Source organism: Streptomyces sp. NPDC005070, assembly GCF_053600395.1.
Window position 1 is genome coordinate 57,672 of sequence record NZ_JBSFZS010000003.1, and the last position, 56,401, is coordinate 114,072.

The 56,401-nt window shown below is 71.8% G+C and carries 54 protein-coding genes and 1 pseudogene (2 of these 55 only partly in view); 33 read left to right on the plus strand and 22 right to left on the minus strand.

Annotation, left to right across the window (positions count from 1 at the left end; genetic code table 11):
* The 4 genes from ACWEBX_RS01770 to ACWEBX_RS01785 all read left to right on the plus strand — a co-directional run.
* A protein-coding gene (locus ACWEBX_RS01770; RefSeq protein WP_451882923.1) for a quaternary amine ABC transporter ATP-binding protein crosses the window boundary here: on the plus strand, window positions 1-611 show its 3' portion. 481 nt of this gene lie to the left of the window's left edge; the window shows 611 of its 1,092 coding nt (coding positions 482-1,092); its start codon lies beyond the left edge, outside the window; the stop codon is at window positions 609-611.
* Window positions 604-3,213, plus strand: a complete 2,610-nt coding sequence (locus ACWEBX_RS01775) for an ABC transporter permease/substrate binding protein (RefSeq protein ID WP_451882924.1) — start codon at window positions 604-606, stop codon at window positions 3,211-3,213. The genes ACWEBX_RS01770 and ACWEBX_RS01775 overlap by 8 nt, the downstream gene beginning before the upstream one ends.
* Before the next feature lie 692 nt (window positions 3,214-3,905).
* The gene (locus tag ACWEBX_RS01780; RefSeq protein ID WP_451882925.1) at window positions 3,906-4,487 is read left to right on the plus strand and encodes a helix-turn-helix domain-containing protein; all 582 of its coding nucleotides are present in this window, start codon (window positions 3,906-3,908) and stop codon (window positions 4,485-4,487) included.
* A gap of 128 nt (window positions 4,488-4,615) precedes the next feature.
* Window positions 4,616-5,335, plus strand: coding sequence for a helical backbone metal receptor (locus ACWEBX_RS01785; RefSeq protein WP_451882926.1), 720 nt, complete (start codon window positions 4,616-4,618; stop codon window positions 5,333-5,335).
* 112 nt (window positions 5,336-5,447) lie between these two features.
* On the opposite strand, the gene ACWEBX_RS01790 is transcribed toward ACWEBX_RS01785, so the two are convergent.
* The 4 genes from ACWEBX_RS01790 to ACWEBX_RS01805 form a co-directional block, all read right to left on the minus strand.
* Window positions 5,448-7,271: a choline/carnitine O-acyltransferase gene (locus tag ACWEBX_RS01790; protein WP_451882927.1), complete on the minus strand. Its 1,824-nt coding sequence runs from the start codon at window positions 7,269-7,271 to the stop codon at window positions 5,448-5,450.
* Entirely contained in the window at window positions 7,268-8,113 is an 846-nt protein-coding gene (locus ACWEBX_RS01795; protein WP_451882928.1) for a class I SAM-dependent methyltransferase, read from the minus strand. The genes ACWEBX_RS01790 and ACWEBX_RS01795 overlap by 4 nt, the downstream gene beginning before the upstream one ends.
* A gap of 88 nt (window positions 8,114-8,201) precedes the next feature.
* Entirely contained in the window at window positions 8,202-9,071 is an 870-nt protein-coding gene (locus ACWEBX_RS01800; RefSeq protein WP_451882929.1) for a HalD/BesD family halogenase, read from the minus strand.
* A 407-nt stretch (window positions 9,072-9,478) separates the two neighbouring features.
* The gene (locus ACWEBX_RS01805) at window positions 9,479-10,378 is read right to left on the minus strand and encodes a phosphotransferase family protein (protein ID WP_451882930.1); all 900 of its coding nucleotides are present in this window, start codon (window positions 10,376-10,378) and stop codon (window positions 9,479-9,481) included.
* 230 nt (window positions 10,379-10,608) lie between these two features.
* Between ACWEBX_RS01805 and ACWEBX_RS01810 the strand changes: the two genes are divergently transcribed.
* On the plus strand, window positions 10,609-10,878 hold the full coding sequence (locus ACWEBX_RS01810; protein ID WP_451882931.1) for a hypothetical protein: 270 nt from the start codon (window positions 10,609-10,611) through the stop codon (window positions 10,876-10,878).
* Between the two features lie 324 nt (window positions 10,879-11,202).
* Here the strand turns inward: ACWEBX_RS01810 and ACWEBX_RS01815 are convergent, their stop codons facing one another.
* Window positions 11,203-11,346: a hypothetical protein gene (locus ACWEBX_RS01815; RefSeq protein ID WP_451882932.1), complete on the minus strand. Its 144-nt coding sequence runs from the start codon at window positions 11,344-11,346 to the stop codon at window positions 11,203-11,205.
* A gap of 32 nt (window positions 11,347-11,378) precedes the next feature.
* Here ACWEBX_RS01815 and ACWEBX_RS01820 point away from each other — a divergent pair, with 32 nt between their 5' ends.
* Window positions 11,379-12,272 (plus strand): 2-dehydropantoate 2-reductase, encoded by an 894-nt coding sequence (locus ACWEBX_RS01820; protein ID WP_451882933.1) that lies wholly within the window; start codon window positions 11,379-11,381, stop codon window positions 12,270-12,272.
* Between the two features lie 450 nt (window positions 12,273-12,722).
* Here the strand turns inward: ACWEBX_RS01820 and ACWEBX_RS01825 are convergent, their stop codons facing one another.
* The gene (locus tag ACWEBX_RS01825; protein ID WP_451882934.1) at window positions 12,723-13,007 is read right to left on the minus strand and encodes a hypothetical protein; all 285 of its coding nucleotides are present in this window, start codon (window positions 13,005-13,007) and stop codon (window positions 12,723-12,725) included.
* A 313-nt stretch (window positions 13,008-13,320) separates the two neighbouring features.
* Window positions 13,321-13,953: an arginase family protein gene (locus ACWEBX_RS01830; RefSeq protein ID WP_451882935.1), complete on the minus strand. Its 633-nt coding sequence runs from the start codon at window positions 13,951-13,953 to the stop codon at window positions 13,321-13,323.
* Between the two features lie 68 nt (window positions 13,954-14,021).
* On the opposite strand from ACWEBX_RS01830, the gene ACWEBX_RS01835 reads away from it, so the two are divergent.
* From ACWEBX_RS01835 to ACWEBX_RS01845, 3 genes and pseudogenes are all read left to right on the plus strand, one after another.
* Entirely contained in the window at window positions 14,022-14,249 is a 228-nt protein-coding gene (locus tag ACWEBX_RS01835) for an alpha/beta fold hydrolase (protein ID WP_451882936.1), read from the plus strand.
* Window positions 14,250-14,277: 28 nt separating this feature from the next.
* Window positions 14,278-14,420 (plus strand): annotated as a pseudogene (locus ACWEBX_RS01840) (IS982 family transposase); the annotation flags it as partial.
* Between the two features lie 138 nt (window positions 14,421-14,558).
* Window positions 14,559-16,175: an alpha/beta hydrolase gene (locus ACWEBX_RS01845; RefSeq protein WP_451882937.1), complete on the plus strand. Its 1,617-nt coding sequence runs from the start codon at window positions 14,559-14,561 to the stop codon at window positions 16,173-16,175.
* 582 nt (window positions 16,176-16,757) lie between these two features.
* On the opposite strand, the gene ACWEBX_RS01850 is transcribed toward ACWEBX_RS01845, so the two are convergent.
* Window positions 16,758-17,909, minus strand: coding sequence for a TDT family transporter (locus ACWEBX_RS01850; RefSeq protein WP_451882938.1), 1,152 nt, complete (start codon window positions 17,907-17,909; stop codon window positions 16,758-16,760).
* Window positions 17,910-18,004: 95 nt separating this feature from the next.
* Here ACWEBX_RS01850 and ACWEBX_RS01855 point away from each other — a divergent pair, with 95 nt between their 5' ends.
* Complete coding sequence (locus tag ACWEBX_RS01855; RefSeq protein ID WP_451882939.1) at window positions 18,005-18,928, plus strand: LysR family transcriptional regulator; 924 nt, start codon at window positions 18,005-18,007, stop codon at window positions 18,926-18,928.
* A gap of 114 nt (window positions 18,929-19,042) precedes the next feature.
* On the opposite strand, the gene ACWEBX_RS01860 is transcribed toward ACWEBX_RS01855, so the two are convergent.
* Complete coding sequence (locus ACWEBX_RS01860) at window positions 19,043-19,723, minus strand: gamma-glutamyl-gamma-aminobutyrate hydrolase family protein (RefSeq protein ID WP_451883003.1); 681 nt, start codon at window positions 19,721-19,723, stop codon at window positions 19,043-19,045.
* A 203-nt stretch (window positions 19,724-19,926) separates the two neighbouring features.
* Window positions 19,927-20,664: a FadR/GntR family transcriptional regulator gene (locus tag ACWEBX_RS01865; RefSeq protein ID WP_451882940.1), complete on the minus strand. Its 738-nt coding sequence runs from the start codon at window positions 20,662-20,664 to the stop codon at window positions 19,927-19,929.
* A gap of 77 nt (window positions 20,665-20,741) precedes the next feature.
* Between ACWEBX_RS01865 and ACWEBX_RS01870 the strand changes: the two genes are divergently transcribed.
* The 4 genes from ACWEBX_RS01870 (at window position 20,742) to ACWEBX_RS01885 (ending at window position 25,370) form a co-directional block, all read left to right on the plus strand.
* Entirely contained in the window at window positions 20,742-22,112 is a 1,371-nt protein-coding gene (locus ACWEBX_RS01870; RefSeq protein WP_451882941.1) for a glutamine synthetase family protein, read from the plus strand.
* 98 nt (window positions 22,113-22,210) lie between these two features.
* Window positions 22,211-23,566, plus strand: a complete 1,356-nt coding sequence (locus ACWEBX_RS01875; protein ID WP_451883004.1) for an aldehyde dehydrogenase family protein — start codon at window positions 22,211-22,213, stop codon at window positions 23,564-23,566.
* Window positions 23,563-24,354 (plus strand): 3-oxoacyl-ACP reductase, encoded by a 792-nt coding sequence (locus tag ACWEBX_RS01880; protein WP_451882942.1) that lies wholly within the window; start codon window positions 23,563-23,565, stop codon window positions 24,352-24,354. Before ACWEBX_RS01875 ends, ACWEBX_RS01880 begins: the two co-directional genes overlap by 4 nt.
* Window positions 24,355-24,449: 95 nt before the next feature.
* On the plus strand, window positions 24,450-25,370 hold the full coding sequence (locus ACWEBX_RS01885; RefSeq protein WP_451882943.1) for a DUF2510 domain-containing protein: 921 nt from the start codon (window positions 24,450-24,452) through the stop codon (window positions 25,368-25,370).
* Between the two features lie 64 nt (window positions 25,371-25,434).
* Here the strand turns inward: ACWEBX_RS01885 and ACWEBX_RS01890 are convergent, their stop codons facing one another.
* Both ACWEBX_RS01890 and ACWEBX_RS01895 read right to left on the minus strand, forming a co-directional pair.
* Window positions 25,435-26,637: an amino acid deaminase/aldolase gene (locus ACWEBX_RS01890; RefSeq protein WP_451882944.1), complete on the minus strand. Its 1,203-nt coding sequence runs from the start codon at window positions 26,635-26,637 to the stop codon at window positions 25,435-25,437.
* A gap of 483 nt (window positions 26,638-27,120) precedes the next feature.
* Window positions 27,121-27,882: a hypothetical protein gene (locus ACWEBX_RS01895; protein ID WP_451882945.1), complete on the minus strand. Its 762-nt coding sequence runs from the start codon at window positions 27,880-27,882 to the stop codon at window positions 27,121-27,123.
* A gap of 799 nt (window positions 27,883-28,681) precedes the next feature.
* On the opposite strand from ACWEBX_RS01895, the gene ACWEBX_RS01900 reads away from it, so the two are divergent.
* Both ACWEBX_RS01900 and mycP read left to right on the plus strand, forming a co-directional pair.
* On the plus strand, window positions 28,682-29,515 hold the full coding sequence (locus ACWEBX_RS01900; protein WP_451882946.1) for a hypothetical protein: 834 nt from the start codon (window positions 28,682-28,684) through the stop codon (window positions 29,513-29,515).
* Complete coding sequence (gene mycP, locus ACWEBX_RS01905) at window positions 29,512-30,816, plus strand: type VII secretion-associated serine protease mycosin (RefSeq protein ID WP_451882947.1); 1,305 nt, start codon at window positions 29,512-29,514, stop codon at window positions 30,814-30,816. The genes ACWEBX_RS01900 and mycP overlap by 4 nt, the downstream gene beginning before the upstream one ends.
* A 211-nt stretch (window positions 30,817-31,027) precedes the next feature.
* Here the strand turns inward: mycP and ACWEBX_RS01910 are convergent, their stop codons facing one another.
* Window positions 31,028-31,990 (minus strand): serine hydrolase, encoded by a 963-nt coding sequence (locus tag ACWEBX_RS01910; protein ID WP_451882948.1) that lies wholly within the window; start codon window positions 31,988-31,990, stop codon window positions 31,028-31,030.
* A 149-nt stretch (window positions 31,991-32,139) separates the two neighbouring features.
* Between ACWEBX_RS01910 and ACWEBX_RS01915 the strand changes: the two genes are divergently transcribed.
* The gene (locus ACWEBX_RS01915) at window positions 32,140-32,871 is read left to right on the plus strand and encodes an SseB family protein (protein WP_451882949.1); all 732 of its coding nucleotides are present in this window, start codon (window positions 32,140-32,142) and stop codon (window positions 32,869-32,871) included.
* Window positions 32,872-32,918: 47 nt separating this feature from the next.
* Here the strand turns inward: ACWEBX_RS01915 and ACWEBX_RS01920 are convergent, their stop codons facing one another.
* A complete protein-coding gene (locus ACWEBX_RS01920; RefSeq protein ID WP_037628367.1) occupies window positions 32,919-33,275 on the minus strand; it encodes a DUF1844 domain-containing protein in 357 nt (118 codons plus the stop codon).
* Between the two features lie 389 nt (window positions 33,276-33,664).
* On the opposite strand from ACWEBX_RS01920, the gene infC reads away from it, so the two are divergent.
* The 10 genes from infC to ACWEBX_RS01970 all read left to right on the plus strand — a co-directional run bounded on the left by infC (window position 33,665) and on the right by ACWEBX_RS01970 (window position 45,186).
* The gene (infC, locus tag ACWEBX_RS01925; RefSeq protein ID WP_451883005.1) at window positions 33,665-34,399 is read left to right on the plus strand and encodes a translation initiation factor IF-3; all 735 of its coding nucleotides are present in this window, start codon (window positions 33,665-33,667) and stop codon (window positions 34,397-34,399) included.
* Window positions 34,400-34,506: 107 nt separating this feature from the next.
* Window positions 34,507-34,701 carry a 50S ribosomal protein L35 gene (rpmI, locus tag ACWEBX_RS01930; protein WP_006374321.1) on the plus strand — a complete coding sequence of 65 codons (195 nt, stop codon included), beginning with the start codon at window positions 34,507-34,509 and terminating at the stop codon, window positions 34,699-34,701.
* Window positions 34,702-34,794: 93 nt separating this feature from the next.
* Entirely contained in the window at window positions 34,795-35,178 is a 384-nt protein-coding gene (gene rplT, locus ACWEBX_RS01935) for a 50S ribosomal protein L20 (RefSeq protein ID WP_007457565.1), read from the plus strand.
* Window positions 35,179-35,375: 197 nt separating this feature from the next.
* The gene (locus tag ACWEBX_RS01940; protein WP_451882950.1) at window positions 35,376-36,236 is read left to right on the plus strand and encodes a TrmH family RNA methyltransferase; all 861 of its coding nucleotides are present in this window, start codon (window positions 35,376-35,378) and stop codon (window positions 36,234-36,236) included.
* A 53-nt stretch (window positions 36,237-36,289) separates the two neighbouring features.
* Entirely contained in the window at window positions 36,290-37,465 is a 1,176-nt protein-coding gene (locus ACWEBX_RS01945; RefSeq protein WP_451882951.1) for an ATP-binding protein, read from the plus strand.
* 182 nt (window positions 37,466-37,647) lie between these two features.
* Complete coding sequence (gene pheS, locus ACWEBX_RS01950; RefSeq protein WP_451882952.1) at window positions 37,648-38,775, plus strand: phenylalanine--tRNA ligase subunit alpha; 1,128 nt, start codon at window positions 37,648-37,650, stop codon at window positions 38,773-38,775.
* Window positions 38,775-41,279, plus strand: coding sequence for a phenylalanine--tRNA ligase subunit beta (gene pheT / locus ACWEBX_RS01955; RefSeq protein ID WP_451882953.1), 2,505 nt, complete (start codon window positions 38,775-38,777; stop codon window positions 41,277-41,279). The genes pheS and pheT overlap by 1 nt, the downstream gene beginning before the upstream one ends.
* Window positions 41,280-41,557: 278 nt before the next feature.
* Window positions 41,558-42,796, plus strand: a complete 1,239-nt coding sequence (locus tag ACWEBX_RS01960) for a PP2C family protein-serine/threonine phosphatase (protein ID WP_451882954.1) — start codon at window positions 41,558-41,560, stop codon at window positions 42,794-42,796.
* A 382-nt stretch (window positions 42,797-43,178) separates the two neighbouring features.
* Complete coding sequence (locus ACWEBX_RS01965; protein WP_451882955.1) at window positions 43,179-44,519, plus strand: transcriptional regulator; 1,341 nt, start codon at window positions 43,179-43,181, stop codon at window positions 44,517-44,519.
* 121 nt (window positions 44,520-44,640) lie between these two features.
* Window positions 44,641-45,186, plus strand: a complete 546-nt coding sequence (locus ACWEBX_RS01970; RefSeq protein ID WP_339128267.1) for an NUDIX hydrolase — start codon at window positions 44,641-44,643, stop codon at window positions 45,184-45,186.
* Window positions 45,187-45,208: 22 nt separating this feature from the next.
* Here the strand turns inward: ACWEBX_RS01970 and ACWEBX_RS01975 are convergent, their stop codons facing one another.
* Complete coding sequence (locus tag ACWEBX_RS01975; RefSeq protein ID WP_451882956.1) at window positions 45,209-45,493, minus strand: hypothetical protein; 285 nt, start codon at window positions 45,491-45,493, stop codon at window positions 45,209-45,211.
* Between the two features lie 183 nt (window positions 45,494-45,676).
* Complete coding sequence (locus ACWEBX_RS01980) at window positions 45,677-46,537, minus strand: 3-hydroxybutyryl-CoA dehydrogenase (protein ID WP_355774093.1); 861 nt, start codon at window positions 46,535-46,537, stop codon at window positions 45,677-45,679.
* Window positions 46,538-46,705: 168 nt separating this feature from the next.
* Here ACWEBX_RS01980 and ACWEBX_RS01985 point away from each other — a divergent pair, with 168 nt between their 5' ends.
* Window positions 46,706-47,953, plus strand: coding sequence for a glycoside hydrolase family 10 protein (locus ACWEBX_RS01985; protein WP_451882957.1), 1,248 nt, complete (start codon window positions 46,706-46,708; stop codon window positions 47,951-47,953).
* 36 nt (window positions 47,954-47,989) lie between these two features.
* Here ACWEBX_RS01985 and ACWEBX_RS01990 read toward each other — a convergent pair whose 3' ends face one another.
* A complete protein-coding gene (locus tag ACWEBX_RS01990) occupies window positions 47,990-48,187 on the minus strand; it encodes a DUF1918 domain-containing protein (protein WP_355774087.1) in 198 nt (65 codons plus the stop codon).
* Between the two features lie 88 nt (window positions 48,188-48,275).
* On the minus strand, window positions 48,276-49,232 hold the full coding sequence (locus ACWEBX_RS01995; RefSeq protein WP_451882958.1) for a DMT family transporter: 957 nt from the start codon (window positions 49,230-49,232) through the stop codon (window positions 48,276-48,278).
* Here ACWEBX_RS01995 and ACWEBX_RS02000 point away from each other — a divergent pair.
* On the plus strand, window positions 49,231-50,667 hold the full coding sequence (locus ACWEBX_RS02000; RefSeq protein WP_451882959.1) for an aminotransferase-like domain-containing protein: 1,437 nt from the start codon (window positions 49,231-49,233) through the stop codon (window positions 50,665-50,667). The genes ACWEBX_RS01995 and ACWEBX_RS02000 overlap by 2 nt on opposite strands.
* Before the next feature lie 174 nt (window positions 50,668-50,841).
* Window positions 50,842-51,435: a histidine phosphatase family protein gene (locus ACWEBX_RS02005; RefSeq protein WP_355774079.1), complete on the plus strand. Its 594-nt coding sequence runs from the start codon at window positions 50,842-50,844 to the stop codon at window positions 51,433-51,435.
* Here the strand turns inward: ACWEBX_RS02005 and ACWEBX_RS02010 are convergent.
* Complete coding sequence (locus ACWEBX_RS02010; RefSeq protein WP_451882960.1) at window positions 51,417-51,860, minus strand: DUF6314 family protein; 444 nt, start codon at window positions 51,858-51,860, stop codon at window positions 51,417-51,419. The genes ACWEBX_RS02005 and ACWEBX_RS02010 overlap by 19 nt on opposite strands.
* 1 nt (window position 51,861) lies before the next feature.
* On the minus strand, window positions 51,862-52,671 hold the full coding sequence (locus ACWEBX_RS02015) for a LysR family substrate-binding domain-containing protein (protein ID WP_451882961.1): 810 nt from the start codon (window positions 52,669-52,671) through the stop codon (window positions 51,862-51,864).
* Window positions 52,672-52,752: 81 nt separating this feature from the next.
* Here ACWEBX_RS02015 and ACWEBX_RS02020 point away from each other — a divergent pair, with 81 nt between their 5' ends.
* Window positions 52,753-53,142 (plus strand): DUF5997 family protein, encoded by a 390-nt coding sequence (locus ACWEBX_RS02020; protein WP_451882962.1) that lies wholly within the window; start codon window positions 52,753-52,755, stop codon window positions 53,140-53,142.
* Between the two features lie 56 nt (window positions 53,143-53,198).
* Here ACWEBX_RS02020 and ACWEBX_RS02025 read toward each other — a convergent pair whose 3' ends face one another.
* On the minus strand, window positions 53,199-53,543 hold the full coding sequence (locus tag ACWEBX_RS02025; RefSeq protein WP_451882963.1) for a hypothetical protein: 345 nt from the start codon (window positions 53,541-53,543) through the stop codon (window positions 53,199-53,201).
* 48 nt (window positions 53,544-53,591) lie between these two features.
* A complete protein-coding gene (locus ACWEBX_RS02030) occupies window positions 53,592-54,626 on the minus strand; it encodes a SecDF P1 head subdomain-containing protein (protein WP_451882964.1) in 1,035 nt (344 codons plus the stop codon).
* 287 nt (window positions 54,627-54,913) lie between these two features.
* Here ACWEBX_RS02030 and argC point away from each other — a divergent pair, with 287 nt between their 5' ends.
* Both argC and argJ read left to right on the plus strand, forming a co-directional pair.
* On the plus strand, window positions 54,914-55,942 hold the full coding sequence (argC, locus tag ACWEBX_RS02035; RefSeq protein WP_451882965.1) for an N-acetyl-gamma-glutamyl-phosphate reductase: 1,029 nt from the start codon (window positions 54,914-54,916) through the stop codon (window positions 55,940-55,942).
* On the plus strand, window positions 55,939-56,401 hold the start of the coding sequence (gene argJ / locus ACWEBX_RS02040; protein ID WP_451882966.1) for a bifunctional glutamate N-acetyltransferase/amino-acid acetyltransferase ArgJ. The gene runs 692 nt beyond the window's last position; 463 of the gene's 1,155 nt are visible here — the first part of the coding sequence; its start codon is at window positions 55,939-55,941; the stop codon falls past the right edge of the window. The genes argC and argJ overlap by 4 nt, the downstream gene beginning before the upstream one ends.

Consider the following 56,401-nt stretch of genomic DNA (forward strand, 5'->3'; position numbering starts at 1 on the left):
CCGACGAACTCTCCGGCGGGATGCAGCAGCGCGTGGGTCTCGCCCGCGCGCTCGCCACCGACGCCGATCTGCTGCTCATGGACGAGTCGTTCAGCGCGCTGGACCCGCTGATCCGCCGCGACATGCAGGACCAGCTCCTCGAGCTCCAGAAGAAGCTCGAGAAGACCATCGTCTTCATCACGCACGACCTCAACGAGGCGATGCGCCTCGGCGACCGCATCGCCGTCATGCGCGACGGCCGCATCGTCCAGGACGGCACCGCCGAGGACATCCTCGTCCGGCCCGCCGACGACTACGTCGCCTCCTTCACCCAGGACGTCGACCGTTCGCGCGTACTGACCGCGGCCGCCGTCATGGGCACGGACCTGCGCGGCGACGAGGCCGACTGCGCCTGCGAGACCGCCACGCCCGACACCCCGTTCGTGGACCTCTGCGCGATGAGCGCCCGCCTCCCGCACCCGGTCGCCGTCGTCGACAAGAAGCACGCCCTCGTCGGCGTCGTCCCGCGGCAGCGGCTCCTCGGCTTCCTCGGCGACGAGCAGGGCGGCCCCCGGACCTGTCCCGGCGGACAGGACGGCGGACAGGACAAGGGGGTGAAGGCCCATGCCTAGGATCCCCTTCGGCGACTGGGTCAACGACGCGGTCGACTGGCTGCTGAACCACATGGCGTGGCTCTTCGACTTCCTCAAGACCGTCTTCACGGGCACCTACGACGGCATCGACGCCGTCCTCCAGGCACCCCAGCCGCTGCTCCTCGCCGGCATCTTCGCCGTCATCGCCTTCTGGCTGCGCGGCACTTCGGCCGGTCTGCTCACCTTTGCCGGATTCGCCTTCATCGACTCCCTCGAACTGTGGGAGGACGCGATGGTGACCCTGTCCCTGGTCCTAGTCGCGACCCTCATCGCGCTCGTCGTCTCCGTGCCCGTGGGCATCTGGGCGGCCCGGTCCGACCGGGTCAGCGCCGTCGTCCGGCCGGTCCTCGACTTCATGCAGACGCTGCCCGCGATGATCTACCTCATCCCGGCGATCCTGTTCTTCGGAACCGGCGCCTCCGCCGGCATCGTCGCCACCCTGATCTTCGCGCTGGCCCCCGGTGTCCGCATGACCGAACTGGGCATCCGCCAGGTCGACAAGGACCTGGTCGAGGCCGCCGACGCGTTCGGCACCACCCCGCGCGCCACCCTGCTGCGCATCCAGCTTCCGCTGGCCCTGCCCACCGTCATGGCGGGCGTCAACCAGGTGATCATGCTGGGCCTGTCCATGGCCGCCATCGCCGGCATGGTCGGCACCGGCGGCCTCGGCGGCGACGTCAACGAGGCCATCGGCCAGCTGAACGTCGGCCTCGGCTCCGAGGCGGGCGTCGCGATCGTCATCCTCGCGATCTACCTCGACCGCATGACCGGCGCGCTCGGCACCCAGGTCTCCCCGCTCGGCCGGCGCGCCGCGGCCAAGGCGCGCGCCGCGCGGGGCCTGCGGATCTGGTCGTACCGCCCCCGTCCCGTCGTGGCAATGGCGGGCGTCGTCGTGCTCGCACTCGTCGCCGGCGGGATGGGCGTCCTCGGCGGTGGGGGCACGGCCGCAACCGCCGCCGACGGCGAGAACGTCGGCCAGGGCAAGAAGGTCACCATCGGCTACATCCCCTGGGACGAGGGCGTCGCCTCCACCTTCCTCTGGAAGGAGATCCTGGAGCAGCGCGGCTACCAGGTCGACGTGAAGCAGTTCGACGCCGGCCCGCTCTACACCTCGCTGGCCCAGGGCGACATCGACTTCGAGACCGACTCCTGGCTGCCGACCACACACGCCGAGTACTGGAAGAAGTACGGCAAACAGCTCGACGACCTGGGCTCCTGGTACGGCCCCACGTCCCTGGAGCTTTCCGTGCCCGCCTACATGAAGGGTGTCGACTCCCTCGACGACCTCAAGGGGCAGTCCGGGAAGTTCGGCGGCAAGATCACCGGCATCGAGTCCAGCGCCGGAATGATGGGCCTGCTCAAGAGCAAGGTGCTCAAGGCCTACGGGCTCGACAAGGAGTACGAGGTCGTCGACAGCTCCACGCCCGCGATGCTGGCCGAGCTGAAGCGCGCGTACGCCAGGAAGCAGCCGGTCCTCGCCACCCTCTGGTCGCCGCACTGGGCCTACAGCGAGTACAGGCTGAAGAAACTCAAGGACCCGAAGGGCGCCTGGGGCAAGGGCGACGGCGTGCACACGCTGTCCCGCAAGGGCTTCGCGCGGGACAACCCGGTCGTCGGCGAGTGGCTGAAGGACTTCAAGCTGACCGAGAAGCAGCTCACCGGCCTCGAAGCCGAGATCAACAAGGCCGGAAAGGGCAGGCAGCAGGACGCCGTGCGCGCCTGGCTGAAGAAGAACCCCTCGGTCGTCGGCGAGCTGGCCCCCGTCGAGAAGGCCGCCGCCCCCGCCGAGGCGAAGCGCCCGCTGGACGTCGCCTGGTTCCCCTGGGACGAGGACGTCGCCGTCACCTATCTCTGGAAGAACGTGCTCGCCCGGCGCGGCTACACGATCGACCTCAAGCAGATGGACGTCGGCCCGGTCTACACCGGCCTCGCCTCCGGCGACCTCGACCTCAACTTCGACGCCTGGCTGCCCTACGCGCAGTCCAACTACTGGGAAGCGCACAAGGACCACCTGAAGGACCTGGGCACCTGGTACGAACCGACCTCCCTGGAGATCGCGGTCCCCTCGTACGTGAAGGACGTCCGCTCGCTCGCCGACCTCAAGGGCAGGTCGAAGACCTTCGACGGAAAGATCATCGGTATCGAGCCGGGCACCGGTGAGATGAACCTTCTCAAGAAGAAGGTGCTTCCGGGCTACGGCCTGGACAAGGAGTACGAGGTCGTCGACGGCTCCACGCCCGCGATGCTGGCCGAGCTGAAGCGCGCGTACGCCGAGAAGAAGCCCGTCGCGGTCGTGCTGTGGTCGCCGCACTGGGCGTACAGCCAGTACAAGCTCACCAAGCTCACCGACGACAAGAAGCTGTTCGGCGAGGGCAACACGATCCGGACCATCGCCTCGGAGGACTTCCCGAGCCGGTACCCGGAGCTGGCCGGGTGGATCAAGGACTTCCGGATGAGCGAGGCCGAACTCGGCAGCCTGGAGAGCGAGATCAAGCAGCGCGGCCAGGGGCACGAGGAGGAGGCCGTCGCCGCGTGGCTCGACGAGCACCCGGACATTTTGGAACGCATGACTCCGCGGTAGCGGACGGGCCGTCCCCGCCGGGGGGTTGTCGAGCGGTTCACTCCGAGGGGTGGTCCTCGTCGTCAGGGTTCTCTTGACCCGTACGACGAGGGCACCCCTCGTCGCGTCCCGGGCCCGCGGACTCCTTCCGTCCGGGCGGCCGCCGGTCCGCACGCGCGGGCGACGGCGCCGGTGGTCGCGTACTGGCGTACGAGAGGGATCCGGACAACCGTGCCGCGGCGCACGACAGCACCCCGCCGGCGCGTTCCCGCGGCACGGTGCCGGCCGCGTGCGCCCGTCGTCCGGGCCGTCGCCGGGCACGGTTCCGAAGGCCCGCCGCACATCAGCTCCGTGCGCGCGGACCCGGCCGACTCCGGCCGCCGGCGCGCGCCCCGAGCCGAGACGCACCACCAACTGCGCACCGACGCAACGGACTTCAGAATCCGATCCGGCCGTCCGAGGGTCCTGACGGGGTGTCCCGTCCTCGTGATCGGCCCTTTAGCCCCGTACGAGGGCGCGGCGGCGCCAGGCGCGCGACGGCTCGCGCGGTGGCGCGAACTGTAACCCTCACACTCCCTCGAAGTGACAGCGATGTGACGGGTCCATGAAACGGTTTGCCGAACATGCGTAGGGTGCAAACAACTCAACAGAAGCAGCGGGCCGGAAATCCGCACGGTTCGCGGACCGACGACGCGAGGGAGGGAGCCGGAGCGATGGGCGACCGCAAAGAACAGCCCCTTCGGGTGGGCGCGGCCGTACGGCGACGACGCCGGGCACTGCGGCTCACTCTCGCCGTCGTGTCCGAGCGCAGCGGCCTGTCGGTGCCCTTTCTCAGCCAGGTGGAGAACGAGCGGGCGCGGCCCAGCCGAAGTTCCCTGGAACGCGTCGCCGACGCCCTCGGCACCACGGCCGCCGACCTGCTCGCCGCCGCCGACCCGGCGTGCAGTGTCGACGTCGTGCGCGCCGACGACGGGCCCGAGTTCACCCCAGGGACCCACGCGCGCCCCCTGGTGCGCGGTCACCACCAGCTCCACGCCACCGAGTTCACCGGCGACCACGAGGAGGCCCGCGAACTCCAGCACCGCAACGACAAGTTGATGTTCGTCGCCGACGGCGGTGTCGAGGTCGAGGCGGAGGGACGGGCGCACCGGCTGGGCCGGGGCGACACGCTCTATCTGACGGGCGGTGTGCGGCACCGCTGGCGCGCCACCGTGCCGGACACCCGGGTCGTCGTCGTCGAGGTCGCCGACCACATCGACGCGGTGGAGGACCCGCACTCCTTCGGTAAGCGCTGAGCGCCGCGGGCGACGGGGACCCGGCCAGGCCCCGGCCCGGCCCCGGCCCGGTTCCGGGCGGGTGCTGACGGCGCGGGAGAGAATGGCGGGAGACAGGAGACAGGACGGCGCGGGAGAGGCGGACGGGTATGCGGGTCGTGTCCCTCGTGCCCTCGCTGACGGAGGCCGTGGCCGTGTCCGTGCCCGGCGTCCTGGTCGGCGCCACCGACTGGTGCAGCCACCCGGCGGACCTGGACGTCGCCCGGATCGGGGGCACCAAGAACCCCGACGTCGACACCGTCGTACGGCTGGCGCCCGATCTCGTCGTCGCCAACGAGGAGGAGAACCGGGAGCCCGATCTGGCCGCCCTGCGGGAGGCGGGGATCGAGGTACTGGTCACCGAGGTGCGGGACGTGCCCGGTGCCTTGCGCGAACTGGACCGGGTGCTCACCGCCTGCGGCGCGCGCGGCCGCCCGCGCTGGCTGGACGCGGCGGAGACCGCCTGGGCCGAGCCGGCCGCTCCGGACCGCCGCAGGACCGCGATCGTGCCGGTCTGGCGCCGGCCCTGGATGGTGCTGGGCCGGGACACCTTCGCCGGAGACGTCCTGGCCAGGCTGGGCGTCGACAACGCGTACGCGCACCACGCCGAGCGCTACCCCCGCGTCCCCGTCACCGAACTGACCGAGTCGGGCGCCGACCTCGTGGTCCTGCCCGACGAGCCGTACCGCTTCACGGCCGACGACGGCCCGGAGGCCTTCCCCGGCCTGCCCTGCGCCCTCGTCGACGGCCGTCTGCTGACCTGGTACGGCCCGTCACTGGCGGAGGCACCGGCCCGCCTCGGCGCGGCGCTGCGGCTTGCCGACGGCTGATCCGGGCCTTCTCGGCTCCAGCTCGGTTCCGGTCAGGCTCGGCCACCGGAGCCGACCGGGCCGCCGGACCGTGTTCCCCTGCGGGGAGTTCCGGTCCGGCGGCGGGGTCGGCTCAGTCCTCGGGCCGCTCGGAGGCCAGCAGCTCCCGGAGTTCGTCCATCGCCTCGCGCAGCCGGTCGGCGAACGTCCGCATCTGCGCGGCGACGGTCAGCGGCGTGCTCAGGTAGAGGTTGAACCGCTCGGGAAGCAGCACGTAGGCGATGCCGATGCACTGGCTGCTGGTCGACCCGAAACCGAAGTACTGGATGTTGACGGACGGTGCCGAGCTCGTGCTCAGATAGTCGTCCCGCATGGTCAGCCAGCCCGGCGTCCGGTACAGCGCGGGCTGCTCGGTCACTCCGAGTTCGGCCCCGCGCCGGCGCTGGATCAGCTCCAGCTCCCACAGGTGCTGCTCCGGCACCTGCCCGGCCTGGCACGCCTTCGCGCGCGCCACATGGGCCTGCGTGGCCGCCCGGAACGCGGTGCGCCGGGTGTCCGCGTCCGCGGCCGGGTCCTCCATCGCCGCCACGAAAGCCGACATCTCGGGGGTGACGACGCGCATCGCCTCGGTCCGCCCGTGCCGGTACTGCCGGGTGGCGATCGACTCGTACGTGGCGCCCAGGTGTCCCTTGGCGCGCTGGTGGGCGAGCTGGTAGGCGGCCTGGACGAACGCGTCCGGCGAGACCCCCAGCGCCTTGGCCGCGCCGCTGCCGAAGTCCGCGAACGACAACGTGCTGGTCGCGGTGCTCTCCCCGTACGCCGCGAACGCCTCGGCGGCTGAGCGTGCCTGTTCCCGCAGCGCGTCGTCCAGTTCGAACACGATCGGTTCCAGCGCGGGCAGCCCCTGGGAGCGGGCTCCGGACTGCCGGGACTGCTCCTCGGCAGGGGTGTCGAGCAGGGCGTCGGTGAAGGTGAGGATCGTCGTCCCGTCCAGCTCGCAGTGCTCGACGTTGATGCCCGCCCGTCCGTCGGCGAAGACGACGAAGGACACGGCCTTGTCGAACCAGCGGTTGCCGCGGTCGCCGTACAGCAACTGGTCACAGGCGTCCTGGACGTCCGCGGGGGCGAAGTCCTCCAGTGCGACGCAGAACAGCGCGGTCTCGACGTCGTCGAGGGCGTCGGCGTTGCGGGGGTGGCAGGCGAGAAGGGACTCCCGGGCGGCCGCCCACTCCGCGCGGGCCAGGGTGGTGAGGTGGCCCACCGAGGTGTCCGCGCCGGCCGGTTCGGCCTTCATCACGGCGCGCAGCCCCGCCTCGATGTCCTCCAAACTGTGCGGGACACCGTCCGGCCCCAGCACGTCCAGCCGGAACATGCCGCCCCGGAAGAACACCACGACGTGCCGGGCCCCGGACGGGCCGGGCCACTCCTCGGTGTAAGGGGCGCGGACGGTGTCCTGCTGCGCGCCGGGGATACGTGTGGTGGAGAACAGGAACTTGTTCTGCACCATCGACTGAGGTGCTCCACGCTGCACCACCGGTGGAATCAGCCCCTGATCGAGCTGCCGCTTGTAGTTGAGGGCCCCGGCGACGAGCCCGGCCGCCCGCTCCACCTGCGCCTGGCCGGAGTCCTGGAACATGAAGAAGAAGTTGGCGTTGAGCGCGATCCGGTCCCGGCGGCCCAGGTAGCGGTACGGCCAGAAGACGTCGAGCCAGCTCTGCACGCCCTCCGTGGTGTCGTACTCCTCCAGCGCGGCATGCAGCACCCGGCCGGGGCCACCGGGTCGGAGGAAGGCGGCGACCTCCGCCTCGGTCGCCGACCGCTCGTCGTCGGTCAGAAGCGGCGTACACCAGGCGAGAAACCTCTCGCAGCTCGCTTCCAGCGTAGGCAGCGGCACACGCGGGAGGTTGTCCTCCTGGGCGAAGGTCGCGTTGACCGCGCCATCCTGACTGGTCTTCAACTCTGTTCTCGATTCGGATCGTCGGTACCTGTGATGTCGTACGGCCGGGAAAGGTAGAGCTGTGCGTACAGCCAGCCTTCCGCCTCCAGGCCCCGCGGATCCACCCCTGCGGCCGACATGCTGTCGAGCACGAGCGCCTGCTCCTGCGGGGAGGCGAACCGCCGCTGTCTGAACACCTCGTCGACGCGGACGGTCCGGTAGCCCAGACTCGCCAACGCGCGCTCGACGGGGTCGAACGGGAACATCCGCAGCACGAAGTGCGCCATCCAGGGCCGGTGGACGCCCTGCGCCCGGACGACTCGCGTGAGCGTCCGCTCGGTGACGTAGCCGACGCAGCCCGTCGAGATCACGAGGTCCGTACCCGAGAGCTGGGCGCGCTGCCGCGGCGTGGGCTCGTGCTCCTCCAGGTCGGCGTGCACCACGTCGTCGAGGAACCCGGCCTCACGCGCGTAGGACAGCGCGCTGCCGGAGGTGTCGAGGCCGACGAAGCGGATCGCCTGCGGGGGCCGGCGCGACCGGGCCAGCTCACGGTCGCGGGCCAGCAGAGCCTCGCGGCTCTCACCCGCACGCGCCTCGTCGCCGTAACGCGCGTACAGCTCGTCCATGGTCGCGTCGTACTTGAGCAGGGCGGCGTTGATTCCGTACGAGCAGCCGATGTCCAGCACCTTCGGGACCGCGACGTGCCGGGACTCCCGGTACTCCGTGATGATCTTGGCGAAGTAGGGCTTGGCCTGCTGGGGAACGCCGTAGTCGAGCGGGCGTAGCACCCTGAAGTAGGTTCGCGGATCGGGCTGGTCGTAGATGTGGTCGAGTGTGACTTTTCCGGTCACGTCGAAACGCACAGGGCTTACTCCTCCGTGGGATCGCGCAGGGGGAAACGGCCTACGGCGGCTACGCTTTCTCGCCGCCCGCCAGTGCCGAAGCGGGCGACTAGTCCAGGAGCCGGTCGCCGCGGACCGCCCGGCCCTCGGCCGCCAGGTGCTCGGGCAGCACCCGGCCGAAGAGCTGCCGGGTCCGTTCCACGCTCCCGATGACGCCGGGGCGCTCGCTGTAGGCGAATATCGCGGAGTGGCGCGCGATCTCGCCCTGCACCGGGCTCACGCGGTGCAGCGAGTAGCGCCCTTTGAACAACTGCAGGTCACCCGGTTGCAGGGGGAGGCGCCGGGTCAGCCGCTCGCCCCGGCCGTCCACCACGTCCCGGACGTCGTCGAAATTCTCGTCCCGCGCGGTCCGGATGTTCGGGCAGTACTCGAAGACGCCGCCGGACTGCGCCTGTTGGGTGAGCATGCTCACGGTGAACTCGTTGGTGTCGAAGTGCCAGGGGTGTTCCATGCCCGGCGCGACGACGTTGAGAACCAGCCCGGAGAGCGGGTCCGCCAGCTCGTGCAGCTCCGGCAGTTCGAAGCAGCGGGCGACGAAGTCCCGGAACACCGTGTCGGAGTAGAGCCGGCTGATGAGCGAGTCCGCGGGGACGCGGTCCCGCGCGACGAACGCGTTGCCCCGCTCGAAGGTCCTCCGGCCCGGATGGTCCTCCGGCAGCGCCGAGTCCACCGCGATGTTGTAGACGTTCACCGTCTCGACGTCGTGGTGCGCCCGGGGCGCGATGGCCGAGCACTCCTGCCGCAGCACATCGCGCAGCGACGGGCGGATGAAGTCCGGCAGCACGGTGCAGCCGAGAGCCGACAGCTCGCGCCGGGCACGGGAGACCACGGCCTGTCCCCGGGTGCCCGCGAGTTCCGACAGGGGATAACGAGCCGTGTCGACGACCTGATCGAGCGTCAGGGCTTCCAAAGAGCGCATTCGATCCTCTCCGCACGCGGGCCGCCCGGCCGGACCCACTCTCGGTGCCTCAGCAACTCGGCTGGTACGACGGGTACTTGAAGTTCCCACAGTGACGCCGCGTTGTCTGTGACACGTCACACTGCCCAACTGTGTGCTCCAGCATGCCTCCGTGGGCTCGACACGGGCCGGTCGCCGTGCAGGTGCCGCGGGGCCGGCGCACCCTGAGCGAGGGCCGCCGGCAGCCGCGAGAGACCGGGTTCGCGAAGGCGCCGCGAGGGCAGCGAACTTGAGCCGGAGGGCCAGGTCGGCTCAGGTTTCGGCTTTCCTCATGGCCGCATGGCGGAGTGGCAGTCGCCAAATGCCTGACGGACGCTGGGACTTGCACGCGGGTTGATGTCCTCGGCCGCTCGGTCGACGTAGGGCGGCTATGGCGGAAACAGCCATTGCATCGCGGCAAGGCTCTGGTCGACATACGTGCCTTGTTCCGTCGCGATGCCGTGTGCCAGGTCCTCGAAGACACTGCACCTGGCATAGAACAAGGCGCGTTCGCCGAGGGCCACAAGGTCGTTGGCGTCGGTTCGATAGCTGCCGATGGCGGCGCGGGCGGCGGCAGGGCCGAGATCGCGGTGGAGAAGCCCGAAGTCGTAGGCCGGATCGACGATGGCCGCATCGCTCCAGTCGATGATGCCGGTCACGGTCCACGCGACCGGGTCGACGAGCACGTGTTCGATCCCCAGATCGTTGTGGGAGAACGCTGGGGTCCATTCGTCGTGCGGTGGTGCGGCATTCAGGAACGCCTCGACGGGTCGACGGTACGCCGCCGGTATCTGCCCGGCTGCCGCCACATAGTCCTCCGTGGCCTCATCTCGCCACTCGGTCAGCGGCCGGCGGTCCGCGTCCACCAGATCGGCCAGCCGTTCGATCGGAACAGCGTGCAGCGCGGTGAGCAGTTCGCCGAGCGTGGCGGCGATCGACGTGGCGTGGGCCGATCGCTGGTGCCGCGGCATGTCCAGCAGTGGCGCGCCGGGGAGCTTGCGGTACGCCAGGCATCCCTGCTCCGCGACCGCGAAGGTCGGTTCGGGGACGGGCAGCGGCGAGATACCGGCTACGGCGGCAAGCACGCGGGCCTCGTGGCCCACCAGGGCAGTCCGCCGTGCCGGGTCGGGCTCCTTGCTGAAGCGCACGACCAGCTCACCGTTGACCTCGTACGCCAGGTTGTCCAGGCCCTCGCCGAGCGGCACGACGGAGTCGATCCGATAGTCGCGCATGTGCGCCACCACGACGCCGCGGACGTCGGCGAGGCGGTCGCGGCCGCGACTGTTCATGCGGCCGACCGTACCAATCGGCCGCATGAGGCGAGCGGTGGTCGTCGAGTGGCCGCCGCGCGGTTGCCGGCCGGCAGTCGGTGCAAGCGCTAGGGCTTTCGGGTGCTTCTGCCACGCGATCATGAGAGTCGGCGCGTCAATGCCCGTTTTGGCATATTCCGCACTAATCTCCCGGGATTGTAAAAGTCGATCTTCCCCAGATCGCACCTACTCACTCCATCGGAGATGACATGCGCAAGCTTCGCAACGTTGCCGTCCTGATCGCCGCGATCGGCAGCATCGGACTCGTGGGCGGCACGGCCTACGCCGGCGGCCACGGCGACGGGTTCGACATCAAGCAGCACTCCAGCTGCAAGTCGCACGACCTGAACGTGGACGTCCTCGGCCAGGTCGGTGCGCTCAACGGCCTGGGCGGCAACCTGCTGGGCGGTGAGGGCAACCCCGGTGCCCAGGTCACCTCCATCGGCTCCAGCGCGGGCTGCAACAACAGCGCGTTCTGAAGTCCCGGCCGACGCGGAGTCGCCGGCCGATAGATGGTCCCGGCCCCGGGCCTCAGACCCGGGACCGGGACCATGTGCGTGCGCCGGCAGGGCCGGCGCCACCCACCGCAACGCCCTCGCCCCGCTGGCGGTCGCCGCGCTGGAGCGGGCCCAGTTCGACGGCCGACATCGCGTCCCAGCCGGGTTGCCTCCATCCTCGGACCGGGGACGGGAGACCGTCGTAAGGCTGTGAACGCAGCTTGGTGATCCATGTCAAGCCTCGCTCACAGACCTTTTCTCCGACTCGCCGAACGCGCCTTCGCCATACGGTGCTCACGTGAGTCGTCAGCCCAGCAGGTCGAGGACCTCCAGGTAGTCGTCACGGGTCTCGCCGCGCTGCTGGGTGAGGCCGGTGCTGGGCGGATAGGCGACCTGCAAGAGGGCGAACGGCCCTGCCTGAGCGGCCTCTTGGACACCAGCACTCACCATGGTCCCCCTACTCGTGGGTAGGCTCAGTGGTCATGACACGTGTTGCGGTGGTGGGCATGGGCGCGGTGGGCTCGGTGGTGGCCGCGGGCTTGGCCTCGACGGGGCGTATGGAGGTGACTGCCTGCGTGCGCTCGCCGCTGGGCGGACTGCGGATCACGCGGCCCGACGGGGCGGTCGAGAACATATTGATTCCGGAGATTCTTGACCCTGCTCAGGTGTCTGCGGTCGAGTGGGTGGTGCTGGCGACCAAGGCTCATCAGACGGCTGGGGCCGCGCCCTGGTTGGAACGGCTGTGCGGTGCGGACACCCGTGTAGCGGTGCTGCAGAACGGTGTCGAGCACCTTGAGCGCGTCGCGCCGCTGACGGGCGCGGCTCGGGTCCTTCCGGTGGTGGTGGAGATCGCGGCCGAATCGCCGCAACGCGGCCACATCCGGCTGTTCGAACGCCCGAGGGTCGTGGTACCCGAGGGCGACGACGGCGCGAGATTTGCGGCCCTGTGCCAAGACAGCGGTATCACCGTGACCTTGACCGAAGACTTCGTGACCGCAGCTTGGGCGAAGCTGTGCCTGAATGCGGCCAACGGCGCCGTTACCGCGCTGACGATGCGCCGTATGCCGGTCTTCGCCAATCCCCGCATCGCCCGCCTGGGCCACGCGTTGGTGGAAGAGGCACGACAGGTCGCCACCGCGTCGGGCGCGAACCTTCCCGATGACCTGGCCGACCAGGTCATCGCTCGGCTGCGGACGATGCCGGCCGAGTCTGGCAGCAGCATGCTGTGGGACCGCCTGGCAGGCCGGCCGCTGGAATACGACGCGCGCAACGGCGCAGTGGTGCGCATGGGTGCCCGCCTAGGCATCCCCACCCCGTACAACGAGACCGTAACCGCGCTGCTGGAAGCCGTCAGTGAAGCCGGGGATGTGACGTAGCGACCGCTGCATGATGACGTTCCCAGGCGCGGCTGCGGTAGCCGAGGCCAGGGTCGCCCAGGAGGTGGGGTGCCTCGCTCGCCGAGGTCGTCGGCGTGGCCGCAATCATTCCAGCCTCACCCGACCGGCACCCCGTGCGTTACCAACCCCCAACGAGATCGTGCTACGAGCTCGGGGACCGGGACTTCATGCTGGGCGGCAAGGGCTACGCGTGGTCTGGAGGAACTCGTTCAGGATCTCGGCATCGACGTGGAGTTGATCCACTTGAGGTCCCGGTGATGTTGGGCTGGATGAAGTCTGTGAACGCCACTTGACGACCCAAGTCAAGCCGCGTTCACAGTCCTCTTTGCGGCCGACGCACCTCGCGGGATCAACGCTGTGAAGGGTGACCACGTGGGCACTGCAGGCCGGTACAGCCCTGGAGGCTTCATGTGGCCGTTCCGAACGCTGTCATGCGGAAGACACCACCTCGCCGGCCATGACCTGGGGAGGGTTGGGGAGCAGTGACGCAAGGTTGTCCCGCACGAAGTCCGCAGCCCTCGAGATCGATTCCGCGGCACCGGCCTGGTCCTGGAAGACGCTGGTCGAGACCATCACTCCGTCCCCGGCATCGATCCAGTAGTAGGCCACGAAGCCGGAGACCTGGCGCATGAGTGCCACAAACCCCTCGTTCACGAGACGTGCCGCCTCGGCCGAATCGGTCACCCCTTCGTACCGCCGGACTGCTGCGTACATCGCCAAGCTCCTCACGGCGTTCTGGGTTCGTTCTCTGCCGAGACGTCGTACCCCTGCGACGGCTGCCTGGCTCATGAGGCGTCCGGCAGTCACCTGAAGGGCCGCCTTGGATGATCCGAACGGCGGCCGGCGGCCGGCGGCCCGGACACGCGGCCTTGCGCGTGTCTGCCACGAGACGGCATCGACGTGGAGTGGAGCAGCCTCGGGCGGTGACTGCCCGCAGCACGAAAGAGGCTGTGAACGCGGCATGACGATCCACGTCAAGCCTCGCTCACAGACCTTTGAGCGAAACATCCGTGTGGCTCTTCGTCGCTCATCGGTCGCTCATCCGTCGCTCATCACGATTGTCTCGACCGGCAGTGGCTCGTCCGGTCCGATCGCGGCGTTGATCGCGGTGCGCATTGCCGAGGCGCTCATACCGGTGAGGCGCCTCTGCCCAGCCGACAGGCTGAAACTGTTTCCTCAGAACATGGCCGTCATGATGCGGTGCGGCGGCCTCTTCGGCGCCACACTCGCGTTCCAGTTCATGGTCGGCGGGATCAAGGCGTACTTTGCTATCGAGTGAGGTCAGGACCGGAGCACCGGGTCCCGATCGGCCTGCCCATTCCGCAGTTGCCGCTGTGCGTCGACCATAGGGCGGTCCGGAGACGGCCGGGGCCAGATAGTCCGGGCCGGGCAGGCCCTTGCGGCGCATGGCGATACCGGTGAGCGCCTCGAAGATGGCCCGGCGGGCGTTCATCGTGGTGGTGTAACCGGGATCCAGGTCCGGGACGACCTCGACGACCTCCATGCCCACCACGGGCGTCTCGTGGCAGATCCGGCGGATGGCCGGTAGCAGTTCCCGGTTGGTCAGACCCGGCGGCTCCGGGGCGCCGGTGCCAGGCGCGAAGGCTGGGTCCAGCACGTCGATGTCCAAGGACACGTACAGGTATTCCGGTCCGTCCAAGGCCTCGTCGATGGCCTGTTGGAGAACGACTTCGAATCCGCGGCGGTCGATCTCGGCCAGGAAGGTGCGTGCGCATTCCGTGCTCGCGCATCCAGCCGAACAACTCGTCGTCGGGTGCCATCGCGCTGCGCAGGCCGATCTGGAGGAAGTTGCGCCCCGGTGCATGTTCGTCCTCGATCAACCGACGAATCGGTGTGTTCTCCGTCGCCGGCCACTCTCCCGGCGGCTGGATCGCCCAGGAGACCGCCGCGCAGGCCCCCGAACGCGTGAACGCTCTCTTCCTGTGCGACGCGTGAACGCGGCCGAGCCTTCGAAGCGCGGTGGCTTCACCGGCTGATCGAGTCCGTGTACCAGACCATCAAGGGCCGGCTCGGCCTTGAACGCCGCGGCGGGCGCACCCCGACCGGCGTTACGGCCGGATCCTGGAACGCGTCCTGGCGCTGACCGCAGCGATCTGGCACAACCGCCCGCACCGGGGGATCGATGCATTCGGCCGTGTCGGCTTGCGGGCCCGACGGGCCGCGGTGATGTTGATGCTGATGCGAGCCGACGTCCGCAGGTTCGCTGCTGTCGGGCGCTCAGCCACGACGCGCGGAAGGACAGACATGCAGATATCCATACGCCTGGCGGCCCACCGACGCCTCGCCGCGGCCGTCGCCGCGGTGATCGTCTGCTCGACGACGGCCACCGTCCCGGCCCTCGCGCAGACCGCCGCGCCGTTGTCCGAGGTGCCGGTCCCGCGACTGGAGTGGACCCCCTGCGTCCCGGGCAGTCCGTTCGAGTGCGCGACCGTGAAAGCACCGCTGGACTACCGGCACCCCGGCGGCCGCACCATCGAGCTGGCGGTCGTCAAACGGAAGGCGACCGGCCCGGGGCCGCGCCTCGGCTCCCTGTTCTTCAACCCCGGCGGTCCCGGCGGACCGGGAAAGGTGCAGATGCCGCAGGACTACGAGTTCTTCCCGAAGGAGGTACGGGAGCGGTTCGACATCGTCAGCTGGGATCCCCGCGGCATCGGCTACAGCACCGCGGTGAACTGCTTCGGCAGCCGCGAGAAGGCCGCCGCCTGGGTTGCGAGCAAGCCGATCGGCTTCCCGGTCGGGAAGAAGGAGCGGGCGACCTGGATCAGCGCGTACGCCGAACTGGGGCGGCTCTGCGAGCAGCGCGACCCCGCGCTGCTGCGCCACGTCTCGACCGCCGACACCGCCCAGGACCTCGATCTGCTCCGCCGGGCGGTGGGCGACCCGCAACTCACCTACCTGGGCATCTCCTACGGGACGATCCTGGGCGCCACCTACGCCAACATGTTCCCCGGCAAGGTCCGCGCCCTGGTCCTGGACGGGAACATCGATCCGCAGGCCTGGACGGACCACAACTCCACCGGCGACCCCAAGTTGCCGCTCTTCCTGCGGATGGGCACCGACGTCGGCGCGGCGGCGACCTTCGACCAGTTCCTCACCCTGTGCGGCTCGGCGGACACGGCCCACTGCGCCTTCTCCGCCGGGAGCCCGGAAGCGACCCGGGCCAAGTTCGACAAGCTGACGCTGCGCCTGCGGAAGCATCCGGTGGGCGCGTGGACCTACGCCGCGACCGTCGACGCCGTGGCGAACGCCCTCTATGTCGTCCATCCCGGCTGGACTGACCTCGCCGGTACGCTCCAGGACCTGTGGGAGGGCCGCACCCCGGTGCCGCCGGCCGCGGTCCCGCCGCCGATCCCGTATCCGTACGCGGGGATCGAGCAAGGGGGCGCGGTGAGCTGTTCCGACAGCCCCGAGCCGCGCAATCCCTTCGCCTACCACCGGTTCGAGGCGTTCGCCGCGGCCCGCGCGGGTGACCTCGGACGGTTCTGGACCTGGGCCGCCGAGCCGTGCGCCACCTGGCCGGCCGTGGCCGCCAACCGCTACACCGGCCCGTGGAACACGCCCACCGCGCACCCGATCCTGCTGGTCAACCCCACCTACGACCCTTCCACTCCCATCCGGGACGCCAAGGCCATGGGCCGAGAACTGGCCTCCTCGCGCCTGCTCACCCTGAACGGGTACGGGCACACCGCTCTGCTCAACCCCAGCAGCTGCGTCCAGGCGTACGAGAGTCGCTACATCATCGACGGCACCATGCCGCCGGTCGGAGCGAACTGCACCCAGAACACGCCTCCGTTCTCCGCGTCTCGCCCGCACGGCGGCCTCGCCACCGGCGGTGGCGCGACGGCCGACATCATCCAGTAGTTTCCTCCGCAGCGGCGCTTCGGCCAGGCCGGAGCGTTTGACAGCGGCGCGGAAGCGGCGCGGCTCGAGCGAAGCACAACCACCGGGCCTCGGGCGTGAAACCGACCAGACCTGGGGCTGCTCGCGGCCGAGCCCTGCCTCGTTGCTGGCCGCGCCGGTCAGACGCTGATCGGCGACAAGAACTGCCTGCGCGTGCCTGGCGTGATCGCCGACATGTTCAGAGAGAAGCCGGATGCGTTCTCGCGGATGACGGCAGAGCACATGGCCATGCCGTTCCCGCCCGGCTTCCGCACGCGGCCCCAACCCGGTGAACCTGTGCGGTCGCAGCACCGGCAACCCGGATGACGTCTCTGAACGCGCCTCGTGATCCACATCATCCTGCCCCGCTCCCACAAGGTGCGGGCGTGCCCCTCTCAGCCGCCGGCCAGGTCGATCTCCGGTGAGTACGCTTCGTGGACGGTGATCGGGGACTCTGCGTATGCCGCGTTGATCGGTGTTGAGTGAACGGTCCAGGCCCTGGCGGCTTTTCATTCCTCGATCGACGTCGGCGCGAGTGCGGGCCGGCTCCCGGGAGAAGGTGCTTCACCGAGGCGCCGTGAGCAGCTCGCCTGTGAGCAGGCCCTGGGTGGTCCGGACCGCGGCCACCGACCAGGCGGTCAGCAGGAGGGCGTACAGGGCGACGGCCAGTACCTCGAAGGCGGCCAGGCCGGTGTGCCGGGCCAGGCCCTCCGCGCCGGTGACGCAGGTGCCCACCGGGAAGGTGAAGGCCCACCAGGTCATCGCGAAACCCATGCCCTGGCGGCGGGCCCGTACGACCATGGCGACGGCCAGCGCCAGCCACAGCAGCGCGAAGCCCAGCACGGGGACGCCGTAGAGCACGGCGAGGAGCGCGAAGCCCTGGTCGTAGGGCGCCGGCACCACGCCGGGGGCGACGTCCGCGAACTTGCCCACCGCGGTCGTCGACTGGCCCAGCGGACCGAGCACGAGGAACAGCGTCGGGGTGAGCGCGAGCGGCAGCGGACCCGAGGTGACGAGCCGGGCGAAGACCATCGGCAGCATCACGAAGGTCGCCACCAGGCTGATCCCGAACATCGCGACACACGCGAGGAGCAGCGTCTCCCGGGGCTGTCCGGCCGGCAGGTGCGGAACGAGGAGGGGGCCGAGCGCGGCCGACACCATCGGGGCGACGATCGGCAGCAGCCACACGGGGGAGGCCTGTCCGGGCTCGATGCGATGCCGGACGACCATGAGGTACGGGACGGCCACGGCGGCGGTGAGTCCGATCAGCGTCCCGGCGGTGAACAGGACGGTGTCCACGGCCAGGGCCGCCGGAGTCCCGATCCAGTCCCGGCCGACCAGGAGGGTGCCGCCGCCCACGGCGAGCAGGGCCATCGACAGGCAGCCGTAGAAGGGGGCCATGGCGGGGTCGAGGAGGTGGGCGCGGGCCTGGTCGCGGTGGTAGGTCCAGTGCAGGGCGCGGGCGGTGAGCAGCGAAAGCAGCAGGGCGAGCGAGAGGGCCCACACGGCGGTGCAGGCGGTGCGCAGGCCCGGGACGTCCGCGGGAAGTCCGGCTCCCGCCGTGGCCACGATCGCCGTACCCATCACGGAGGCGTACCAGTTCGGGCCGAGATGCCGGACCGCGGCGACGGCGCGGTTTCCCGGGACACGGGGGGTGTTCGTGCCGGGGACGGTTCCCGCCTGATGGGCGGACAGGGGCTGGGCTGCGGTGACCATGACACCACGGTCGTCCGCCCGCGGGCTCCCCACCAGGGAGTGCGCGCCTATGACGGCATAAGCTGGCTTTATGAGCAGCAGCGCTGAGGTTCGTCATGAGTAGCGGTGCTGAGGATCGGCCCGGCGCCGGGATCGCGCACCGGGTCCCCGATCTGGGTGCGCTGGAACTGCTGTTGGCGGTGGCCCGCCTCGGCAGTCTCGGGCGCGCCGCACGGGAGGTGGGGATCACCCAGCCGGCGGCGAGCAGCCGTATCCGTTCCATGGAGCGGCTGCTCGGGGTGGCGCTCGTCGACCGGTCGCCGCGCGGGTCCCGGCTCACCCGCGAGGGGGCGCTCGTCACGGACTGGGCCCGGCGGGTGGTGGACGCGGCCGAGGCCTTCGACGCCGGGGCGCAGGCCCTGCGCGACCGGCGCGACTCGCGGCTGCGGGTGGCCGCGAGCATGACCATCGCCGAGTATCTGCTGCCCGGCTGGCTGATCGCCCTGCGCGCGCAGCGTCCCGACACGGCCGTGTCGTTGCTCGCCGGGAACTCCGCCGCCGCCGCCGAGCGGCTGCTGGCGGGTGAGGCGGACCTCGGGTTCGTCGAGGGGCTCTCGGTGCCGTCCGGTCTCGACGCCACCGTCATCGCGCACGACCGGCTGATCGTGGTGACGGCGCCCGGACATCCCTGGGCGCGCCGCCGGGCGCCCCTCGCGGCGGCGGAGCTGGCGGCCACGCCGCTCATCCTGCGCGAGGAGGGGTCGGGCACGCGTCAGGTTCTCGACTCCGCGCTCGGTGGGCTCGCGCGGCCGCTGATCGAGCTGTCCTCCACGACGGCGGTCAAGGCCTCCGCCGTCAGCGGCGCGGGGCCCGCCGTCCTGAGTGAACTCGCCCTGGGTGAGGAGCTGTCCGCCCACCGGCTGGTGGGCATCCCGCTCGCCGACGTGCGGCTCACCCGCGCCCTGCGGGCCGTCTGGCCGACGGGGCACCGGCCCACCGGGCCGGCCCGCGATCTCCTGTCCCTGACGCGGGGGGCGTAGCGGGACGGACTTGATTCGCCCCCTCCGCCCTACCCGTCCCGTACCCGGGGGCGCCGCCCCCGGACCCCTGCTAACGCCTGAGGGGCTGAATTTTCGGTCCGGGGACCGGATCGTTCAGGTCGCCGCTGTCACCAGGCCCCGCATGACCCGCAGGTCGGTGCCCATTTCCGGGTGCCACTGGACTCCCAGGACCCAGGCGGAGCCGGGGAGTTCGATCGCCTCCACGGTGCCGTCGGCCGAGTGCGCCGAGGCCAGCAGACCTTCACCGAGGCGGTCCACGGCCTGATGGTGGTACGTCGGCACGGCGCACGGCTCCGGTACGAGCCCGGCGTACCGCGTCCCCGGTACGGGTGTCACCTCGTGGTGTCCGATGACGCCGGTGTCCTTCACATGCCCGTCGAGGTGCTGGACGAGCGTGCCGCCGAGGAACACGTTCAGGAGCTGGTGGCCCCGGCAGATGCCGAGGAGGGGGGTGCCGGAGTCCAGCGCGGCCCGGATCAGGGCGAGTTCCCAGGCGTCGCGCTCGGGGGCGGGCGGGCCCGTACGCGGGGAGCGCTCGGCGCGGTACCGGGCGGGGTCGACGTCGGGGCCGCCCGCGACGACCACCGCGTCGAGCCGGGCGACCGCCTCGCGCGCCAGGTCCGGATCGTCCGGCGGCAGCATCACGGCCAGTCCGCCCGCCCGCTGCACGAGCCGCGGATAGCCGGCCGGCAGCAGCGCGGCCTCCAGCTCCCACACGCCCCAGCGCGCCCCGGCCTCCAGATACGTACTCACACCGATCAGCGGCCTGCCCACGCGCTTCTCCCTCGGATCCGGATCGCCACGGCGCCCACGAACGGCGACGGCTTCCATGGCGCCCATGGCTTCCGTGGAGTCCATGGCTTCAACAGCGTCCACGGTTTCCACAGCTTCCAGGGCTTCCATGGCTTCAATGGAAAGGTCTCATACCTTTGCGGGGCGGGGGCGGAAACACAGGGGCTCCACGCGTCACGTCCGGCTCATGCCAGGAACCCCCGCAGCAGTGCCGCCGTGCCCGCGCAGTGCTCCCGCATCATCTCCCGCGCACCGTCCGCGTCCCCGTCGAGGACCGCGTCGACGATCGCGGTGTGCTGGCGCTGCGAATGCTCCAGATTGCGGACGAGGAGCGGGATGCAGTCGAGGAGGTCGTTGACGCCGGCGCGGACGGCCGCGTACCGCGCGGCGAGGGACGGGGAGCCGCACAGCTCGGCGAGGATCAGGTGGAGCATGGTGTCCAGGCGCCGGTACTCGGCCAGCGGGGCGTCGTTCGTCCGCTCCAGCGCCTCGCGCAGCCGCAGCGCCTGGTCCGCGTCGAGCCCGTGCGTCGCGCACAGCCCGGCCGCGCCCACCTCCAGGACCTCGCGGAAACGCAGTACGTCCTCGATGTCGACCGCGGCGACCCGGCGGCGCAGTTCGTGCTCGTCCGGTGTGTCCGTGCGGGCCAGCACGAACGTGCCGCCGTACCGGCCGCGCCGCGACTCGACCAGACCCTGGTCCTGGAGCACCTTCAGGACCTCGCGCAGCGTCACCCGGCTGATGCCCAGCCGGTCGGCCAACTCCCGCTCCGAGGGCAGCCGTTCACCGCCCGGCACCAGGCCGAGCCGGACGATCTGGAGGATCTGCTCCAGCGCCTCCTCGAAGCCGTTGCCCGCCCGCACCGGCCGCAGGACCGGCGTCAGCCGGTCGTCCGTCCCACGGTCGGGTTGCGCCCGCGTCATCAGGTCGCGCCCCCTTCCCAAGCAATGGTTCTCCGCAATACCTTATGGCCCTCGGCTGACCCAAGGAGGCTTTTCCGGTGGCAGACCGCACACCCCCGCTCTCCGTCGACGAACTGCGCGTCCTCGTCGAGGCCGGTGACATCGACACGGTCGTCCTGGCCTTCCCCGACATGCAGGGGCGGCTCCAGGGCAAGCGGTTCGCCGCGGCCTTCTTCCTCGACGAGGTCCTGGAGCACGGGACGGAGGGCTGCAACTACCTCCTCGCCGTCGACACCGACATGAACACCGTCGACGGATACGCCATGTCCTCCTGGGACCGGGGATACGGCGACTTCGCCATGCACCCCGATCTCACGACCCTGCGACGCGTGCCCTGGAACGACGGCACCGCACTGCTCGTCGCCGACCTCGCCTGGAACGACGGCTCCCCGGTGGTCGCCGCGCCCCGCCAGATCCTGCGCCGCCAGCTCGAACGCCTCGCCGCACTCGGCTACACCGCCCAGGTCGGCACCGAGCTGGAGTTCATCGTCTTCAAGGACACCTACGAACAGGCCTGGGACAGCGGCTACCGGGGGCTCACCCCGGCCAACCAGTACAACATCGACTACTCGGTCCTCGGGACCGGACGCATCGAGCCCCTGCTGCGCCGCATCCGCAACGAGATGCAGGCCGCGGGCCTCACCGTCGAATCCGCCAAGGGCGAGTGCAACCCCGGCCAGCACGAGATCGCCTTCAAGTACGACGAAGCCCTCGTCACCTGCGACCAGCACGCGATCTACAAGACCGGCGCCAAGGAGATCGCCTCGCAGGAGGGCGTCTCCCTCACCTTCATGGCCAAGTACAACGAGCGCGAGGGCAACTCCTGCCACATCCACCTCTCCCTGGCCGACGCCGACGGCACCAACGTGATGGCGGGCTCCGCCCAGGACCCCGGCGGCATGTCGGAGGTCATGCGTCACTTCCTCGCCGGACAGCTCGCCGCGCTGCGCGACTTCTCCCTCCTGTACGCGCCCAACATCAACTCGTACAAGCGCTTCCAGCCGGGCTCCTTCGCCCCGACGGCCGTCGCCTGGGGATACGACAACCGCACCTGCTCGCTGCGCGTCGTCGGCCACGGCCGCTCGACGCGCTTCGAGAACCGGCTGCCCGGCGGCGACGTCAACCCGCATCTGGCCGTCGCCGGACTCGTGGCGGCCGGCCTGTACGGCATCGAACGGAAGCTGGAACTGCCCGAGGCCTGCTCGGGCAACGCCTACACCGCCGAGTACGCGCACGTCCCCACCACCCTGCGCGAGGCCGCCGAACTCTGGGAGAACAGCCCGATCGCCCGGGCCGCCTTCGGCGACGAGGTGGTCGAGCACTACCGCAACATGGCGCGCGTCGAACTGGAGGCCTTCGACGCCGCGGTGACCGACTGGGAGCTGCGCCGCTCCTTCGAACGCATGTGAGGACCCCCTTGCCGCACCCGCACGCATCCCACCCGGACGCGCCGCACCCGCGCCCGTCGCACCCGCCCACCTCACCCCCGTACGACCACGAACTCCGGGTGCTCGACCCGGCCACCGAGGAGGTCGTCGCCACCGTCCCGGCCGCCACCGCCCAGGACGTGGCGGACGCCGTCGTACGGGCCGGCCGGGCGCAGGCCGGATGGGCCGCCCTGGCGCCCGCCGACCGGGCCAGGCTGCTGCGCCGCTTCGCCTCCGTCGTCGACGGCCACCTGGAGGAACTGGCCCGCCTGGAGGTCCGCGAGGCCGGACACACCCTCGGCAACGCCCGCTGGGAGGCGGGCAACGTGCGCGATCTGCTCGACTACGCCGCCGGGGGAGTCGAGCGGCTGACCGGCCGTCAGATCCCCGTCCCCGGCGGCCTCGACATCACCCTCCTCGAACCGCTCGGCGTCGTCGGCGTCATCGCGCCCTGGAACTTCCCGATGCCCATCGCCGCCTGGGGCACCGCACCCGCCCTCGCCGCGGGCAACGCCGTCATCCTCAAACCCGCCGAGACGACCCCGCTGACGGCATTGCGGCTGGCCGAACTCGCCCTGGAGGCCGGCCTGCCCGAACACCTCTTCCAGGTGCTGCCCGGCGCGGGTCCCGTCGCGGGCGACGCGCTCGTCCGGCACCCCGGCGTCGCGAAGATCGTCTTCACCGGGTCCACGGCCGTCGGCAAACAGGTTCTGGCCAAGGGCTCCGCCCTCCTCAAGCGCGTCACCCTCGAACTCGGCGGCAAGAGCCCCAACATCGTCTTCGCCGACGCCGACATCGAAGCCGCCGCGGCCGCCGCCCCCATGTCCTTCCTCGACAACTCCGGCCAGGACTGCTGCGCCCGCACCCGCATCCTCGTCCAGCGCTCCGTCCACGACCGCTTCCTCGAACTCCTCGCCCCGGCCGTCGAGTCCGTCGTCGTCGGCGACCCCTCCGACGAGCGGACCCAGATGGGCCCGCTGATCTCGAAGGTCCAACTGGAACGCGTACGGTCCTACGTCGACGCCGACGCGCCCGGCATCCGGGGCAAGGCCCCCGGGGGCCCCGGCTTCTGGTTCGCGCCCACCGTCCTCACCGGCGTGGATCCCGGCGCGCGCGTGGCCGTCGAGGAGGTCTTCGGACCCGTGGCGGTCCTGCTGCCCTTCGAGGACGAGGCCGACGCCGTCCGGCTCGCCAACGCCACCGACTACGGCCTGTCCGGCTCCATCTGGACCCGTGACGTCGGCCGCGCCCTGCGGGTCTCCCAGGCCGTCCGGGCCGGCAACCTGTCCGTCAACTCCCACTCCAGCGTCCGCTACTGGACCCCCTTCGGCGGCTTCAAGCAGTCGGGAATCGGCCGTGAACTCGGCCCGGACGCGCTCACCGCCTTCACCGAGACCAAGAACGTCTTCATCAGCACGGAGGGTCCCGCACAGTGACTTCAGACACCCCCGAGACCATCTGCCGCCGCCTGGTGGGCCGCACCGCCGTCATCACCGGCGCCGCCAGCGGCATCGGCCTCGCCACCGCGCGCCGGCTCGCCTCCGAGGGCGCGCATGTCGTCTGCGGCGACATCGACGAGACCCACGGAAAGGCCGTCGCCGAGGAGGTGGGCGGGATCTTCGTCAAGGTCGACGTGACCGACCCCGAGCAGGTCGAGACCCTGTTCAGGACGGCGTACGACACCTACGGCTCGGTCGACATCGCCTTCAACAACGCGGGCATCTCACCGCCCGACGACGACTCCATCCTGGACACCGGTCTGGAGGCGTGGAAGCGCGTGCAGGAGGTCAACCTCACCTCCGTGTACCTCTGTTGCAAGGCCGCCATCCCCTACATGCGCCGCCAGGGCAGGGGCTCCATCATCAACACCGCCTCCTTCGTGGCCCGTATGGGCGCGGCGACCTCCCAGATCTCGTACACGGCCTCCAAGGGCGGGGTGCTGGCCATGTCCCGTGAACTGGGCGTCCAGTTCGCCCGGGAAGGCATCCGGGTCAACGCCCTGTGCCCCGGCCCGGTCAACACCCCTCTGCTCCAGGAGCTGTTCGCCAAGGACCCCGAGCGGGCCGCGCGCCGGCTCGTGCACATCCCGGTCGGACGGTTCGCCGAGGCGGACGAGATCGCGGCGGCCGTCGCGTTCCTCGCCAGCGACGACTCCTCCTTCGTGAACGCCACCGACTTCCTGGTGGACGGGGGCATTTCGGGCGCCTACGTCACACCGCTGTAGCGGAAACGGCCGGTCCGCGGGGAGGGCGCGGCCCGGTCGCGCCCGACCCGCGGACCCCGTGTACCGCCACGCGCGGGACGTCCTAGAGTGCCGGGATGAGCATGACGCCTCCTCCCGGCTGGTACCGCGATCCGTCGTACCCGCTCGTCGAGCGCTGGTGGGACGGAACCGCGTGGACCGACCACCGGCGTCAGCCCGAGACCCCGCAACAGCCCCTGATGCAGGCCCCGTCGCCCGGCGGATCCGGCTCGGGCCGGGCCAAGGCCGTCGCCCTCGTGACGGCCGCCGTCGCCCTCGTGGCCGCGATCGTCACCGGCGCCGTACTGCTGCGCGACGACGACGGCGGCGACGAGGCCGCGACACGGACCACGCCCGCGACCGCGTCGCCCGCCCCGTCCGACGACCCCTCACCGTCCCCGTCCGGCGCCTCGCCGTCCGCCGGTGACCCGACCGTCGTCGTGGACGAACTCGACGGCATCACCTTCCCGGTCCTCGACGGCTGGGCGAAACCGCAGTACGTCGCCGACCACGACACGGTGCTGACGACCCCGCGGACCTACGACTGCCCGGGCGACCCCGGTCTGTGCCGGCACGGCCGCGTCGACGTCCGTACCGCGACGGCCACCGACGAGACCTCACCGAAGGTCCTCGCCGAGGGGGACATCGAGGACGCCGCCGACAGCGCGTACGGCCACGACCTCGTCGGCAGCAGGCCCTTCCGGGGCATCACCTCCCACCGGCTGGTGAAGTCCGGCTCGGTCGCCGTCGCCGGGCGCGCCGGGTATCTCGTGCGCTGGAAGGTCAAGACCGGTGTGGGGCCCGGGGGTTACGTCGAGTCGCTGGCCTTCCCGTCCAGCGTGGGCTCGCAGTCCCTGGTCATCGTCCGGTTCTCCATCGACGTCGGCGCCGACGCGCCACCGGTGTCCGACATGGACCGGATCACCGAAGGCATCCGCTCGGTGGGCCAGAAGGACGCCGGCGGCGGTGTGGGCAGCAGCATCGGCCCGTCCGACTGAACGACGCCCACCCGGCCTGGGGACGGACAGGCGTCTCCGGGCCGGGCGGGCGTGGTCCCGCGGATCAGAGGAAGGTGTGGCCCTCGCCGCGATAGGTCGGGACGGAGGCCGTGACCGTGTCGCCCTCCACGAGGTGCAGGGTGTCGAACCGCTCGCACAGCTCACCGGCCTTCGCGTGCCGGAACCACACCTTGTCGCCGATGAGCAGATCGTCCGCGGGTGAGCCGAGCAGCGGGGTCTGCACCTCGCCGGGACCCTCCTGGGGGTCGTACGACAGTCCCTCCGGCAGATACGGGACGGGCAGCCGGTCCACGCCCGCGGCCCCGGACGCGGGGTAGCCGCCGCCCAGCACGGTCACCACGCCCACCCCCGGCCGCCGCACCACGGGCTGGGCGAACAGCGCCGCAGGGCGTCCACTGAAGGACGTGTAGTTGTCGAAGAGCCTCGGCACGTACAGCCCCGAACCGGCCGCGATCTCGGTGACCGCGTCCTCGGCGGCCGTGTGCTGGACACTGCCGGTGCCGCCGCCGTTGACGAACTCGAGGTCCGGCTCCACGGCCCGGACCGCCCGGACGACCTCCGCGCGCCGCTGGGCGAGCTCCTTGCGGGCGGTGGCCTGCATCAGCCGCACGGCACGCGAACGCAAAGGCCGCCCCGAGACGGCGTCACCGACACCGGCGATGTGACCCTCGTACGCCATGATCCCCACCAGTTTGAACCCGGGGGCGCGTTTGACGGCACGGGCCATCTCGGCCACCTGGGCGGGGGAGTACAGCGGCGAACGCAGCGCCCCGACCCGGACCCGGCCGCCGAACAGCTTCAGCGAGGTGTCCAGCTCCAGGCAGACCCGCACGACCTCGGTGCCGCCCTCGCGTGCCTCGTCGATCAGCCGGAGCTGCGCCGGATCGTCGACCATCACCGTGACCGCGGCGGCGAGCTTGGGGTCGGAGGTCAGCTCGGCGTAACCCTTGCGGTCGGCCGACGGATAGGCGAGCAGGACGTCGTCGAAACCGGACCTGGCCAGCCACAGCGACTCGGCGAGCGTGAACGACATGATCCCCGCGAAACCGTCGCGTCCCAGGACCCGTTCCAGGAGGGTGCGGCACCGGACGGACTTGCTGGCGACACGGATCGGCTTCCCGCCGGCCCTGCGGACCAAATCGTCCGCGTTCGCGTCGAAGGCCCCCAGGTCCACGATGGCGACGGGGGCGTCGAGGTGAGCGGTGGCCCGGTCGTAGCGGGCCCTGTCGGCGGCACGGGCAGTCATGGACGAAGACTGCCAGACTCCATTACCGCAGGGTAGGGGGACGTTCCGGGCAGATGCCCCGGGGCCTCGGACTGGTTCCCGCCCGGGGCGCGTCAACCCGTAGAGTGACGCGGACGCAGGGAGGAACGACCTTGCCCCGGCGGGCCCTGCCCGGGGTGACGGTCTCCCGGTGCGGGTATGCGTGCCCGTGGCGACCTCTCGCGCGACACGAAACGGCTCGCCGAGTCACGGGGCGTCCGACAGCCCGGTGCGAGGAAACGGGGGGTGCATGAGTACGGAAGCGCGGCGCGCCTCGAATCCCCGGCGTCCTTCCACCCCTCCGGCCGCGGCCCCGCCGGCCCCCCGGACCCCGCCGCCCCCGGCGAACCCGCCGGCCGCTCAGGCTCCGGCCCACCCCCCGGTTCCGCCGAAGCCCGTCCGGTCGCCCGGACCGGACCTCTCGGCCGGGGAGGACTGGTCCGCCGAGGAACCCTCGCCGAGCGCTCAGGGTTTCCCCTCCGGATTCGGGCAGGCCGCGTCCGACGGCGCTCCGTCGGCCTCGCCGCGCCCCGCGAGCCCGCCCCGCGGCACGGCCCCGTCGGTGCCGCCCCAGCCTGTACGGCCCCCGTCCGCGCCGGAACGGTCCGCCACACCGGAATCACCGGCGCCGAGGCCCACCTCGCTGGTCCGTCCGAGGGCGTCCTCGACGAGCGGGTCCGGTCCCGCCGGCGCCGCATCGTCCGGCGGCCCGGCGCCCACAGGTACGTCCGGCTCGCCGGGGCGGGCCGCGTCCCGTACGCCGGCAGGATCCGCCGCACTCGGCGCCCCGGGTTCCGCCGCTTCCGAGGCTCCGGAATCCGTCTCACCCGGCAGACCGTGGTCGACCTCGGCGGGTACGCCGGGATCCGACGAGCGACGGTCGGCTTCGACCGGTACGGGGTCCGACGCGCCCCGGGCCGCTTCCCTGGGCGCACCTGGGTCCGACGCACCGCGGTCGGCCGCGGCCGGCACGCCGGAGTCCGACGCGCGACGGTCCGCCCCGACCCGTACTCCGGACTCCGGCGCGCCCCGCTCCGTCCCGTCCGGTACACCTGGATCCGACCCGCGACGGGCGGCCTCGTCCGGTACGCCGGGGTCCGACCCGCGACGGGAGGCCTCGACCGGTACGCCGGGGTCCGACGCCCCGCGGTCCGTTCCGGCCGGCACGCCGGGGTCCGCTCCGGCCGGTTCGTCGTCCGGTGTGCCGCGCCCGGTGGCGCCGTCCACCGCGCCGCGCCCCGCGTCGGACGGTGCCCCGCCGGACCGCCCGGCCCCGCCGTCGGTGGCTTCACGGCGCTCCGCGTCGGACGCCGCTCCGCAGGGTCCCGGATCCGCGTCGCGGCCGGAGGCCCGGCGCTACCCCCACCTGCGCCCCGAGGGCCGGACGGGGGCGCCGACCCCGCCGCCCCCGGCGGCCTCCGCACGTTTCCCGGACACCCCGCCCGCGCCCGCCGCACCGGCACGCCCCGACGGGGCGCCGCACCCCGCAGGCCCGTCGCGGCCCGGCGGAACGCAGCGTCCCGCGCAGCGCCCCGCCCGGTTGTCGCACCCCGCCGCGCCGCAGCGCCCGTCCGAGCCCCCGCGTGCCTTCGAAGCTCCGCGCCCCTCGGAGTCCGCGCCGCCGTCGCAACCCGCGCGGTCCTCGGACCCGTCGCGCTCCTCCGGTGCCGCGCCGACCCCCGAGTCCGCGCACCCGGCCGGGCTCCGGCGCCCGTCCGAGACCTCGCAGCCTTCCGTCCCCTCGCAGCCCTCCGTCCCCTCGCGCCCCTCCGGCCCCCCGCGGTCCTTCGATCCGTCACGCGCCGCCGAGCCCTCGGGCCCGTCCGAGCGGACCGCCGCGTCCGATCGGGCCGGAGCTCCGGCGCCGGTCGGAGCGGCTGGGCCGGACCTCGGTTTCGGGGAGCGGTTCGGGGAGGTCACGCGGGAGCCGCGGGCCGGGCGGGACGGGGCCGGTGCGGGCTCCGCGAGCGCTCCTCCGTTCATTCCGGCCCCCTCGCCGGCGGCGCCCGCCGAGACCACCCCGGGCGTGCGGCGCCCCTTCGTATCGTTCGCGGAGCCCGAGACGTACGGCGGCGACACCGCGCGGGTGCGCCCGTTCCGCGGGCGGATCCGGCCGGGTGCCGTGACCGCCGCGACCTGCCTCGTGCTCGGACTCGGCCTCATCGGCGGCGCGGTGACCGGCAGTTGGCTCACCGGCGACGACACGGACGCGCCCGGTTCGCCCGGCGCGTTCACGGCGGCCGGAGGCCTCTGGCACAGCGTTCCCGTGGACCGGCTCTTCCCGCCGACCGTGCGCGGCGACGGCGCGGGCCCCGGCGGTTCCGACCGCACCTGGACACGGATCGCCGTCGCCCCCGACACCGGCTGCAAGGACGCCTTCGACCCGCTGCTGCGCCAGGCTCTCGCCCCCGTCGGCTGCCTGCGCCTGCTGCGTGCCACCTACGTGGACGCGACCCGCAGTCATGTCACCACCGTCGGCCTGCTGTTCACCAAGGCGGACGCGGCGGGCATGACCTCCCTGAAGGCCCGCTTCCGCAAGGAGGGCCTGGACCGGCGCCCCGATCTGCTGCCCCTGCCGTACGCGGCGAAGGGCACCGCCGCCGAGGGCTTCGGCAAGGCGCAGCGTGCCGCGTGGACCGTGTCCGTCCTGACGGACGCCCCCGTCGTCGTGTACGCGGTCTCCGGGTTCGCCGACGGGCGAACGGTCGCCGCCCCGCAGCCCGCCGCCGAGGCGATGAAGCCGGAGGCGACCACGGCCGCGGCCCAGTCGGGCCTCGGCCATGAGGCGCAGGGCCTCGCCGACCGGGTCGAGCGAGGCCTTCGCAAGACCGTCACCTCGTCCACGGAGAAGCCGTCATGACCCGCGACGACGGCCCCGACGGCCGCACCCGGCAGCCCCGTACGACCGGACCCGCCGGCACGACCGGAGTGACGGCCCCCGTCGGCCGCCCCCGGCGCCCGGCCCTGACAGCCCGCCGGCCCCGGCTCTCCCGCAGGTCCGGTGCCCTCGCCGCGTTCCTCGCCGCCTCCCTCGCCCTTGTGCCCTCCGCCACCGCGCACGCCGACGGCATACGTGCCCAGCAGTGGGGCCTCGACGCGATGCACACGCAGCAGGCGTGGCGCACGACCAAGGGCAAGGGCATCACCGTCGCCGTCCTCGACACCGGCGTCGACGCCCAGCACCCGGACCTCAAGGGCAATGTGCTCGGCGACAAGGACATGGTCGGTTTCGGCGCGAGCCGCGGTGACGTGAGCTGGGCACGGCACGGCACCGCCATGGCGGGCATCATCGCCGGGCACGGCCACGGGCCCGGCCACGCCAACGGCGTGATGGGGATCGCCCCTGAGGCGAAGATCCTGCCCGTCCGCGTCATCCTCGAGGACAAGGACCCGGCCCGCTCCAAGGCCCGCAACACCCGTGGCAACGCCCTCGCGGAGGGCATCCGCTGGGCCGCCGACCACGGCGCCGACGTCATCAACCTCTCCCTCGGCGACGACTCCAGGTCGGCCCACCCCGAACCCGCCGAGGACGAAGCGGTCCAGTACGCGCTGAAGAAGGGGATCGCCGTCGTCGCCTCCGCCGGCAACGGCGGGGAGAAGGGCGACCACATCTCGTACCCCGCCGCCTACCCCGGCGTCATCGCGGCGACCGCCGTGGACCGCTACGGAACGCACGCCTCCTTCTCCACCCGCCGCTGGTACGCCACCGTCAGCGCCCCGGGCGTCGACGTGGTCATCGCCGACCCGGACGACCGGTACTACGAGGGCTGGGGCACCAGCGCGGCCTCCGCGTTCGTCTCCGGCGCGGTCGCACTCGTCAAGGCCGCCCACCCGGGTCTGTCCCCGGCGCAGATCAAGCGGTTGCTGGAGGACACCGCCCGCAACGTTCCCTCGGGCGGCCGAGACGACTCCCGCGGCTTCGGCTTCGTCGACCCGGCCGCGGCCATCAAGGCGGCCGGCCGGATCGATCCCGAGGGCGGTCCCAAGGCGGCCGCGTACGGCCACAAGTACTTCGGCGCAGGGCCCGACACCCCTGAAGACGGCGGCAGTTCGGCCGACTGGGCTGCTCCCCTCGCGGGTGCCCTGGGCCTGGGCCTGCTGGCGGCGGCGGTGTTCCTGTGGCGCGGTCGCAGACCCTCGAACCCGTTCGAACGTCGCTAGCGGAAAACGCCGTTCGGGACCCCGGCGCCCCGCGGCCCCGGTCGCGCCGCATCCCGTCGGCGCCGACCCGTAGGCCTGTCCTTGAACGGCCTGTCCTTGAACGGCCTGTCCTTGAACGGCCGGTCCTTGAACGGCCTGTCCTTGAACGGCCGGTCCTTGAACGGCCGGTCCTTGAACGGCCGTTCCGGGGCGGCCCTTCGACGGCCGGGCCTCAGCCCTCGGCCGTGTCCTGGAACGCGGACACCGCCGCCTTCGACACCGCTTCCACCAGCGAAATGCCCTTCGCCTGCGTCGAGTTGCCGTTCGACAGCGTCGCCACCAGATAGTCGTGGCCGTCGGCCGAGATCCGCCCGATGCTGTTGATGTCCCACAGCCCGGTCGTGCTGCGCGCCAGCCACCCGTTCTTCAGCGCCCATCGGGACCCGTCGCCGGCGGCGGACACTCCCCACTGCTGGTCGGTCTCGATCTCGCCCATCAGCCCCTGTAGATAGGACCGCGAGGCCGCGCTCAGGTCGGAGTCGTCTCCGAACACCTGGCGCAGCAGCCTGAGTTGGTCGCTCGCGGTGGTCTGGGTCAGACCCCACAGCTCACCGTCGCCACCCTGGGTGTCCGTGAGACCGAGGCGCTTGTTCGCGGCGTCCAGCCCGTCGGCCCGGCCGATGGTGGCCCACAGCGCGGTCGCCGACGCGTTGTCGCTGTTCTCGATCATCGCGGTGGCGTACGCCTTCTCCCGCGCGGTGAGATGCCGGTCCGCGTCCCGTGCCTGGAGCAGCAGCGCGGCGAGGATGTTCACCTTGACGATGCTCGCGGTGTCGAAGGCCGTGTCCCCGTAGCCGGCGCTCTCGCCCGAGTCGACGTCGAGGACGGCGACCGAGGTCTTCGCACCGGCCGCCACCGTCACCGACTTCAGTGCCTTGGCGAGCAGCGCGTCCCGGTCCACGGAGGGTTCCGCCACGGGTTCCACCGATGCCTCCTCGCTCGCGGCGGGCGACGCGGAGGGCGACGCCGACGCCGCCGACGATACGACGGCGGGGCCGTCGTGCGCCTGCGCCTTCATGTACACCGTCCCGGCGGCCGTGGCGCCGACGAGGACGACCGAGGCCACCGCGATGTACAGAAGTGGCGTGCGTCGGGAGGGCCGGGCGCGACGCCCGCGTGCTCTTTGACGGTCCATCCGGCGATGCTCGACGGCCGGGCTGTGGCGTCCGTTAGACGCGTGTGAAAGACGTGTCAGGGAAAACTGAGAAACTCATGAATCCCGTCGCCCGCGCGTTACAGGGGCCGCACAAGCGCAGCAGCATTCCCCCGATAGGGTCGGGGACCGTGGCGAACAAGAACATTCCCGACCCCGGCTTCCCCGACGACGACGGCTCCGCCGACCCCCGGCTGAGCGCCGCGCTCGCGGCCTGGTCCGCCGACCGCACAGCCGTACCGCCGGTCCTGGAGGCGCTCACGGGCGCCCGGCTCCTCGTGCCCGTCGTGGCGATGCTCGGTGAGGTCGAGGTGGACGAGAACGGGCTGCGCCGCGAGAAGACCAGCGACATGGCGGTGCCCACGCTCAAGGCCGGGAACCGTACGGCGCTGCCCGCCTTCACCTCGACGGATTCGCTGGCCCGCTGGGATCCCGGGGCCCGCCCCGTCGCCGCACGCCTGAACCAGGTCCTGGAGGCCGCGGCCCACGAGAAGGCCGACACGATCGTGCTGGACCTGGCCGGGCCGGTGTCCTACGAGCTGACGGGTTCCGCCCTGCTGGCGGTCGCCGAGGGGCGTACGACCCCCGATCCGCTCGCCGATCCCGCCGTGGTCGAGGCGGTACGGGCCGCGGTCGCCGCCGAGCCCCTCGTGGCCCGCGCCCATCTCGGCCCCGGTCCGGCGGACGGGACCCTCGCGCTCGTGCTCGACCCGTCGGCCGCCCCCGCCGAGACCGCTCGCGCGGTGGCCGAGCGGCTCGCGGCCGACGAAACACTGAGGGCCCGCCTGGTGCGCGGCCTCGACCTGGCACTGCTGCCGGCCGAGACGACGCCTCCGGGCGAGCCCCTGTACGTCCGCGGATAGGTACGCGAGCGGGTCCGTGTCCGTACGGCGGTCCGTACGGGCACGGGTCAGCCGTAGACGGGCCCCGTGTACTTCTCGCCGGGGCCCTGGCCCGGCTCGTCCGGGACGAGGGACGCCTCGCGGAAGGCGAGCTGGAGGGACTTCAGGCCGTCGCGCAGCGGCGCGGCGTGGAAGGAACTGATCTCGGTCGCGCTCGCGTCGAGCAGTCCGGCGAGCGCGGTGACCAGCTTGCGCGCCTCGTCCAGGTCCTTGTGCTCGTCGCCCTCCTCGGTGAGGCCGAGCTTCACGGCGGCGGCGCTCATCAGGTTCACGGCGACCGTCACGATGACCTCGACCGCGGGGACCTCGGCGATGTCGCGGGTCATGGTGTCGAAGTCGGGGTTCTGGGGAGGGGTGTCACTCATGCCTCACACGATAGGCCCCGGCGCGCGCGGCCCCGTCCACGGGAGCCTTCCGCCCGGTGAGCGGCGGTGAGGAGACCTCCGGTTAGCGCGTACCCGGCGGAACTGCTAACCTTGTGTAACGACCGGCCGGACACGTATGTGCTCGGCCCACAAGTGGAGGCTCCGATCTCCCACCTGACTGTCCTTCGGGACGGCGGGTCATCCGGTCAGGCGACCGCCATCGTTCCGTACGGACGATGGAGTCGTCCGAGTGCGCGCCCCGCGGTAGACCGCGGCGGTGCTCCGGTTGCCATGGAGCCCCGCCTGTGTCCCGTCCGGGGCATTTTTCATGCCCCACGGCGGTTGGTCAAATGTCATCAGAGACATACGCGGCTGTCCGCCAGACCGCCGTGTGGTGCTACCGAGGAGGATCCATCAGCACCGAGCCCCGCATCAACGACCGGATTCGCGTTCCCGAAGTGCGACTTGTCGGTCCCAGCGGCGAGCAGGTCGGGATTGTTCCGCTTGCCAAGGCCCTTGAGCTTGCTCAGGAGTACGACCTCGACCTGGTCGAGGTGGCGGCGAGCGCTCGCCCGCCCGTCTGCAAGCTCATGGACTACGGCAAGTTCAAGTACGAGTCGGCCATGAAGGCCCGTGAGGCGCGCAAGAACCAGGCGCACACGGTCATCAAGGAAATGAAGCTCCGGCCGAAGATCGACCCGCACGACTACGACACCAAAAAGGGTCACGTCGTCCGGTTCCTCAAGCAGGGCGACAAGGTCAAGATCACGATCATGTTCCGTGGTCGCGAGCAGTCCCGGCCGGAGCTCGGCTACCGACTGCTGCAGCGTCTCGCCACGGACGTCGAGGATCTCGGGTTCATCGAGTCGAACCCGAAGCAGGACGGCCGAAACATGATCATGGTTCTCGGTCCGCACAAGAAGAAGACCGAGGCGATGGCCGAGGCCCGTGAGGCTCAGGCGGCTCGCAAGGCGGACGCGAAGGCCAACCCGGGTCGCTCGCAGAACGCCGCCGAAGAGGGTGTGGCCGACGGTGACACCACCGAAGGCGCGCCCGCCGAGGCCGAGTCGACCGAGACCCAGGCCGAGGCGGAGACCCCGGCCGAGGCGTCAGCCGAGGCCTGATCCCAGGGCCCCCGCCCCGGGATGTCAATCGATACATATGACGTTCCACCCGTGCCCGGTCCCGCGACCGGGCACCGGAACGCCACTGACGAGGAGAGAACGGCGCTATGCCGAAGAACAAGTCGCACAGCGGTGCCAGCAAGCGCTTCAAGATCACCGGCTCCGGCAAGGTGCTCCGTGAGCGCGCCGGCAAGCGCCACCTGCTCGAGCACAAGTCGTCCCGCGTGACGCGCCGTCTCACCGGCACCGCCGAGATGGCCCCGGGCGACGCCGCGAAGATCAAGAAGCTTCTCGGCAAGTGACGTACCGGCGCCCAGCGCCGTACGTCTGATCCGGGACCCCATCGATTTCGGGTCGTGTGAGTCCAACCACGGCCCCGCTACAAGGAGTAAAAAGTGGCACGCGTCAAGCGGGCAGTAAACGCCCACAAGAAGCGCCGGGCGATCCTCGAGGCTGCGAAGGGCTACCGCGGTCAGCGTTCGCGCCTGTACCGCAAGGCCAAGGAGCAGGTCACCCACTCGCTGGTCTACAACTACAACGACCGCAAGAAGCGCAAGGGCGACTTCCGTCAGCTCTGGATCCAGCGCATCAACGCTGCGGCCCGCCAGAACGGCATGACGTACAACCGCCTCATCCAGGGTCTGAAGGCCGCCAACATCGAGGTGGACCGCAAGATCCTCGCGGAGCTGGCCGTCAACGACGCCAACGCGTTCGCCGCGCTCGTCGAGGTCGCGCAGAAGGCCCTGCCGTCGGACGTCAACGCGCCGAAGGCCGCGTGACGCTGCGCCGGCTCAGCCGACGTGACTGAAGGACCCGCAGGTCTGCGAACCTGCGGGTCCTTTGTCGCTGACCCCAGGGGCAGTCGTTCGGGTGCGGGCCGTCGGGGGCCGGTCGCGCAGTTCCCCGCGCTTCTGGGCGTGCCGGAGTGGCCCCCGCCGCCGTGCGAGCTGCACAGATACCGAAGGTGAACGAGAACATGCCTCCCGCCAGCCCCGAGCTGATCTCCCCGCGCTCGCCGCGTGTCCTGGCCGCCCGGCGGCTCGCCAGGCGGAACTTCCGGGGCAAGGACCGGCTGTTCCTCGCCGAGGGGCCGCAGTCCGTCCGGGAGGCCGCCGCACACCGCGCCGACGGCACGGCCACCCTCGTGGAGCTGTTCGCCACCGTCGAGGCCGCGGAGCGCTACGCCGACATCATCGGCGGCGCCCGGCAGGCCGGCGCCCGGGTGCACCTCGCCGAAGAGCAGGTCATCGCCGACATCTCGACCACCGTCACCCCGCAGGGCCTCGTCGGGATCTGCCGTTTCCTCGACACCCCCTTCGAGGACATCCTCAAGGCCCGGCCGAGGCTCGTCGCCGTCCTCGCCCACGTCCGCGACCCCGGGAACGCCGGAACCGTGCTGCGCTGCGCGGACGCCGCGGGCGCCGAAGCCGTCGTCCTCACCGACGCCTCCGTCGACCTCTACAACCCCAAGGCCGTACGCGCCTCCGTCGGGTCCCTGTTCCATCTGCCCGTCGCCGTCGGCGTGCCCGTCGAGCAGGCCGTGGCCGGACTCAAGGACGCCGGCGTCCGCATCCTGGCCGCCGACGGCGCCGGGGAGGACGACCTCGACGACGAGCTCGACAAGGGGACCATGGGCGGCCCCACCGCCTGGGTCTTCGGCAACGAGGCCTGGGGGCTTCCGGAGGAGACCCGCGCGCTGGCCGATGCCGTCGTGCGCGTTCCGATCCACGGAAAGGCCGAAAGCCTGAACCTGGCCACGGCCGCGGCCGTATGTCTCTACGCGTCAGCCCGTGCACAGCGCGCCTCCACAGGGTGCCGCTCCGTCACCGGCAGCTAGTAGGGTGACGGGCCCGGGGGCCCTCTGCGCCAGACGAGAGGTGGGGTACGGGGATGAGTGTCGGCACGGGCGGTGCCCATGGCGCGCTGCGAGCGCGAGACGTGCGCGGCACTTCCGCGCCCTGGCACGATGACACCGCGGGAGCCGGTCCCGGCCTCGGCATAGACCCCGACGACCTGCCCGACGGGATCGTCGTCGCCGACGAACACGGCCAGGTCGTCTGTTTCAACGCCGCCGCCGCCCGGATCACCGCGGTCCCCGCAGCCGAGGCCCTCGGCCGCCGGCTCGAAGCGGCCCTCCCGCTGGAGGATCTCGAAGGCCGGCGCTGGTGGCAGCTCACGGACCCCTACGGCGGACTCGCCATCCGCAACGGCCAGCCCGAACGGAACCTCCTGCTCCCCGGCGGCCGCGAGATCCTCGTCTCCGCCCGCTATGTGCGCACCCACCCCACCGGCCCGGTCCGCCGGGTCGTCGTCTGCCTGCGCGACACCGAGGCCCGCCGCCGCACCGAGCGCAGCCACGCCGAGCTGATCGCCACGGTCGCCCACGAACTGCGCTCGCCGCTCACCTCCGTCAAGGGCTTCACCGCGACCCTGCTCGCCAAATGGGAACGCTTCACCGACGACCAGAAGAAACTGATGCTGGAGACCGTCGACGCCGACGCGAACCGCGTCACCCGGCTCATCGCCGAGCTCCTCGACATCTCCCGCATCGACTCCGGCCGCCTCGAAGTGCGCCGCCAGCCCGTCGACATCGGCGCCGCCGTCGGCCGGCACATCCAGGCGTACGTCGCCTCCGGCCAGCCCGCCGACCGCTTCCTGCTGCGTATCGAGCAGCCCCTGCCCGGTCTGTGGGCCGACCCCGACAAGGTCGACCAGGTGCTCAGCAACCTGATCGAAAATGCGGTGCGCCACGGCGAGGGAACCGTCACCATCGACGTGGCACCCTCCACGTCCCCGCGCGAGCGGCCGGACGAGGAGGGCACGGCGAACGCCGTCACGTCGGTCACCGTGAGCGACGAGGGCACCGGAATCCCGGAGGAGTCCATGAACCGCGTCTTCACCCGCTTCTGGCGGGGCAGCAAGCGCGGCGGCACCGGCCTCGGGCTCTACATCGTCAAGGGCATCGTCGAAGCCCACGGCGGCACCATCACGGTCGGCCGCGCCCCCGGCGGGGGCGCCGAGTTCCGATTTACGCTGCCCGTGGGCACCCCGGCGTATCTGCTCTAGCGCCGCAGCGGCCCCCACGGGCGCCTCCGCACGGGATCACCGCGAGGACGCCCCGTCCTGGGCGGACCCTCACCCCCGTTAGACTCGGCCTTTGGCACCTTTGCGTCCACTCATCTGCGGACGATGCGTCTCCGAGTCGATGACGGGGACCCTCAGCCAGCCAACCGGAAGCACGGGAAGAGATGTCGGCACCTAATAAGTCGTACGACCCTGTAGAGGTCGAGGCCTTGAAACCGGAAGAGATCGAGCGCATGCGGGACGAGGCGCTCGCCGCCTTCGCCGCCGCCGGCGACCTCGACGCGCTCCAGGAGGCCAAGGTCGCCCACACCGGCGGCACCTCTCCGCTGGCCCTCGCCAACCGCGAGATCGGCGCACTGCCCCCGCAGGCCAAGGCCGCGGCCGGCAAGCTCGTCGGCCAGGCCCGCGGCGCTGTGAACAAGGCCCTCGCCGGCCGCCAGGCCGAACTGGAGGCCGACCGGGACGCGCGCGTACTGGTCGAGGAGGCGGTGGACGTCACGCTGCCGTACGACCGTGTGCCGTCCGGCGCCCGGCACCCGCTGACCACGATGATGGAGCGGGTCGCGGACGTCTTCGTGTCCATGGGATACGAGGTCGCCGAGGGCCCCGAGGTCGAGGCGGAGTGGTTCAACTTCGACGCCCTGAACTTCGGCCCGGACCACCCGGCCCGGCAGATGCAGGACACCTTCTTCGTCCAGGGCCCCGAAGGCACCCACGGAGACGAGTCCGGTGTCGTGCTGCGCACCCACACCTCGCCGGTGCAGGCCCGCGCCCTGCTCGACCGGGAGCCACCCGTCTACGTCGTGTGCCCCGGCCGCGTCTACCGCACGGACGAGCTCGACGCCACGCACACCCCGGTCTTCCACCAGATCGAGCTGCTGGCCGTCGACGAGGGCCTGACCATGGCCGACCTCAAGGGCACCCTGGACCACATGGTCCAGTCGCTCTTCGGCTCGGACATGAAGACCCGGCTGCGCCCGAACTACTTCCCCTTCACCGAGCCGTCCGCCGAGATGGACATGCTCTGCTACGTCTGCAAGGGCGAGTCCGTCGGCAACCCCGACCGCCCCTGCCGGACCTGCTCCTCCGAGGGCTGGATCGAGCTCGGCGGCTGCGGCATGGTCAACCCGCGGGTGCTCGTCGCCTGTGGCGTCGACCCGGAGAAGTACAGCGGGTTCGCCTTCGGGTTCGGCATCGAGCGGATGCTGATGTTCCGTCACAGCGTTGAAGACATGCGAGACATGGTCGAGGGTGACGTCCGGTTCACCCGGCCGTTCGGGATGGAGATCTGATGCGGGTCCCGCTTTCTTGGCTGCGGGAGTACGTCGACCTGCCGGCGACGGAGACCGGGCGCGACGTCCAGGCCAAGCTCATTTCGGCAGGCCTCGAGGTCGAGAGGGTCGAGCAGCTCGGCGCCGACCTCAAGGGCCCCCTGGTCGTCGGCCAGGTGCTCACCATCGAGGAACTGACGGAGTTCAAGAAGCCGATCCGCTTCTGCACCGTCGACGTCGGCACCGCCAACGGCACCGGTGAGCCCCAGGAGATCGTCTGCGGCGCCCGCAACTTCGCCGTCGGCGACAAGGTCGTCGTCGTGCTGCCCGGCGCGGTGCTGCCCGGCGACTTCGCGATCGCCGCGCGCAAGACGTACGGCAAGACCTCGCACGGCATGATCTGCTCCGGCGACGAGCTGGGCATGGGCGACGACGGTAGCGGCGGCATCATCGTGCTGCCGCCGGAGACCGCCGTCGGCACCGACGCGATCGAGCTGCTCCAGCTCGTCGACGAGGTCCTCGACATCGCCGTCACGCCCGACCGCGGCTACGCCCTGTCGATGCGGGGTGTAGCCCGCGAGGCCGCCATCGCCTACGGCCTGCCGCTGCGCGACCCCGCGCTGCTCGACGTACCGGCCCCGAACGCGTTCGGATACCCGGTCCAGGTCGCCGACCCGATGGGCTGCGACCGTTTCACCGCGCGTACGGTGACCGGCCTCGACCCCGACGCCCGGTCCCCGATCTGGCTGCGCCGCCGGCTCCAGAAGGCCGGCATGCGCCCGGTCTCGCTCGCCGTCGACATCACCAACTACGTGATGCTGGAGCTGGGCCAGCCCCTGCACGCCTACGACCGCAGCCGGGTCGAGGGCACCATCGGCGTGCGCCGGGCCGAGCAGGGCGAGAAGCTCACCACCCTCGACGGCGTCAAGCGCACGCTGGACGCGGGCGACCTGGTGATCACCGACGACCGCGGCCCCATCGGCCTCGCGGGTGTCATGGGCGGCGCCCACACCGAGATCGACGACACCGAGGGCACCACGACCGAGGTCGTCGTCGAGGCCGCGCACTTCGACCCGATCTCCATCGCGCGCACGGCCCGCCGGCACAAGCTGGCCTCCGAGGCGGCCAAGCGCTTCGAGCGCGGCGCCGACCCCGCGGCCACCTCGGCCGCGGCCCAGCGGACCGTCGACCTCCTCGTGCTCCTCGCGGGCGGCACCGCCGACGCCGGGGTCACCGAGGTGATCGCGCCGTCCGCGCCGCACACCATCACCATCCCGGCGAACCACCCGGACAAGGTGGCCGGTGTCGACTACGGCCGCGAGACCGTCGTCCGCCGACTCCAGCAGGTCGGCTGCGACGTCTACGGCCAGGACGAGCTGATCGTCACCGTGCCGTCCTGGCGGCCCGACCTGACGGACCCGAACGACCTCGCGGAAGAGGTCATCCGGCTGGAGGGCTACGAGAACCTGCCTTCCACGCTGCCCAAGCCGCCGGCGGGCCTCGGCCTCACCGACCGGCAGCGGCTGCACCGCCGGGTCGGCCGGGCGCTGGCCGGCGCCGGCTACGTCGAGGCACCGAACTACCCGTTCATCGGCGAGCACGTCTTCGACCAGTTCGGCCTCGCCGACGACGACCCGAAGCGCAAGGTCGTCAAGCTGGTCAACCCGCTCTCCGACGAGGAGCCCGCGCTCCGTACGACGCTGCTGCCGGGCCTGCTGCAGGCCCTCCGCCGCAACGACGGACGCGGCAGCCACGACCTGGCGCTCTTCGAGACCGGTCTGGTCTTCCACCCGCGGGAGGAACTGCGTGTCGCCGGGCGGCTGCCCGTCGACCGCCGTCCCACCGACGAGGAGATCGCGTCCCTGACCGCCGCGCTTCCCGCGCAGCCCCGGCACGCCGCCGTCGTCCTCGCGGGCGCCCGCGAGCAGGCCGGCTGGTGGGGCAAGGGACGCCCGGCCGACTGGGCCGACGCGATCGAGGCCGCGCGCGTCCTGGCCCGCGAGTCGGGGACCGAGCTCCTCGTCCGCTCGGGTCAGTACGGGCCGTGGCACCCGGGCCGCTGCGCCGAGCTCACGGTCGTCGTGGACGGCGCGGAGCAGATCATCGGGTACGCCGGTGAGCTGCACCCCGGCGTCCTGAAGACGCTGGGCCTGCCCGCGCGCACCTGTGCGATGGAGCTGGACCTGGACGCGCTGGAGCGGGCGAGCTCGGGCCACCCCAAGGGCCCGAAGATCTCGACCTTCCCGGTCGCCACGCAGGACGTCGCCCTCGTCGTCGACAAGAGCGTCCCGCACGCGGACGTCGAGGCGGCTCTGCACGAGGGCGCGGGTGAACTCCTCGAGTCCATCCGGCTGTTCGACGAGTACGAGAGCGCCCAGCTCGGCGAGGACAAGAAGTCCCTCGCCTACGCGCTCCGGTTCCGTGCCGCCGACCGCACACTGACCGTCGACGAGGCCTCCGCGGCCCGCGACGCGGCGGTGGCGCTCGCCGCGGAGCGCACGGGCGCCGTGCTGCGCGGAGCCTGACGGCTCCACGGGGTTGCGCCGGGGAACCGTGCGCCGTGTGCGCGGACCATTCCGCGACCGGGGCGCACGGTTCCCCGCTCCCGTTTTCGGGGGTTCCCAGGCCCCTGTGCGGGGTTGGCCCGGCCCCTGCCTGCATAAATGCGGCTGTCCGAAGACACCTCACTCATTTGGGTGACATGTCCGGGTGCCCCTGCCCGGCCGGGTCGGCGCTCGACAGAATCGGAGCGGTCTCTCCGAGGCCGTCTGCGCCGTCAGTGCCTATTGGGGGGCCAATCGGCATGATCCGTAACAAGGCTGGGGCTCCCCGCAGGGCGACGCTCCAGACGCATTCGCGGAACCCGGCCGGAGCGGTCCTCGCACCGCGTCGTTGCCGTGACCGGCTGAGGGCCGGATTCGACCGGGCGGTACGCGGTCGCAGATCCCGCCCCGGATCCCTCCGCGAGGACCACGGAAGCGGCCTCCTCGGCCACCGGGTCCCGCGCACCGCCGACCGCCCGCCGCTGCGCCGGGCGGTGAACCTGGGGCTGCCCGCGGTCTGGGGCGCGCTGGCGATCTCGTACAAGATGGCCTGTCCGCTCGCGCAGGAGAACGGGCTCGGTGCCCGCGTCGTCACCAGCGCCGTCTTCTTCGCGGTCGGAGCCGGTCTGATAGTCCACGTCAGAAGAGCGCTGCTGCGCGAACTCCGGCAGATCCGCAGAATCGCGGGAGCCGCGCAGAACGTCCTGCTGCGCCCGCTGCCGCCGCGCATCGACGGACTGGACATCGCCGCGGCCCAGCTCTCCGCGGATCACGGCGCGAGCATCGGCGGCGATCTGTACGAGGCGATCGCCACCGAGCACGGCGTGCGGGTCGTGATGGGGGACGTCCGCGGCCACGGACTGGGGGCCATCGGCACGGTCGCCGCCGTCCTCGGCAGCTTCCGCGAGGCCGCGCACGACGAACCCGAACTCGGCGGTGTCCTCAGAAGACTCGAGCGGGCGCTGGCCCGGCACCTGCGCGAGCGGGACCGGGCCGAACACGCCTTCGGCGGGCCCGAGTCCGACCACCACGCCGCCGAGGAGTTCGTCACCGTCCTGCTCCTCGAGATCCGCGGGGACGGCGAGGTGCACGCCCTCAACTGCGGCCACCCCTGGCCTTATCTGCTGACCCGGGGCCGTGTCCGGCCGTTCGTGCACGCCGAACCGCTGCCCCCGCTCGGGCCGTTCCCGCTGCCCGCCTGCCTGCCGGCCGAATCCTGCGGCCGGCTCCGGCCCGGCGAGGGGCTCTTCCTGCACACCGACGGCGCCGAGGACGCGCGGGACGCCCGGGGCCGGTTCTTCCCGCTGCTCCCGGCGCTCGCGGCGGCCGTCCGCGACGGGCCCGTCGAACCGCAGGCCGTGCTGCGCGCGGTGTTCACCGGCCTGCTGCGCCACACCGGCGGACGGCCCGACGACGACGTGGCCCTCCTGGTCCTGCACAACGACCGCCGCCCCTTCGCCCTGAACCACGGCCGTGTCTCCCAGCACGTGCCCCGCTAGGCCGTGTCCGCACCGTCGCGCCTGCCCGGTCGATCCGGAGACGACCGGCCACGGGACCCACTCCCGGACGTCCGGAGTCCCGCGGCCGACCCGGCCGGACCGGCTCTGCCGTCCGCCCGGCCACGGAGTGTCGGGCAGGCGGCCGGGCGGACGGCGCGGAGCGGGCCGCCGTACTGTACGAGGGGGAGCCGGCGGCCCGGCCGGCCTCTTGCGAGGCATTTCAGTCAACCGGTGCGAAACTCTCCGCGACAGCGAGCGCACAGCGCGGATACGGGCATTCCCATCACACCCCGTGTGAAAGAGGACGCACTACTCTCTCTGGTGCGGTCGGGGCGGTCGCCCGGCCGGCGCCGTCGGCAACGAGCCACTCGGGGGGCCTTCCATGCAGCCCAACACTCTGCTCGACGCGATCCTCGACGAGGCGGGGATCTCGCACGCGGGACTCGCGGCCCATGTCAACCAGGCGGGCCGGGCCCGTGGTCTGGCCCTGCGCTACGAACACACCGCCGTGGCACGGTGGCTGAAGGGCCAGCGACCGCGCGGACAGGTGCCCGACCTGATCTGCGAGGTGCTCGCGGGACGGCTGCACCGGCCCGTCACGCTCGACGACATCGGCCTCGGGGTCCCCGGCGAGCCCTCCACCCCGCACGCCGGCTCGCTCTCCGGCTTCGTCGAACGCGCCACCGCCCTGTGGCGCTCCGACGAACAGCAGCGCCCGCACATCCTCGGCGCCCAGGCTGTCACCGGAACCCCCGCCGTGATGCCCGTGTGGGAGTGGGAGAACCCGCCCGAGGACGTGGACGTCTCGCGCGGCGGCCGCCACCAGGTCAGCATGGCCGACATCGAGATGCTGCGCGCGGCACGGGCCCACTACGAGCAGATGTACCGCAAGGCCGGGGGCATGGCGACCCGCACCCGCATCGTCGGCTTCCTCAACTCCGAGACCGCGCCCCTGCTGCGCGGCAGCTACACCGACGCCACCGGGCGTCAACTCCACCGTGCGACAGGCGGGTTGGTGGCCATCGCGGGCATCTGCGCCTACGACTCCGACGCGCACGGACTAGCCCAGCGCTACTTCCACCAGGCGCTGCGCCTGGCGAAGGCCAGCGGGGACAGGGGACTCGGCGCCTACGTCATAGCCCTGCTGGTCAACCAGTCGCTGTTCATGCGCGAGTACCGGCAGGCGGTCGCCTTCGCCGAGGCCGCGCTGCGCGCCGCGGGACGCCACATCACGCCGGCGCTCGCCTCCGACCTCTACGCCATGCAGGCGAAGGCGTACGCACACCTCGGCGACGGCAGCAGCGCACTGTCCTGCATACGGCGTGCCGAGCAGGCCGCCGAGCGCATCCGGCGCGGTTACGAGCCCGACGAGACCGGCTATGTCCAGCCGGGACTGGTCAACGTACAGGTGGCGGAGGCGCTGCTCAGCCTCGGCGACCTGGTGGCCGCCGCGGAGCACGCCGCGGCCGCCGTCGACAATCCGGCGCACGACCGGGGGCGGGTGCACCGGCTGGCCATGCTCAGCCAGATCGAACTGCGCCAGGGCAACGCCGACAAGGCGGTGGCGACGGCCGTCCAAATGGCGGAGCAGGCACGGGGAATGGAGTCCCAGCGGCTGCGCGACAGACTGCGCGCGGTACGCGAACACCTGGTGCGCAGCGGCTGCGCGGGTACGACCGAGGCCGCTGAACTCATCGACGGCGCACTGCGCGTACCGCTGTAGGGAGCGGCCCGGCACATCCCTTCGTTCACCGCCACCGTGCTGCGTCCCGACCCCAGTGAGCCCTGCTGTCGGGACGCGGGTGCTGCGATATTGCCTTCACTCGGCGGAAGGTGGCAGAACCGTGCAGTGGACGAAACAGAACGAACAAACTGTGTATGAAAACCGCTGGTTCAGCGTCAATCTCGCAGATGTGGAGCTGCCGGACGGGCGGCACCTCGATCACTTCCTGATACGGCTGCGGCCCGTCGCCGTGGCCACGGTGGTGAACGAGGCCAACGAGGTGCTGCTGCTGTGGCGGCACCGCTTCATCACCGACAGCTGGGGATGGGAGCTGCCGGCGGGCGTCGTGGAGGACGGCGAGGACATCGCCGTGGCGGCGGCCCGCGAACTGGAGGAGGAGACCGGGTGGCGGCCGGGACCCCTGCGGCATCTGATGAGTGTCGAGCCCTCCAACGGGCTCACCGACGCCCGGCATCACATCTACTGGGCCGACGAGGGCGCGTACATCGGACACCCCGTGGACGACTTCGAGTCGGACCGCCGGGAATGGGTTCCCCTCAAACTCGTTCCCGACATGGTCGCCCGCGGTGAGGTCCCGGCCGCCAACATGGCGGCCGCACTGCTGCTCCTGCACCATCTCAGGCTCGGACAGGACGTGTTGCCCTGATCGGCCCCCGGCGTCCCGGACCCTAGTGGCCGAGAGCCTGCCAGACCGCGACGGCCAGGGCGCCCAGGGCCGCGACGGCGGCGACGGTGGGCAGTGGCCAGCGGGTGTGTTCGAGCGCGACGATCCGTGTGCTCAGGTCATCGAGATCCTTGGCCGTCTGGTCGTCGCGCTGGGTGAGCAGCGCCAGTCCTCCCTCGATGCGGGTGAACCCCACTTCGAGCGACCGGCGTAACTCCGCGATCTCCTTCGGTGCCGCGGGATGCTCGGGGTCGGCGGTTACGAGTCCGCTCCTTTCCGTGGTCGGCACATCCCTGTGTCTGCGCACGGAAAGTCAACTCGCGTGGTGGACGCGTGGGGAGAGTGTGCGCCGGGCATATGCGAGCCCGGTGCGCACACGGCGTGTGAACAGCGCGGGCCCGGCACCGCAAAGGGTGCCGGGCCCGCGCGAACTCCGCGAAGCGGAGCGGGTGTTCAGCCGGTGGTCGGCAGGTCAGCCGTAGGTGTAGAACCCGGAACCGGACTTGCGGCCGAGGCGGCCCGCGTCGACCATGCGCTGGAGCAGCGGGGGAGCGGCGTACAGCGGCTCCTTGTACTCCTCGTACATCGAGAACGCGACCGAGGCCACCGTGTCGAGACCGATCAGGTCGGACAGTTTGAGCGGGCCCATCGGGTGGGCGCAGCCCATCTCCATGCCGTTGTCGATGTCCTCGCGGCTCGCGATCCCCGACTCGAACATCCGGATCGCGGACAGGAGATACGGGATCAGCAGCGCGTTGACGACGAAGCCCGAGCGGTCCTGGGCGCGGATCGCGTGCTTGCCGAGTGCCTTCTCGGCGAAGAGCTGGGCGCGGCCGATGGTGCCCTCGGAGGTGGTCAGCGCCGGGATCAGCTCCACGAGCTGCTGCACCGGGGCCGGGTTGAAGAAGTGGATGCCGATGACCTGGTCGGGACGCGAGGTCGCGACGGCCAGCTTCACCAGCGGGATCGAGGAGGTGTTGGAGGCCAGGATCGCGTCCGGCCTGGTCACCACCTGATCCAGCACCTGGAAGATCTCGGTCTTCACCTGCTCGTTCTCGACGACAGCCTCGATCACCAGGTCGCGGTCGGCGAACTCGCCGAGGTCCGTGGTGAAGCTCAGCCGGTCCTGGGTGGCCTTGAGCTCGTCCGCGGAGATCTTTCCGCGCTCGGCCGCCTTGGAGAGGGAGGAGAAGAGCCGGGTCCGGCCGATCTCCAGGGCTTCGCCGGTGGTCTCGGCGACCTTCACGTCCAGTCCGGCGCGGGCGCACACCTCGGCAATGCCCGCTCCCATCTGGCCGCAGCCCACCACTCCGACGCGTTCGATGTCGGTCACATCGTCCCCTTCGCTGATCCGCACTGCCTGGCAGGTCGTCCGTTGTTCGGTCCCTGCTCCGAACGTGCACGTTACTCCCAAGTATCGATGATCGATCGTCGGGGTGGTGCATGCTGTGTCCCGATACGGCACGTAACCGGACGGATTCGCGACGTAAGGGGTACGGATATGGGGCGATTGCCACGCCGGGCGTTCGCGGCGGCCGCGCTCGCGACACTGTCGGGGCTCGGTACGGCGGGGGACGCGGCGGCCGCCCAGGCCACGGCCGCACCGCGGGGCGCGACGGCCCCGGCCGCCATGCGGGGCATGTGGCTCGCGACCGCCTCGAACCGCGACTGGCCCTCCCGTACCGGCCTGAGCCCCGCACGCCAGCGCGCCGAACTTCTCGGCCACCTGGACACGGCGGTACGTCTGCGCCTGAACACCGTGATCCTCCAGGTCCGTCCCGCCGCCGATGCCCTGTGGCCCTCGCCGTACGAGCCGTGGTCCCGGTACCTGACCGGCGTCCAGGGCAAGGATCCCGGCTGGGACCCGCTGGGCACCGCCGTGCGCGAGGCCCACGCGCGCGGTCTGGAGCTGCACGCCTGGTTCAACCCGTACCGCGTCTCGGGACAGCCGGACCCCCGGCTGCTCGCGCCCTCGCACCCCGCGCGTCTCCACCCGGACTGGACCGTGCGGTACGGCGGGAAGCTCTACTACAACCCAGGGCTGCCCCCGGTCCGCACGTTCGTCCGGGCCGCGATGCTCGACGCGGTGCGCCGGTATCCCGTCGACGGCGTGCACTGGGACGACTACTTCTATCCGTACCCGGTGCGGGGCGAGCGCTTCGACGACGACGTGGCGTACGCCGGACACGGGGCGGGCTTCCCGGACAGGGCGGCCTGGCGGCGCCACAACGTCGACCTGCTGGTGCAGGAGATGGCGGAGGGCATCAGGAAGGTCCGGCCCGGGGTGCGCTTCGGCATCAGCCCCTTCGGCGTCTGGCGGAACGCCTCGACCGACCCGCTCGGCTCACCGACCCGGGCCGGCATCGAGACGTACGACGACCTGTACGCCGACACCAGGAAGTGGGTCGCGCGGCGCTGGGTCGACTACATCTGCCCCCAGCTCTACTGGAACATCGGCTTCGCCGCCGCCGACTACGCGAAGCTGCTGCCCTGGTGGGCGCGGGTCACCCGCGGCACGGGCGTCCAGCTCTACGCGGGCGAGGCGCTGTACAAGGCGGGCGACCCGGCCCAGCCCGCGGCCTGGCAGGACCCGGCCGAACTCTCCCGCCATCTCGCCCTCGCCCGCCGTCACGCCGAAGTGCGCGGGCATGTGTTCTTCTCGGCCTCGGAGGCCGACGCCGACCGGATCGGCGCGATGGCACGGGTCGTCGCCGACCACTACCGGCAGCCGGCGAAACCCCCGCGCTGAGCGTCCGCCGGCCTCCCGGCGTTCGTCCCGGTCGTCCTACTGCGGCGGCATCTCCCGGTGACGGATCTCGGAGTCGGGGCCCGGCGAGCACACCGCCTCGTGACCGTCCTCGAACCGCACTCGGTAGGGGGGAGAGCCTTCCGCTCCCATGACCTCGGTGATCTCCGCGACCTTGTCGTGTTGGCCGACGGTCCGGCCGTGCTGCACCAGCTTGTCGCCCTTGGTTGCGTGCATCTGAACGGTCTCCTCGCCTGTACGGGAGCAACGGTTCGTGGCCTTGGGTCCAAGGCCCGGGGGGCGCGGCGCGGCCCGTACGCGTGGGTCAGCCCCGTGCCCGCTGGGTCAGAGCGATGCAGACGAGGACGGCGGCCGCCGTCAGGGGTGCCGCCGGGGTGAGCCGCTCGCCCAGAAGCAGTACCGACCACACCAGTGTGAGCAGCGGCTGGGCGAGCTGCAACTGGCTGGCCTTGGGAATCCCGATCGACGCCATCCCCCGGTACCAGACGACCAGGCCGAGGAACTGCGAACCGACCGCGACCCACAGCAGCCCGGTCACGCTGTGCGCCGTGAGGTGTACCGGTTCGGACGACAGCGCCACCAGCGCGCCCGGAACGCTGAGCGGCAGGCACAGGATCAGGGCCCAGCCGATGACCTGCCAGCCCGGCATCACCCGGGCCAGCCGGCCGCCCTCGGTGTAGCCGGCCGCGCAGATCAGCAGGGCCCCGAAGAGATAGGCGTCCGCGCCGGTCAGGGCGCCGCCGCTCTGCTGCACGGTGAACGCGATCACGGCCGCCGCGCCCGCGCAGGCCGCCAGCCAGAACGTCCGTGACGGCCGCGCGCCGGTGCGCAGTGCCGAGAACAGCGCCGTCGTGAGTGGCAGCAGCCCGACGACGACGGCCGCGTGGGCGGTGGTCGACGTCCGCAGCGCGAGCGTCGTCAGGAGCGGGAAGCCGAGGACGACCCCGGCGGCGACGACGGCGAGGCCCGCCAGATGCCGCCGGTCGGGCCGGGGGACCCGCAGCGCGAGCAGACAGCCGCCCGCGACGACCGCCGCGAGGACGCAGCGCACGGTCACCAGCGACCAGGGGCCGAAGCCCTCCAGGCCCCAGGCGGTCGCGGGGAAGGTGAGGGAGAAGGCGGTGACACCCAGGGCCGCCTGAACGGTGCCCGAGCGGCGGTCCGCCGAAGCGGGGCTCCGGGGCGGGACGGAGGCCGGGGCCTCGACGTCGGTGCCGACCGCTATCCCCGTCCGGTCGATAGCGCTACTCTGTGCTCTCATGCAAGAGCGTAGCAGTGTGGGCGATCTCGCGGAACGGCTACGACAGGAGCTGAACCGCTACTCTCCAGGTGGAAAGCTGCCGTCCAGCCGGGCACTCGTCGAGCGGTTCCGCGTGAGCCCGGTGACCGTGTCACGGGCGCTGGCACAGCTCGCCGCCGAGGGACTCGTGGTCACCCGGCCCGGCGCGGGCGCCTTCAAGGCCAGACCCCGGCCCGCCCTCGCCTCCACCGGGGACACCTCCTGGCAGGAGGTCGCGCTCAGCGCGGACACCTCTGCCGAGTCCGTCCCGCGCACCGTGGACGCCTCCGGCGTTCTCGTCTCGCTCGCCGCGCCGGCACCCGGTGTCGTCGAGTTCAACGGCGGCTATCTGCACCCCTCGCTCCAGCCGGAGCGGGCGATGGGCGCGGCCCTGTCCCGGGCCGGCCGCCGCCCCGGTGCCTGGTCCCGGCCGCCCATGGAGGGACTGCCCGAACTGCGCGAGTGGTTCGCGCGCGGCATCGGCGGGGCGATCGGCGCCGCCGATGTGCTGGTCGCGGCCGGCGGCCAGACCGCCCTGACGACCACCCTGCGCGCGCTCGCGCCGCCCGGCGCCCCGGTCCTGGTCGAGTCGCCCACGTATCCGGGCATGCTGGCCATCGCCCGCGCCGCGGGTCTGCGCCCCGTGCCGGTCCCGGTGGACCCCGACGGGGTGAAACCCGAGCTCCTGGCCGACGCCTTCAAGGCCACCGGCGCCCGGGTCTTCGTCTGCCAGCCGCTGTTCCAGAATCCGACCGGCGCCGTGCTCGCGCCCGAGCGGCGCGGCGAGGTGCTGCGCATCGCGCGGGAGGCCGGGGCCTTCGTCGTCGAGGACGACTTCGTACGCCGCCTGGTGCACGAGGACGCGGGCCCGCTGCCGCGTCCGCTGGCCGCCGAGGACCCGGACGGCGTCGTGGTGCACGTCGGCTCCCTCACGAAGGCGACCTCGCCGAGCTTCCGGGTCAGCGCCCTGGCGGCACGCGGTCCGGTGCTGGAGCGGCTGCGCGCCATCCAGGTCGTCGACACCTTCTTCGTGCCGCGCCCGCTCCAGGAGGCCGCGCTCGAACTCGTCGGCTCACCGGCCTGGCCGCGTCATCTGCGTACAGTTTCGGCCGAGTTGAAGGCCCGTCGGGACACCATGACCGCCGCTCTGCGGCTCCGCCTCCCCGAACTCGCCCTGCCCCACATCCCGTTCGGCGGCTACCACCTGTGGGCGCGGCTCCCCGACGGCACCGACGAGTCCGCGCTCGTCGCCGCCGCCCTTCGCGCGGGGGTGGCCGTGACCCCCGGCCGCCCCTACTACAGCGCCGAACCCCCGGCCGCCCAGATCCGGTTGAGCTTCGCGGCGGTGGCGGGGACGGAGGAGATCACGGAGGGCGTACGGCGACTGGCGGCGGCGTACGACGAGGTACGGACCTGAGCGGACGCGACCCGACTCCGCGCTCGGGGGGACCGCGGGGCCGCGTCGGCGGGAGATCCCGATCCCGGGCGCCCGCACAGCGGACGCACAGACCACTGGCTGATGTTCTGTGCATATTCGGATACTCAACGTGACACCCTTGACCTGCGGAGGCGGGCGCTCCACGATCTGCGCATGCATCTTCGGGTCACGTTCGTCGCCGCAGCGCGAAGCTCCGCGCTGCTGGCGGAGCGCTTCGAGGACGACCGGCCGCTGGACCAGGCGGGGTGGGAGGAAGCCCAGCGTGCCGCCGCCGGGCTGCTGCCGCTGGCGGCGGCGGAGCTGCGCTACTGCGCTCCGACACCCCGCAGCCGGGCCACCGGTGACGTCCTCGGCTACGCCCCGCTGGTCCAGCTCGCGCTGCGTGACTGCGACATGGGCCGCTGGCGGGGCTTCACCCTGGGCGAGGCCATGGCCCGTGAGCCCGAGGCCGTGGACTCCTGGCTCTCCGATCCACGCTCCACACCCCACGGCGGTGAGAGCCTGCTGACCTTCATCGCCCGGGTCGGGGCCTGGCTCGACACCCGGCCGGGGGAGGACGGCGGAAGCATCGTCGCGGTGGCCGAGCCGTCGGTGGTGCGGGCCGCGCTGGTCTACGCGCTGAAGGCGCCGCCCTCGACGTACTGGAACATCGATGTCCGTCCCCTGTCGGCGATCACCGTGACGGGCCGGGCGGGCCGCTGGAATCTGCGCGTCGACGGGGCGCCCGCTCAGGTCGGGCGCGTGTAGCCGGTGGTCAGCACCAGGTCCTTCGTGGGGCCCCGCACCCGCCAGACGGACCGCCAGTGGTTCTCGTCCCGCACGGTGAACTCGCCCCGGTAGAGATCCGCCGCGCACGGATGGTCGGCGACGTACCGCCCGCCCGTCAGGTCCAGGTCGTGGAACGGGCGGCCGTCGGAGAACCGTACGAGAGCGGTCCCGCGGGTGGGGCCCGGCAGGAACCGCAGCGTCCGCTCGGCGGGCCGCGCGACGCCCTGCCACGTGAACGCGCCCGACTCCCGGTGCAGCAGCCCGCCGTCGTCCAGCGGCCCGAAAACCGTCGTGCCGGTGAAGCGGCCCTCGGCGTCGCTCGCGAGGTCCCGTACGGTGCGCTCGACCCGCCAGCTTCCGGCCAGGTACGTCAGCACGTCCTCGACCGGCCAGAACTCGCCCATGTCAGGAACCGCGGCGGGGCCTGCCGCGCTTCGCGCCGCCCTTCGGGCCGCCGTTGCCGCTCCGGGGGTTCTTCGCCGTGGCCCTGCCGCCGCCCTTGCCGGGTGCGGGCTTGCGCCGGGCGCCGCCCGTGTCCGACTTCCGGGGGGCGGCCTTCGCGGACTTCGCCGCGCCCTTCTGCTGTGCGGCGGGCGGGGTCTGGGAACGCCCTCGCGTGCTGTTGACCGTGCGCCCGCGCACGATGCCGATGAAGTCCTCCACCAGATCCGTCGTCCGCTCCTCGGGCCAGGCCAGCGCGACACGCGACTCGGGGGCGTCGGTGACCGTCCGGTAGGTGAGGTCCTTGCGGTGGTGGAGCCGGGCGAGGGACTGCGGCACGATCACTACCCCGATGCCCGCCGCGACGAGTTCCACGGCGTCCTCGGTTTCGGCGGGCCGCTCCAGCGCCGGCTTGCCCGGCAGCCGCTCCCAGTCCAGCGGGTCGTCCTCGGGGTGCAGCACGATGTCGTCGGCGAGGTCCTCGCCGCTGACCTGCTCGACCGCCGCCACGATGTGGTCCTTGGGGACCACGACGACCGTCGTCTCGGTGTAGAGGGGGATCGCGCTGAGGTCTGTCCCGTCGACCGGCAGCCGGACGAAGCCCGCGTCGGCGTCGCCGCGCCGCAGGACGTCGTACACCTCGGCGGCGGACACCGGGACGAGGACCAGGGAGACGTCGGGCAGGCGCTCGTTCCAGATCCGCACCCACTTCGAGGGCGTCACCCCCGGAACGTAGGCGAGCCTGAACGAGGGGGGTGCTTCGGAGCCGGTCACCCCGTCAGATTACCCGGCGTGGCCATCGGCGCCGTACCGGCGATGGTCGGCGGGGGCCCGAGGGCTCGATACCCTTGACCCATGAGTTCGCACCAGACCGCCCAGTCCATGAAGCCCGCCACCGCGGCGAAGAAGCTGGGTGTGTACCTCGAGGCCACCCCCGCCGAGTTCCAGGAGGGTGCCGTCTCGCGTGCCGAGCTGGACGCGCTGCAGACCGACCCGCCCGCGTGGCTCCAGGAGCTGCGCCGCACCGGCCCGCACCCGCGGCCCGTCGTCGCCGCCAAGCTCGGTGTCTCCATCGCGGGACTCGCCCGCGGCGGCGTCAGCGAGGCCCTCACCACCGAGCAGATCGAGGCGCTGAAGACGGAGGACCCCGGGTGGCTGCGCCGTGAGCGCGCCACCCAGGCGGAGGTCCGCAAGGAGTCGGCGCGCATCAAGCAGAAGAACGCCGAGCGGGACGCCGGTTCCTGACCGAAGGCGCCCCGCCGGTGCCGCCGTCGGCGGCACCCGGGCGCCCCACGGCCAGCTCAGCCGCCGGTCCCCGGGGTGCCGTGCCCGTCGGAGCCGGGCGTTCCGGAGCCGCCCGTGCCGGGCGGGGAACTCTGGCCGCCCGAGGTGCCGAAGGCCTTGACCAGCAGGTAGATCACCGCGCCCGGCGGGATCAGGAAGATGACGACGGGGAACTGGAACGTGCCCGTCGTCTGATGGGCGACGTACCACCCGTAGCAGGTGAGGAACATCCCGCCCAGAGCGGCCCAGGCACGGTTCTTGACCGAGTTGCCGGGCACGAAGGCGGCTCCGATCAGGATGATGCCCGACAGGACGGCGAAGATCTCGTACGCGCTCCAGTGAGCGGGCGACGACGATGACACGGGTGGTCCTCCAGAGGTTCTCGGGACAGGGCTGTCGTACGGCACGGGTCAGGTGTGCCTGAGCGAGGTCACGCTCGTGACGGTCAGGGGAGCGGGGAGCGCGCCCGAGCCGACGGTGACGGCGAGTTGCTCGGCCGACTCCCGGGTGAAGCTCCCGTAGATCTCGGCGGTGCCGCCGTCGAGCCGCTGACTGACGGACGGGGCGGAGATCACGGCGCCGTCCAGGACGATGGCCATCTGGTTCCGCGGCGCGACGTTCACGGCCAGGCTCCCCGTCATGTCGGAGAACCGCCGGGCGCCGACGGAGTCGAAGCCCAGCCGCACGACCCAGCCCGCGACCTGCTTGTCGCGCACGGCCACCGCCGAGGCCACGTGGACACCCTCCACGGCCGTGGGACCCAGGATGAACTTGGCGCGCGACGCGGATCCGCCGCCGGTGGTGCCGCAGGCGACGACAGCGTCACCTGCGGGGGCCTCCCGCCGCATCGCGTTCCTCTCCCGTGCCGAGCAGCCGAGCGCCGCGTAGCGCGCCTGGAGCGCCGCGTCCGGCACACTCCCCTCGGCCGGAGCCGGCGCGGCGCTCGCGCTCGCCGACCCGGCGGCGCGGGGAAGCAGACCGTCGGTGACGGCACGACCCGCGGGGTCGGCGCCGGCCGAGGACGTCGGTGTCGGCGTCGGTGTCGGCGTCTCCGTCGTTCCGACCGTCTCCTCGGCCAGGACGGGGCGGAATCCGAGGTGACCGGACGTGCCCAGTAGGGTCAGTTGCTTCACGTCGGCGGCACGACCGGTGACGGTGACCTCGTTGCCGTGGGTGTCGACCCGCACCTCCTTGAGCCCCAGCGCCTCGGCGCGCGCCCGCATGCGGTCCGCGGTCCGGCGCAGGCGCTCGGCCCCGAGCGGTGACGCCCCGGTGAAGGTCACCACCGTCCGGCGGGCGTCCCCCGCGGCGGAGGCCGAGACCCCCGGCGAACGGCCGGCGGCGCCGGATCCGGATCCGGAACAGCCCGCGAGCGTCACCGCGACGGCACAGACCGCGACGGCATGGACAAGGTGAGCCCTGTGCGGGGCCCGGGGGAGAGACATGCGGGGGATGGTTCCAACCGACGGCCCCCCGCCGAAAGGGATGCCACCCTTTGACCGGAATTCATCCGGAGGGTGCGCGCTGTTACTCCAGATTCGATCGTGTGATGCGCGAGTGGGGAGTGCGACGGTGACGGGTATACGTCTTCGGTGACCGTCGTCCGCGCCGGTCGCACGGAACCGGGTGTCGCCGCCCCTTCACGCCGGGCGATGCGCCCGGCCGCCCATTGCGGAGGATTGCATAAACGTGCAGCGAAACGTATAGTCATGCCATCCAAGAGGAGGGTTCCATGGCGATGCGTGCGGCGGTGGCGGGAGCGAGTGGATACGCGGGCGGGGAACTGCTGCGTCTGCTGCTGGCACACCCCGAGATCGAGATCGGCACCCTGACCGGAAACTCCAACGCGGGCCGGCGGCTCGGCGGCATCCAGCCCCATCTGCTGCCGCTCGCGGACCGCGTCCTCACCGAGACCACCGCCGAGGTACTGCGTGGCCACGACGTCGTGTTCCTCGCCCTGCCCCACGGCCAGTCCGCCAAGGTCGCCGAGCAACTCGGCGCCGAGGTCCTCGTGGTCGACATGGGCGCGGACTTCCGGCTGAAGAACCCGGCCGACTGGGAGCGGTTCTACGGCTCCCCCCACGCCGGGACCTGGCCCTACGGCCTCCCCGAACTGCCGGGTGCCCGCGCCGCGCTGGAGGGGTCCAAGCGCATCGCGGTACCCGGTTGCTACCCGACGGCCGTCTCGCTCGCCCTGTTCCCCGCCTACGCGGCCGGGCTGGCGGAGACCGACGCCGTGATCGTCGCGGCCTCCGGCACCTCGGGTGCCGGCAAGGCGCCCAAGGCGCACCTGCTCGGCAGCGAGGTCATGGGGTCGATGAGCCCCTACGGCGTCGGCGGCGTCCACCGGCACACCCCGGAGATGATCCAGAACCTCTCCGCCGCCGCCGGGGAACCCGTCACCGTCTCCTTCACCCCCACCCTCGCGCCCATGCCCCGCGGCATCCTCGCCACCTGCAACGCCAAGGCGAGGCCCGGCGTCACCGCCGAGTCCGTCCGGGCCGCCTACGAGAAGGCCTTCGCCGACGAACCCTTCGTCCACCTCCTCCCCGAGGGACAGTGGCCCGCCACGGCGTCCGTCTACGGTTCCAACGCCGTTCAGGTCCAGGTCGCGTACGACGCCGCCGCACACCGCATCATCGCGATCAGCGCCATCGACAACCTGACCAAGGGCACCGCCGGCGGTGCCGTCCAGAGCATGAACCTCGCCCTCGGCCTTCCCGAGGAGCTGGGGCTTTCCACGATCGGAGTCGCACCGTGAGTGTCACGGCAGCACAGGGATTCACCGCGGCCGGTGTCGCCGCAGGGATCAAGGAGAACGGCAACCCGGACCTGGCCCTCGTGGTCAACACCGGGCCGCGCCGCGCCGCCGCGGGCGTCTTCACCTCCAACCGTGTGAAGGCCGCGCCGGTCCTGTGGTCGGAACAGGTCCTCAGGAGCGGCCGCCTGGACGCGGTCGTCCTCAACTCGGGCGGCGCCAACGCCTGTACGGGACCCAAGGGCTTCCAGGACACCCACGCCACCGCCGAGAAGGTCGCCGAGGCGCTCGGTGACATCGGCGCGGGCGGTGTCGCCGTGTGCTCGACCGGCCTCATCGGCGTACTGCTCCCGATGGACAAGCTCCTCCCGGGCGTCGACCTGGCCGTCGCCCAGCTCGGCCCGCACGGTGGTGAGAAGGCCGCCATCGCCATCAAGACGACCGACAGCGTGCACAAGACGG

Coding starts and splice junctions, on each gene's coding strand:
- ACWEBX_RS01780 (WP_451882925.1), top strand. CDS start 3,906: ATGGGCGACCGCAAAGAACAGCCCCTTCGGGTGGGCGCGGCCGTACGG.
- ACWEBX_RS01855 (WP_451882939.1), top strand. CDS start 18,005: ATGAGTAGCGGTGCTGAGGATCGGCCCGGCGCCGGGATCGCGCACCGG.
- mycP (WP_451882947.1), top strand. CDS start 29,512: ATGACCCGCGACGACGGCCCCGACGGCCGCACCCGGCAGCCCCGTACG.
- ACWEBX_RS01985 (WP_451882957.1), top strand. CDS start 46,706: ATGGGGCGATTGCCACGCCGGGCGTTCGCGGCGGCCGCGCTCGCGACA.
- ACWEBX_RS01960 (WP_451882954.1), top strand. CDS start 41,558: ATGATCCGTAACAAGGCTGGGGCTCCCCGCAGGGCGACGCTCCAGACG.
- ACWEBX_RS02000 (WP_451882959.1), top strand. CDS start 49,231: ATGCAAGAGCGTAGCAGTGTGGGCGATCTCGCGGAACGGCTACGACAG.
- ACWEBX_RS02020 (WP_451882962.1), top strand. CDS start 52,753: ATGAGTTCGCACCAGACCGCCCAGTCCATGAAGCCCGCCACCGCGGCG.
- ACWEBX_RS01965 (WP_451882955.1), top strand. CDS start 43,179: ATGCAGCCCAACACTCTGCTCGACGCGATCCTCGACGAGGCGGGGATC.
- ACWEBX_RS01805 (WP_451882930.1), bottom strand. CDS start 10,378: ATGAACAGTCGCGGCCGCGACCGCCTCGCCGACGTCCGCGGCGTCGTG.
- ACWEBX_RS01845 (WP_451882937.1), top strand. CDS start 14,559: ATGCAGATATCCATACGCCTGGCGGCCCACCGACGCCTCGCCGCGGCC.
- ACWEBX_RS01940 (WP_451882950.1), top strand. CDS start 35,376: ATGCCTCCCGCCAGCCCCGAGCTGATCTCCCCGCGCTCGCCGCGTGTC.
- ACWEBX_RS01920 (WP_037628367.1), bottom strand. CDS start 33,275: ATGAGTGACACCCCTCCCCAGAACCCCGACTTCGACACCATGACCCGC.
- ACWEBX_RS01995 (WP_451882958.1), bottom strand. CDS start 49,232: ATGAGAGCACAGAGTAGCGCTATCGACCGGACGGGGATAGCGGTCGGC.
- ACWEBX_RS01785 (WP_451882926.1), top strand. CDS start 4,616: ATGCGGGTCGTGTCCCTCGTGCCCTCGCTGACGGAGGCCGTGGCCGTG.
- argC (WP_451882965.1), top strand. CDS start 54,914: ATGGCGATGCGTGCGGCGGTGGCGGGAGCGAGTGGATACGCGGGCGGG.
- ACWEBX_RS01800 (WP_451882929.1), bottom strand. CDS start 9,071: ATGCGCTCTTTGGAAGCCCTGACGCTCGATCAGGTCGTCGACACGGCT.
- ACWEBX_RS01945 (WP_451882951.1), top strand. CDS start 36,290: ATGAGTGTCGGCACGGGCGGTGCCCATGGCGCGCTGCGAGCGCGAGAC.
- ACWEBX_RS01865 (WP_451882940.1), bottom strand. CDS start 20,664: ATGACGCGGGCGCAACCCGACCGTGGGACGGACGACCGGCTGACGCCG.
- pheS (WP_451882952.1), top strand. CDS start 37,648: ATGTCGGCACCTAATAAGTCGTACGACCCTGTAGAGGTCGAGGCCTTG.
- ACWEBX_RS01775 (WP_451882924.1), top strand. CDS start 604: ATGCCTAGGATCCCCTTCGGCGACTGGGTCAACGACGCGGTCGACTGG.
- ACWEBX_RS01890 (WP_451882944.1), bottom strand. CDS start 26,637: ATGACTGCCCGTGCCGCCGACAGGGCCCGCTACGACCGGGCCACCGCT.
- ACWEBX_RS02010 (WP_451882960.1), bottom strand. CDS start 51,860: ATGGGCGAGTTCTGGCCGGTCGAGGACGTGCTGACGTACCTGGCCGGA.
- pheT (WP_451882953.1), top strand. CDS start 38,775: ATGCGGGTCCCGCTTTCTTGGCTGCGGGAGTACGTCGACCTGCCGGCG.
- ACWEBX_RS02030 (WP_451882964.1), bottom strand. CDS start 54,626: ATGTCTCTCCCCCGGGCCCCGCACAGGGCTCACCTTGTCCATGCCGTC.
- ACWEBX_RS01910 (WP_451882948.1), bottom strand. CDS start 31,990: ATGGACCGTCAAAGAGCACGCGGGCGTCGCGCCCGGCCCTCCCGACGC.
- ACWEBX_RS01820 (WP_451882933.1), top strand. CDS start 11,379: ATGACACGTGTTGCGGTGGTGGGCATGGGCGCGGTGGGCTCGGTGGTG.
- ACWEBX_RS01815 (WP_451882932.1), bottom strand. CDS start 11,346: ATGGTGAGTGCTGGTGTCCAAGAGGCCGCTCAGGCAGGGCCGTTCGCC.
- ACWEBX_RS01990 (WP_355774087.1), bottom strand. CDS start 48,187: ATGCACGCAACCAAGGGCGACAAGCTGGTGCAGCACGGCCGGACCGTC.
- rpmI (WP_006374321.1), top strand. CDS start 34,507: ATGCCGAAGAACAAGTCGCACAGCGGTGCCAGCAAGCGCTTCAAGATC.
- ACWEBX_RS01885 (WP_451882943.1), top strand. CDS start 24,450: ATGAGCATGACGCCTCCTCCCGGCTGGTACCGCGATCCGTCGTACCCG.
- ACWEBX_RS01850 (WP_451882938.1), bottom strand. CDS start 17,909: ATGGTCACCGCAGCCCAGCCCCTGTCCGCCCATCAGGCGGGAACCGTC.
- ACWEBX_RS02005 (WP_355774079.1), top strand. CDS start 50,842: ATGCATCTTCGGGTCACGTTCGTCGCCGCAGCGCGAAGCTCCGCGCTG.
- ACWEBX_RS01825 (WP_451882934.1), bottom strand. CDS start 13,007: ATGTACGCAGCAGTCCGGCGGTACGAAGGGGTGACCGATTCGGCCGAG.
- ACWEBX_RS01810 (WP_451882931.1), top strand. CDS start 10,609: ATGCGCAAGCTTCGCAACGTTGCCGTCCTGATCGCCGCGATCGGCAGC.